Source organism: Vibrio sp. T20, from assembly GCF_007858795.1.
Classification (GTDB): Bacteria; Pseudomonadota; Gammaproteobacteria; order Enterobacterales; family Vibrionaceae; genus Vibrio; species Vibrio satsumensis.
The window spans coordinates 1-57,671 of the sequence record NZ_VFEB01000256.1 but is presented as its reverse complement, the minus strand read 5'-3'; the positions used below and the strand labels follow the sequence as shown (position 1 = coordinate 57,671).

59 protein-coding genes (1 of these 59 running past the window's edge) are annotated in these 57,671 nt (G+C 45.7%); 36 read left to right on the top strand and 23 right to left on the bottom strand.

From position 1 onward, the window contains the following. Together dnaN and dnaA are read right to left on the bottom strand one after the other, a co-directional pair. A protein-coding gene (gene dnaN / locus FTW16_RS24305) for a DNA polymerase III subunit beta (protein WP_017058809.1) crosses the window boundary here: on the bottom strand, positions 1-539 show its 5' end (the start). It extends 562 nt beyond the left edge of the window; the window shows 539 of its 1,101 coding nt (coding positions 1-539); it begins with the start codon at positions 537-539; its stop codon lies beyond the left edge, outside the window. An 81-nt stretch (positions 540-620) separates the two neighbouring features. Continuing rightward, positions 621-2,042: a chromosomal replication initiator protein DnaA gene (dnaA, locus tag FTW16_RS24300; RefSeq protein WP_086712393.1), complete on the bottom strand. Its 1,422-nt coding sequence runs from the start codon at positions 2,040-2,042 to the stop codon at positions 621-623. A gap of 310 nt (positions 2,043-2,352) precedes the next feature. On the opposite strand from dnaA, the gene FTW16_RS24295 reads away from it, so the two are divergent. From FTW16_RS24295 to FTW16_RS24175, 24 genes are all read left to right on the top strand, one after another. Then, the gene (locus FTW16_RS24295) at positions 2,353-3,102 is read left to right on the top strand and encodes an amino acid ABC transporter substrate-binding protein (RefSeq protein ID WP_146492798.1); all 750 of its coding nucleotides are present in this window, start codon (positions 2,353-2,355) and stop codon (positions 3,100-3,102) included. Between the two features lie 135 nt (positions 3,103-3,237). Further along, on the top strand, positions 3,238-3,909 hold the full coding sequence (locus FTW16_RS24290) for an amino acid ABC transporter permease (protein ID WP_009848134.1): 672 nt from the start codon (positions 3,238-3,240) through the stop codon (positions 3,907-3,909). Next, positions 3,906-4,643 carry an amino acid ABC transporter ATP-binding protein gene (locus FTW16_RS24285; RefSeq protein ID WP_048610829.1) on the top strand — a complete coding sequence of 246 codons (738 nt, stop codon included), beginning with the start codon at positions 3,906-3,908 and terminating at the stop codon, positions 4,641-4,643. The genes FTW16_RS24290 and FTW16_RS24285 overlap by 4 nt, the downstream gene beginning before the upstream one ends. A gap of 206 nt (positions 4,644-4,849) precedes the next feature. Next, a complete protein-coding gene (gene rpmH / locus FTW16_RS24280) occupies positions 4,850-4,984 on the top strand; it encodes a 50S ribosomal protein L34 (RefSeq protein ID WP_004735800.1) in 135 nt (44 codons plus the stop codon). A gap of 45 nt (positions 4,985-5,029) precedes the next feature. Next, positions 5,030-5,353 carry a ribonuclease P protein component gene (gene rnpA, locus FTW16_RS24275; RefSeq protein ID WP_017055478.1) on the top strand — a complete coding sequence of 108 codons (324 nt, stop codon included), beginning with the start codon at positions 5,030-5,032 and terminating at the stop codon, positions 5,351-5,353. After that, on the top strand, positions 5,320-5,577 hold the full coding sequence (yidD, locus tag FTW16_RS24270) for a membrane protein insertion efficiency factor YidD (protein ID WP_004735802.1): 258 nt from the start codon (positions 5,320-5,322) through the stop codon (positions 5,575-5,577). The genes rnpA and yidD overlap by 34 nt, the downstream gene beginning before the upstream one ends. Before the next feature lie 2 nt (positions 5,578-5,579). Beyond that, positions 5,580-7,202: a membrane protein insertase YidC gene (gene yidC / locus FTW16_RS24265; RefSeq protein WP_060983466.1), complete on the top strand. Its 1,623-nt coding sequence runs from the start codon at positions 5,580-5,582 to the stop codon at positions 7,200-7,202. Positions 7,203-7,332: 130 nt separating this feature from the next. Continuing rightward, on the top strand, positions 7,333-8,694 hold the full coding sequence (mnmE, locus tag FTW16_RS24260) for a tRNA uridine-5-carboxymethylaminomethyl(34) synthesis GTPase MnmE (RefSeq protein WP_029235098.1): 1,362 nt from the start codon (positions 7,333-7,335) through the stop codon (positions 8,692-8,694). Positions 8,695-8,744: 50 nt separating this feature from the next. Further along, complete coding sequence (gene mioC, locus FTW16_RS24255; RefSeq protein ID WP_146492797.1) at positions 8,745-9,179, top strand: FMN-binding protein MioC; 435 nt, start codon at positions 8,745-8,747, stop codon at positions 9,177-9,179. Positions 9,180-9,661: 482 nt separating this feature from the next. After that, the gene (mnmG, locus tag FTW16_RS24245) at positions 9,662-11,557 is read left to right on the top strand and encodes a tRNA uridine-5-carboxymethylaminomethyl(34) synthesis enzyme MnmG (protein ID WP_146492795.1); all 1,896 of its coding nucleotides are present in this window, start codon (positions 9,662-9,664) and stop codon (positions 11,555-11,557) included. Continuing rightward, a complete protein-coding gene (rsmG, locus tag FTW16_RS24240) occupies positions 11,557-12,189 on the top strand; it encodes a 16S rRNA (guanine(527)-N(7))-methyltransferase RsmG (protein ID WP_017058801.1) in 633 nt (210 codons plus the stop codon). The genes mnmG and rsmG overlap by 1 nt, the downstream gene beginning before the upstream one ends. Before the next feature lie 14 nt (positions 12,190-12,203). Then, entirely contained in the window at positions 12,204-12,977 is a 774-nt protein-coding gene (locus FTW16_RS24235; protein ID WP_019825554.1) for a ParA family protein, read from the top strand. 23 nt (positions 12,978-13,000) lie between these two features. Further along, positions 13,001-13,882: a ParB/RepB/Spo0J family partition protein gene (locus tag FTW16_RS24230; protein ID WP_146492794.1), complete on the top strand. Its 882-nt coding sequence runs from the start codon at positions 13,001-13,003 to the stop codon at positions 13,880-13,882. A gap of 192 nt (positions 13,883-14,074) precedes the next feature. Beyond that, positions 14,075-14,464 (top strand): F0F1 ATP synthase subunit I, encoded by a 390-nt coding sequence (locus FTW16_RS24225; protein WP_060983471.1) that lies wholly within the window; start codon positions 14,075-14,077, stop codon positions 14,462-14,464. Positions 14,465-14,472: 8 nt separating this feature from the next. Then, positions 14,473-15,270: a F0F1 ATP synthase subunit A gene (gene atpB / locus FTW16_RS24220; RefSeq protein ID WP_009848124.1), complete on the top strand. Its 798-nt coding sequence runs from the start codon at positions 14,473-14,475 to the stop codon at positions 15,268-15,270. 50 nt (positions 15,271-15,320) lie between these two features. After that, positions 15,321-15,578 (top strand): F0F1 ATP synthase subunit C, encoded by a 258-nt coding sequence (gene atpE / locus FTW16_RS24215; protein WP_004411110.1) that lies wholly within the window; start codon positions 15,321-15,323, stop codon positions 15,576-15,578. Positions 15,579-15,636: 58 nt separating this feature from the next. Next, positions 15,637-16,107 carry a F0F1 ATP synthase subunit B gene (gene atpF, locus FTW16_RS24210; RefSeq protein WP_010433231.1) on the top strand — a complete coding sequence of 157 codons (471 nt, stop codon included), beginning with the start codon at positions 15,637-15,639 and terminating at the stop codon, positions 16,105-16,107. Between the two features lie 15 nt (positions 16,108-16,122). Then, on the top strand, positions 16,123-16,656 hold the full coding sequence (gene atpH, locus FTW16_RS24205; protein WP_086712399.1) for a F0F1 ATP synthase subunit delta: 534 nt from the start codon (positions 16,123-16,125) through the stop codon (positions 16,654-16,656). 13 nt (positions 16,657-16,669) lie between these two features. Beyond that, positions 16,670-18,211 carry a F0F1 ATP synthase subunit alpha gene (gene atpA / locus FTW16_RS24200; protein ID WP_076654330.1) on the top strand — a complete coding sequence of 514 codons (1,542 nt, stop codon included), beginning with the start codon at positions 16,670-16,672 and terminating at the stop codon, positions 18,209-18,211. A 49-nt stretch (positions 18,212-18,260) separates the two neighbouring features. Next, positions 18,261-19,127, top strand: a complete 867-nt coding sequence (gene atpG / locus FTW16_RS24195) for a F0F1 ATP synthase subunit gamma (protein WP_016794171.1) — start codon at positions 18,261-18,263, stop codon at positions 19,125-19,127. A gap of 34 nt (positions 19,128-19,161) precedes the next feature. Then, positions 19,162-20,565 (top strand): F0F1 ATP synthase subunit beta, encoded by a 1,404-nt coding sequence (atpD, locus tag FTW16_RS24190; RefSeq protein WP_048610850.1) that lies wholly within the window; start codon positions 19,162-19,164, stop codon positions 20,563-20,565. Between the two features lie 18 nt (positions 20,566-20,583). Further along, positions 20,584-21,006, top strand: a complete 423-nt coding sequence (locus FTW16_RS24185) for a F0F1 ATP synthase subunit epsilon (protein WP_004735742.1) — start codon at positions 20,584-20,586, stop codon at positions 21,004-21,006. Positions 21,007-21,189: 183 nt separating this feature from the next. Next, positions 21,190-22,548, top strand: a complete 1,359-nt coding sequence (gene glmU / locus FTW16_RS24180) for a bifunctional UDP-N-acetylglucosamine diphosphorylase/glucosamine-1-phosphate N-acetyltransferase GlmU (protein WP_146492793.1) — start codon at positions 21,190-21,192, stop codon at positions 22,546-22,548. Between the two features lie 220 nt (positions 22,549-22,768). Further along, on the top strand, positions 22,769-24,394 hold the full coding sequence (locus FTW16_RS24175; RefSeq protein ID WP_128644386.1) for a sensor domain-containing diguanylate cyclase: 1,626 nt from the start codon (positions 22,769-22,771) through the stop codon (positions 24,392-24,394). Positions 24,395-24,465: 71 nt separating this feature from the next. Here the strand turns inward: FTW16_RS24175 and punC are convergent, their stop codons facing one another. Continuing rightward, the gene (punC, locus tag FTW16_RS24170) at positions 24,466-25,677 is read right to left on the bottom strand and encodes a purine nucleoside transporter PunC (protein WP_146492792.1); all 1,212 of its coding nucleotides are present in this window, start codon (positions 25,675-25,677) and stop codon (positions 24,466-24,468) included. A gap of 163 nt (positions 25,678-25,840) precedes the next feature. On the opposite strand from punC, the gene punR reads away from it, so the two are divergent. After that, on the top strand, positions 25,841-26,755 hold the full coding sequence (gene punR, locus FTW16_RS24165) for a DNA-binding transcriptional activator PunR (RefSeq protein ID WP_017058788.1): 915 nt from the start codon (positions 25,841-25,843) through the stop codon (positions 26,753-26,755). Positions 26,756-26,852: 97 nt separating this feature from the next. Here punR and ilvA read toward each other — a convergent pair whose 3' ends face one another. Genes ilvA through ilvG form a run of 5 tightly spaced genes read right to left on the bottom strand, consistent with a single transcriptional unit; the run spans position 26,853 to position 33,188 of the window. Next, positions 26,853-28,397: a threonine ammonia-lyase, biosynthetic gene (ilvA, locus tag FTW16_RS24160; protein ID WP_146492791.1), complete on the bottom strand. Its 1,545-nt coding sequence runs from the start codon at positions 28,395-28,397 to the stop codon at positions 26,853-26,855. A gap of 2 nt (positions 28,398-28,399) precedes the next feature. Beyond that, positions 28,400-30,241 carry a dihydroxy-acid dehydratase gene (ilvD, locus tag FTW16_RS24155; protein WP_146492790.1) on the bottom strand — a complete coding sequence of 614 codons (1,842 nt, stop codon included), beginning with the start codon at positions 30,239-30,241 and terminating at the stop codon, positions 28,400-28,402. A 33-nt stretch (positions 30,242-30,274) separates the two neighbouring features. Further along, positions 30,275-31,243, bottom strand: a complete 969-nt coding sequence (locus tag FTW16_RS24150) for a branched-chain amino acid transaminase (RefSeq protein WP_146492789.1) — start codon at positions 31,241-31,243, stop codon at positions 30,275-30,277. A 12-nt stretch (positions 31,244-31,255) separates the two neighbouring features. Further along, entirely contained in the window at positions 31,256-31,540 is a 285-nt protein-coding gene (gene ilvM / locus FTW16_RS24145; protein ID WP_017055442.1) for an acetolactate synthase 2 small subunit, read from the bottom strand. Position 31,541: 1 nt separating this feature from the next. Beyond that, positions 31,542-33,188 carry an acetolactate synthase 2 catalytic subunit gene (ilvG, locus tag FTW16_RS24140; RefSeq protein ID WP_146492788.1) on the bottom strand — a complete coding sequence of 549 codons (1,647 nt, stop codon included), beginning with the start codon at positions 33,186-33,188 and terminating at the stop codon, positions 31,542-31,544. Between the two features lie 472 nt (positions 33,189-33,660). On the opposite strand from ilvG, the gene FTW16_RS24135 reads away from it, so the two are divergent. Then, complete coding sequence (locus FTW16_RS24135; RefSeq protein ID WP_019825526.1) at positions 33,661-35,184, top strand: YifB family Mg chelatase-like AAA ATPase; 1,524 nt, start codon at positions 33,661-33,663, stop codon at positions 35,182-35,184. A 64-nt stretch (positions 35,185-35,248) separates the two neighbouring features. Here FTW16_RS24135 and FTW16_RS24130 read toward each other — a convergent pair whose 3' ends face one another. The 6 genes from FTW16_RS24130 to FTW16_RS24600 form a co-directional block, all read right to left on the bottom strand. Then, the gene (locus FTW16_RS24130) at positions 35,249-36,202 is read right to left on the bottom strand and encodes a DUF2860 domain-containing protein (protein ID WP_146492787.1); all 954 of its coding nucleotides are present in this window, start codon (positions 36,200-36,202) and stop codon (positions 35,249-35,251) included. A gap of 232 nt (positions 36,203-36,434) precedes the next feature. Further along, positions 36,435-37,034: a thiol:disulfide interchange protein DsbA/DsbL gene (locus tag FTW16_RS24125; protein WP_055318939.1), complete on the bottom strand. Its 600-nt coding sequence runs from the start codon at positions 37,032-37,034 to the stop codon at positions 36,435-36,437. A 55-nt stretch (positions 37,035-37,089) separates the two neighbouring features. Further along, complete coding sequence (locus tag FTW16_RS24120; protein ID WP_146492808.1) at positions 37,090-38,076, bottom strand: serine/threonine protein kinase; 987 nt, start codon at positions 38,074-38,076, stop codon at positions 37,090-37,092. Between the two features lie 73 nt (positions 38,077-38,149). Further along, entirely contained in the window at positions 38,150-39,568 is a 1,419-nt protein-coding gene (gene ccoG, locus FTW16_RS24115; protein ID WP_146492786.1) for a cytochrome c oxidase accessory protein CcoG, read from the bottom strand. Between the two features lie 327 nt (positions 39,569-39,895). Beyond that, positions 39,896-40,159, bottom strand: coding sequence for a YihD family protein (locus tag FTW16_RS24110; RefSeq protein WP_009848104.1), 264 nt, complete (start codon positions 40,157-40,159; stop codon positions 39,896-39,898). Positions 40,160-40,290: 131 nt separating this feature from the next. Next, the gene (locus FTW16_RS24600) at positions 40,291-40,458 is read right to left on the bottom strand and encodes a hypothetical protein (protein WP_179946936.1); all 168 of its coding nucleotides are present in this window, start codon (positions 40,456-40,458) and stop codon (positions 40,291-40,293) included. 283 nt (positions 40,459-40,741) lie between these two features. Between FTW16_RS24600 and FTW16_RS24105 the strand changes: the two genes are divergently transcribed. Both FTW16_RS24105 and trhA read left to right on the top strand, forming a co-directional pair. Continuing rightward, the gene (locus tag FTW16_RS24105) at positions 40,742-41,533 is read left to right on the top strand and encodes a sporulation protein (protein WP_146492785.1); all 792 of its coding nucleotides are present in this window, start codon (positions 40,742-40,744) and stop codon (positions 41,531-41,533) included. 156 nt (positions 41,534-41,689) lie between these two features. Continuing rightward, the gene (gene trhA / locus FTW16_RS24100; RefSeq protein ID WP_146492784.1) at positions 41,690-42,343 is read left to right on the top strand and encodes a PAQR family membrane homeostasis protein TrhA; all 654 of its coding nucleotides are present in this window, start codon (positions 41,690-41,692) and stop codon (positions 42,341-42,343) included. Here trhA and FTW16_RS24095 read toward each other — a convergent pair. The 6 genes from FTW16_RS24095 to def form a co-directional block, all read right to left on the bottom strand. After that, positions 42,340-42,945: a DUF3157 family protein gene (locus FTW16_RS24095; RefSeq protein WP_146492783.1), complete on the bottom strand. Its 606-nt coding sequence runs from the start codon at positions 42,943-42,945 to the stop codon at positions 42,340-42,342. The genes trhA and FTW16_RS24095 overlap by 4 nt on opposite strands. A 26-nt stretch (positions 42,946-42,971) precedes the next feature. Then, complete coding sequence (locus FTW16_RS24090) at positions 42,972-44,417, bottom strand: TrkH family potassium uptake protein (protein WP_146492782.1); 1,446 nt, start codon at positions 44,415-44,417, stop codon at positions 42,972-42,974. An 80-nt stretch (positions 44,418-44,497) separates the two neighbouring features. Next, entirely contained in the window at positions 44,498-45,874 is a 1,377-nt protein-coding gene (gene trkA, locus FTW16_RS24085) for a Trk system potassium transporter TrkA (RefSeq protein WP_004735766.1), read from the bottom strand. A gap of 110 nt (positions 45,875-45,984) precedes the next feature. Continuing rightward, entirely contained in the window at positions 45,985-47,265 is a 1,281-nt protein-coding gene (gene rsmB / locus FTW16_RS24080; RefSeq protein WP_017099685.1) for a 16S rRNA (cytosine(967)-C(5))-methyltransferase RsmB, read from the bottom strand. Positions 47,266-47,383: 118 nt separating this feature from the next. Further along, positions 47,384-48,349: a methionyl-tRNA formyltransferase gene (gene fmt / locus FTW16_RS24075; RefSeq protein ID WP_146492781.1), complete on the bottom strand. Its 966-nt coding sequence runs from the start codon at positions 48,347-48,349 to the stop codon at positions 47,384-47,386. Between the two features lie 37 nt (positions 48,350-48,386). Further along, complete coding sequence (def, locus tag FTW16_RS24070; RefSeq protein ID WP_017058772.1) at positions 48,387-48,899, bottom strand: peptide deformylase; 513 nt, start codon at positions 48,897-48,899, stop codon at positions 48,387-48,389. A 140-nt stretch (positions 48,900-49,039) separates the two neighbouring features. Here def and FTW16_RS24065 point away from each other — a divergent pair, with 140 nt between their 5' ends. The 4 genes from FTW16_RS24065 to FTW16_RS24050 are packed head-to-tail and all read left to right on the top strand — an operon-like array spanning position 49,040 to position 52,302. Next, positions 49,040-50,131 (top strand): LysM peptidoglycan-binding domain-containing protein, encoded by a 1,092-nt coding sequence (locus FTW16_RS24065; RefSeq protein ID WP_146492779.1) that lies wholly within the window; start codon positions 49,040-49,042, stop codon positions 50,129-50,131. Next, the gene (dprA, locus tag FTW16_RS24060) at positions 50,128-51,240 is read left to right on the top strand and encodes a DNA-processing protein DprA (RefSeq protein WP_146492778.1); all 1,113 of its coding nucleotides are present in this window, start codon (positions 50,128-50,130) and stop codon (positions 51,238-51,240) included. Before FTW16_RS24065 ends, dprA begins: the two co-directional genes overlap by 4 nt. A gap of 3 nt (positions 51,241-51,243) precedes the next feature. After that, complete coding sequence (locus FTW16_RS24055; RefSeq protein WP_146492777.1) at positions 51,244-51,720, top strand: DUF494 family protein; 477 nt, start codon at positions 51,244-51,246, stop codon at positions 51,718-51,720. A 12-nt stretch (positions 51,721-51,732) separates the two neighbouring features. Next, entirely contained in the window at positions 51,733-52,302 is a 570-nt protein-coding gene (locus FTW16_RS24050; RefSeq protein ID WP_146492776.1) for a type I DNA topoisomerase, read from the top strand. Positions 52,303-52,392: 90 nt separating this feature from the next. Here the strand turns inward: FTW16_RS24050 and FTW16_RS24045 are convergent, their stop codons facing one another. After that, entirely contained in the window at positions 52,393-53,538 is a 1,146-nt protein-coding gene (locus FTW16_RS24045; protein WP_146492775.1) for a 5-(carboxyamino)imidazole ribonucleotide synthase, read from the bottom strand. 5 nt (positions 53,539-53,543) lie between these two features. Beyond that, the gene (gene purE, locus FTW16_RS24040) at positions 53,544-54,029 is read right to left on the bottom strand and encodes a 5-(carboxyamino)imidazole ribonucleotide mutase (RefSeq protein WP_004735777.1); all 486 of its coding nucleotides are present in this window, start codon (positions 54,027-54,029) and stop codon (positions 53,544-53,546) included. 195 nt (positions 54,030-54,224) lie between these two features. On the opposite strand from purE, the gene FTW16_RS24035 reads away from it, so the two are divergent. From FTW16_RS24035 to FTW16_RS24020, 4 genes are all read left to right on the top strand, one after another. Continuing rightward, entirely contained in the window at positions 54,225-54,782 is a 558-nt protein-coding gene (locus FTW16_RS24035; protein ID WP_146492774.1) for an L-threonylcarbamoyladenylate synthase, read from the top strand. A gap of 19 nt (positions 54,783-54,801) precedes the next feature. After that, positions 54,802-55,719 (top strand): oxygen-dependent coproporphyrinogen oxidase, encoded by a 918-nt coding sequence (gene hemF, locus FTW16_RS24030; RefSeq protein ID WP_146492773.1) that lies wholly within the window; start codon positions 54,802-54,804, stop codon positions 55,717-55,719. A gap of 75 nt (positions 55,720-55,794) precedes the next feature. Beyond that, positions 55,795-56,625: a shikimate dehydrogenase gene (aroE, locus tag FTW16_RS24025; protein ID WP_146492772.1), complete on the top strand. Its 831-nt coding sequence runs from the start codon at positions 55,795-55,797 to the stop codon at positions 56,623-56,625. 16 nt (positions 56,626-56,641) lie between these two features. Continuing rightward, on the top strand, positions 56,642-56,911 hold the full coding sequence (locus tag FTW16_RS24020; RefSeq protein WP_146492771.1) for a DUF1488 domain-containing protein: 270 nt from the start codon (positions 56,642-56,644) through the stop codon (positions 56,909-56,911). Here the strand turns inward: FTW16_RS24020 and FTW16_RS24015 are convergent. Continuing rightward, positions 56,908-57,453: a gamma carbonic anhydrase family protein gene (locus FTW16_RS24015; RefSeq protein WP_146492770.1), complete on the bottom strand. Its 546-nt coding sequence runs from the start codon at positions 57,451-57,453 to the stop codon at positions 56,908-56,910. The two genes, FTW16_RS24020 and FTW16_RS24015, sit on opposite strands and share 4 nt — an antisense overlap. Between the last annotated feature and the right edge of the window lie 218 nt (positions 57,454-57,671).

Genomic DNA, 57,671 nt, shown 5'->3' with positions numbered 1-57,671 from the left:
GATACTGCCATACGGTGGCCATCGGTCGCCACGCTGCGCAAGATAGAACCTTCAATCTCAAACAACATACCGTTGAGGTAGTAACGAACATCTTGGTTCGCCATTGAGAATTGTGTTTTCTCGATAAGACCGCGAAGTTCAGCTTGTGTCACTGACACTTCAACTTCGCTGCTCCAGTCTTCAATATTTGGAAAATCTGCCGCAGGTAATGTTGCTAATGAGAAGCGGCTACGACCAGAGCGAACCTGAATGCGGTCACCATCCAATACCACAGTAATCACTGAGTTATCTGGCAATCCACGACAGATATCCAGAAACTTACGTGAAGGTACGGTGATACTGCCTGCTTCGAAATCACCTTCAAGCGTTACACGGCTGATCAGTTCAACTTCTAGATCCGTCGCTGTCATCGACAACACGTTATCTTCTACTTTAATCAGTAGGTTTCCTAGAATTGGAAGCGTTGGCCTGCCACCGAGTGCGCCAGATACTTGTTGTAATGGCTTAATCAGATGACTACGTTCAATGGTAAATTTCATATCTTGCTCTTACGGTCTAAATGGCACTGCGTAATAGTACGTGGCCAAGATTCTGCTTATTAAGGTTAAGAATACTGTGTATTAAGAAGAAAGGGTACGAATCAAGTTCGAATAATCTTCTTTAATGTCGTGACTCTCTTCACGCAGCTGAGCAATCTTACGACAAGCATGCAGCACAGTTGTGTGGTCACGACCACCGAATGCATCGCCAATCTCAGGCAAACTGTGGTTTGTTAGCTCTTTAGCCAATGCCATCGCCAATTGACGTGGACGAGCAACTGAACGAGAGCGACGTTTAGACAATAGATCAGCGACTTTGATTTTATAGTACTCGGCTACTGTCTTCTGAATGTTATCAATGGTTACCAGCTTCTCTTGCAGTGCAAGTAGATCACGCAGTGCTTCACGCACAAAATCAATCGTGATCGGACGGCCAGTGAAGTTTGCATTTGCAATAACACGGTTCAATGCGCCTTCCAGTTCACGAACATTAGAACGTAAACGCTTAGCAATAAAGAACGCCACTTCATCCGCAAGGTGAATTTGGTGGTCTTCTGCTTTCTTCATCAAGATCGCAACACGAGTCTCAAGCTCTGGTGGCTCAATCGCTACCGTCAACCCCCAACCGAAGCGAGATTTAAGACGATCTTCTACCCCATTGATCTCTTTTGGATAACGGTCTGAAGTGAGGATGATCTGTTGGTTGCCTTCAAGCAGCGCATTAAAGGTATGGAAAAACTCTTCTTGAGAACGCTCTTTATTAGCAAAGAATTGGATGTCATCGATAAGCAATGCATCAACACTACGGTAGTAGCGCTTAAATTCTTCGATCGCGTTGTTTTGCAGTGCCTTTACCATATCCTGAACAAAACGCTCTGAGTGCATGTAAACCACTTTCGCATTCGGCTTATTATCAACAATGGCGTTACCCACCGCATGCAACAAGTGCGTTTTACCTAGACCAGTGCCGCCGTATAAGAACAACGGGTTGTAGGCTGTTCCTGGGTTATCAGAAACCTGACGTGCCGCAGCCAAACCTAGTTGGTTCGACTTACCTTCAACAAAGTTGTTGAACTTATGTTTTGGGTTCACGTTTGAGCGATGGTTAAGGTCAACCGCTACAGGCTCTTCATCACGCCAGTTATTATGGACAGGCTTGCGAGCTTGTAATTGCGCAGGTGCCGAAGACTCAGCGGCCACGTCGGCTGCAGTGCGAGTGCGAGTCGGGGCCGGTGTCGCAGGCTTTGGTGCAATCACACGCTTGCTTCCCACTTCAAAATGAAGATGTGGGATATCGTTACCGCAATATTCTTGCAGTAAGCGGTTAATGCTATTTAGATACTTATCACGAACCCAATCGAGTACGAAACGGTTCGGGGCAAATAGAGTTAGAGTATTGTCATTGAGTTCCGCTTGTAACGGACGAACCCACATACTGAATTCTGTAGCTGGTAACTCTTCTTGAAGCTGTTGCAAACACTGCAACCAAAGCGAAGATGACACGGTGCCCTCACTCTATTTAAGTAATATGAAATGACTGCTAATTTTACCTGTTGATAAGTCAGATCACCAGCAATTGATCACAGATCCAGTGAATAAGATCCAAGTTATTCACAATAAATTTGTAATTTATCGGTGGATCCACACATCTTGCCCCTACTTTACTCACACAATGATCCACTTATGCCCGGATCCTTGCTAGTTATCCCCAAATCGGGAATTCAATCTGGTTATGGTTAATAACATCTGGTTATTTATTCTATTGAGCATTTTCCCAGTAACATCCAATCCCATAAATATAAGGAGTTACCAAATGAATAACTGGATTAAGGCTGCAATTGCGGCTATCGCACTCTCTGCTGCTACTGTTCAAGCTGCGACTGAAGTTAAAGTCGGCATGTCTGGTCGCTACTTCCCATTTACTTTCGTTAAGCAAGACCAGCTACAAGGTTTTGAAGTGGATTTATGGGATGAGATCGGTAAACGTAACGACTACAAAGTTGAATACGTAACAGCTAACTTCTCTGGTCTGTTTGGTCTTCTTGAAACGGGTCGCATCGACACCATTTCAAACCAAATTACAATGACGGATGCACGTAAAGCGAAATACCTATTCGCAGACCCATACGTAGTAGACGGCGCACAAATTACCGTTCGTAAAGGTAATGACAGCATTAAGGGGATCGAAGACCTTGAAGGCAAGACGGTTGCAGTAAACCTAGGCTCAAACTTTGAACAACTGCTTCGCAGCTACGACAAAGATGGCAAGATCAATGTAAAAACCTACGATACAGGTATTGAGCATGATGTCGCACTGGGCCGTGCCGATGCATTCGTAATGGATCGCTTATCAGCACTAGAGCTTATCAAGAAGACTGGTCTACCATTACAACTAGCAGGACAGCCATTCGAAACCATTGAAAACGCTTGGCCTTTCGTGGACAACGATAACGGCAAAAAACTGCAAGCCGAAGTAAACAAAGCATTAGCAGCAATGCGCGCAGATGGTACGTTAGAAAGTATCTCTCAGAAATGGTTTGGTGCAGACATTACTCAGAAGTAATCACTCACTTTCACCATTCAAGGCCCACTGCTTTATACAGCGGTGGGCTTTTTGCTTTTGTGCACTGATTAAAAAACCTGATAGAACAGTACTTCCAAATAGAACAACACTTCCAATAAAAATACGAGATAGATTATGGGATTTGACTTTAATTACATGCTAGAGCTGTTGCCGATACTACTGAAGTATTTAGGCACCACGATGGAGATGGCGACTTGGGGCTTGTTCTTTGCTCTGATCCTGTCTCTGATACTGGCGAATATTCGTGTATTCAAAATCCCAGTACTCGACCAATTGAGCCAACTGTACATTAGCTTCTTCCGAGGTACACCATTGTTGGTACAGCTGTTCCTCCTTTACTATGGCTTACCACAAGTATTCCCGTGGATGGTTGGGTTGGATGCATTCAGCGCCGCTGTGATTGGCTTAACCCTGCACTTTGCCGCGTATATGGCAGAAAGTATTCGTGCCGCGATTATCGGTATTGATCGCAGCCAAATGGAAGCCAGTCTTTCGGTAGGTATGACCACCAGTCAAGCCATGCGTCGCGTGATCTTGCCACAAGCAACTCGCGTGGCACTGCCATCATTGATGAACTACTTCATCGACATGATTAAATCGACTTCACTTGCATTCACCCTAGGTGTCGCCGAAATCATGGCTAAAGCTCAGATGGAGGCTTCTTCAAGTTTCCGCTTCTTCGAGGCTTTCTTAGCGGTGGCGCTGATTTACTGGGGCGTGGTGGTTATCCTCACTCGTATTCAAATCTGGGCCGAAGTGAAACTGAATAAGGCATATGTACGATGATCAAATTACAAAATATCCACAAGCAGTTTGGTGACACCGAAGTTTTGAAAGGGATCGACCTAGAAATCAAACAAGGTGAGATTATTGTCATCATAGGCTCAAGTGGTACTGGTAAGTCTACCCTGCTGCGTTGTGTGAATTTTCTAGAGCAAGCCGATCAAGGCACGATTTCGATTGATGACATCAAGGTTGATACTCAGAAACACACTAAGGCAGAGGTGCTTGCACTGCGTCGTAAGACCGGTTTTGTGTTCCAAAACTATGCACTGTTCGCTCACCAAACCGCGAGACAGAATATTGCTGAAGGTTTAATTACTGTTCGTGGTTGGAAAAAGCAGCAAGCCCATGAAAAAGCACAACAAATACTTGATGATATTGGCTTAGGTGACAAAGGTGATAGCTACCCAGCAGCTCTCTCAGGTGGCCAACAACAACGGGTGGGTATTGGCCGTGCAATGGCACTACAACCAGAGCTATTATTGTTTGATGAGCCGACTTCAGCGCTCGATCCTGAGTGGGTTGGCGAAGTGCTTAACCTAATGAAAAAGCTGGCAAATCAGCACCAAACCATGCTGGTGGTTACCCATGAAATGCAGTTCGCTAGAGAGGTCGCAGACCGAGTGATCTTCATGGCTGACGGTCATATTGTCGAGCAGGGATCTCCACAGGATATTTTTGGTAATCCACAGGATCCTAAATTAAAAAAATTCTTAAATAAGGTTGGGATCGACTAAGGATCCTTGTGATTTTAGTTATTCTACGTATAATCCCCCGACCGGAATTTTAGTTAACCCAATCATTGACACTTTTTGTGACAGTGATTACAATTCCGCCTCTTTGTTGAGAGGCGTCGGTTTTCCTTTCTTATATAAAGAAGAGAAAAAATGCCCACGCCGGGTTTAACAAAAACCTAAAACTACTGATCAGTAAGGTAATTACAATGAAACGCACTTTTCAACCTACAGTTCTAAAGCGTAAGCGTACTCACGGTTTCCGTGCTCGCATGGCTACTAAGAACGGTCGCGCAACAATCAATGCACGTCGTGCAAAAGGCCGTAAGCGTCTTTCTAAGTAATCTTTGATTATTTTGAATAAGCTAGCCTTCGGTCGGGAGTTACGCTTGTTAACTCCCGAACATTATCAAAATGTCTTCAAGCAAGCTCATCGAGCAGGCTCCCCTCATTTCACCATCATTGCCCGAAATAACTCTCTTTCAAATCCTCGTCTTGGATTAGCCGTTCCGAAAAAGCAGATTAAAACCGCCGTGGGTCGTAACCGATTCAAGCGTCTTACTCGTGAAAGCTTTCGTAACACTCAACACAAACTTCCTAACAAAGATTTTGTTGTAATCGCTAAGAAGAGCGCGCAAGATTTAAGCAATGAAGAAATGTTCAAGCTACTCGACAAATTATGGCTTCGCCTGTCTCGCCCTTCGCGTGGATAGCGCTAATACCCATCTATTTTTATAGATGGTTTATTAGTCCACTCATCGGCCCACGCTGCCGATTTACTCCAACCTGCTCTTTATATGCGATAGAAGCGTTGAAAGCTCACGGTTTTGTAAAAGGGTGTTGGTTATCAGGCAAACGTCTATTAAAATGCCATCCTTTGAACGAAGGGGGCTTTGACCCCGTTCCACCAGTCCAAAAACAAGACAGAGATAAATAACGATGGATTCTCAACGTAATATCCTGTTAATCGCATTGGCTTTGGTTTCTTTCCTACTGTTCCAACAATGGAACGTAGCTCAGAATCCAGCACCACAAGCGGTTGAGCAGGCACAATCTGGCAGCACCCTACCAGCGCCATCTTATGCAGATGATCTAGACCCGGCTCCTGGTCAAGTTGCTTCTTCTGCTAAAACTATCACAGTAACAACTGATGTACTGACTCTGTCAATTGATACGGTTGGTGGTGATGTAGTTAAAGCAAACCTAAACGATTACTCTGCTGAGTTCGATTCTGAAGATACGTTTGTTCTTCTTAAAAATGAACCAGGTCACCAATTTATCGCTCAAAGCGGTCTAGTGGGTCCTCAAGGTATCGATTTAAGCAGCACTAACCGCCCTAGCTACACGGTTTCAGCAGATAGCTTTACGCTAGCTGAAGGTCAAGATGAACTACGCATCCCAATGACTTACCAAGCGAACGGCCTTGATTACACAAAAACATTCGTACTTAAACGCGGCAGCTACGCGATTGACGTTGAATACGATGTAATCAACAACTCTGGCAATAACGCAACATTCGGCATGTACGCTCACCTACGTCAAAACGTTATGGATGACGGTGGTAGCCTAACAATGCCAACTTACCGTGGTGGTGCTTACTCTACGGAAGATACGCGTTACAAAAAATACAGCTTCGACGATATGCAAGATCGCAACCTGTCTCTTAACCTAGCAAACGGTCAAGGTTGGGCAGCGATGATTCAGCACTACTTTGCAAGTGCTTGGATTCCACGCGACGAAGCAGGCAGCAACCTTTATACTCGTGTCATTGGTAACCTTGGCGATATCGGTGTTCGCATGCCGAACAAGACCATTGCTACTGGCGACGAAGCAAGCTTCAAAGCAACGCTTTGGGTTGGTCCTAAACTTCAAGACCAAATGGCTGCTGTTGCACCAAACCTAGACCTAGTAGTTGACTACGGTTGGTTATGGTTTATTGCTAAACCACTTCATACTCTGCTTTCATTCATTCAAGGCATCGTTGTGAACTGGGGTCTGGCAATCATCTGTCTAACTTTCATCGTTCGTGGTGCTATGTACCCACTAACGAAAGCTCAGTACACGTCTATGGCGAAAATGCGTATGCTTCAGCCTAAGCTGACTGCAATGCGTGAGCGTATTGGCGACGACCGTCAACGCATGAGCCAAGAAATGATGGAGCTTTATAAGAAAGAGAAAGTAAACCCACTAGGTGGCTGTTTACCTATCCTTCTACAAATGCCTATCTTCATTTCGCTATACTGGGCACTAATGGAGTCTGTTGAACTGCGTCACTCACCGTTCTTCGGTTGGATTACTGACCTTTCAGCACAAGACCCATACTACATCTTGCCACTTCTGATGGGTGCTTCAATGTTCCTAATCCAGAAGATGAGCCCGACAACTGTAACGGATCCAATGCAGCAGAAGATCATGACCTTTATGCCGGTTATGTTCACATTCTTCTTCCTGTTCTTCCCTTCAGGTCTGGTTCTTTACTGGCTAGTATCGAACATCGTAACTCTGATTCAGCAAACGCTTATCTACCGCGCGCTGGAAAAGAAAGGCTTACATTCTAAGTAAGTTCGATAATAGAAAGAGATAAAGAAAGGCGACCAAAAGGTCGCCTTTTTGTTTTTAGCTGATTACAATTCAGCTAATTGATTAATCGTGAGCGCCCCTTTTTGGCTTTCACATGCTAGCAGGCACAACTATGACTACAGATACGATTGTTGCTCAAGCGACTGCACCCGGCCGTGGCGGCGTCGGTATTATTCGCGTTTCAGGCCCACAAGCAGCCCAAGTTGCGCTTGAAGTTACCGGCAAAGTGCTGAAACCACGTTACGCTGAGTACACCCCTTTTAAGTCTCACGATGGTTTAGAGCTAGACCAGGGCATCGCGCTTTACTTCCCTAACCCGCACTCATTTACCGGTGAAGACGTATTAGAGCTACAAGGCCACGGTGGCCCTGTGGTAATGGATATGCTCATCAAACGCATCCTCGCGATTCCAGGGCTACGCGCAGCACGCCCAGGTGAATTTTCGGAGCGTGCCTTCTTGAACGACAAGATGGATTTAACCCAAGCAGAAGCCATTGCCGACCTCATTGATGCCAGTTCAGAAGAAGCGGCGAAATCAGCCCTGCAATCGCTGCAAGGTGAGTTTTCAAAGCGCATTAATACGCTGGTGGATTCTCTGATTCACTTACGCATCTATGTTGAAGCCGCTATCGACTTCCCAGAAGAAGAGATTGATTTCCTTGCTGACGGTAAAGTCAGCGCTGACTTACAAGCTATCATCGACAACCTCGAAGCGGTTCGCCAAGAAGCCAATCAAGGTGCCATCATGCGCGAAGGCATGAAGGTGGTGATTGCAGGTCGTCCTAATGCCGGTAAGTCGAGCTTACTGAATGCATTATCGGGTAAAGACTCCGCGATTGTGACTGATATTGCTGGTACCACGCGTGATGTACTGCGTGAACATATCCATATTGATGGTATGCCACTGCACATTATTGATACCGCAGGCCTGCGTGAAGCCTCGGATGAAGTAGAAAAAATCGGTATTGAACGCGCTTGGGAAGAAATTGCCCAAGCCGATCGCGTTTTATTTATGGTCGATGGTACCACTACCGATGCAACCGACCCGAAAGATATCTGGCCCGATTTCGTTGATCGTCTACCGAATAATATCGGAATGACCGTGATTCGTAACAAAGCCGATCAAACAGGTGAAGATCTTGGAATTTGCCATGTTAATGATCCAACTCTGATTCGACTGTCAGCAAAAACGGGACAAGGCGTTGATGCACTACGTAATCACTTAAAAGATTGCATGGGCTTTGCTGGCGGTAATGAAGGTGGCTTCATGGCACGTCGTCGCCACTTAGATGCCCTAGAGCGCGCATCTGAGCACCTAGATATTGGTCAGCAACAGCTCGAAGGCTATATGGCAGGTGAAATCTTGGCAGAAGAGCTACGTATAACGCAGCAACACCTTAACGAGATTACTGGTGAGTTCAGCTCCGATGACCTACTCGGCCGTATCTTCACCTCTTTCTGTATTGGTAAATAACCTTTAAAGGCTAGCTCATGCTGGCCTTTTTCTTTAGTAAGGACAGCTTAATGATCCACATTATTACAGGTAGCACCTTAGGTGGTGCTGAGTACGTTGGCGATCACCTTAATGATCTTCTTGAAGAACAAGGTCATGAGATAAGCCTTCATAATCAACCTGAATACAATGACATCCCCCAACAAGGTTTTTGGTTGCTGGTGACTTCTACTCATGGTGCTGGCGAATTTCCAGATAATATTAAGCCATTTATCGACGGACTGACCCAGCAATCTCCAGATTTAAGCCAGGTTCGCTTTGCTGTCGTGGCGCTTGGAGATTCGAGTTACGATACCTTCTGCTTGGCGGGTAAATCAGCCCACAGCCAGATGAAAGAGCTCGGTGCTCAACCTATTTGTGACTGTTTTACCATCGATGTATTGGAAACTCCGGTACCAGAAGACGCTGCAGAAGCGTGGTTTAACGATCATAGCGACCAGTTTTAACCTCTACCTTCTCTCAAAAAGCGGCTTATGCCGCTTTTTTTGTCTCTGAACAACGCGATTGTGAATAACTTTTTTTCAAAAACATCGAAAATTAGCGATCTATTCTCAATTTCTTCTGTGGATAAGATCATACATATACGGTGATTAACCTATAGTTATCCAAATAACAAGTTTTAGGCTAATTTCCTCCTGTGAATAAGTAGCTATTTTGATCCCAGCTAATCCTCATCCTGATCAAAGTTAGATCACATCATTTGATCCAAAAAAGATCCATGATCTCGTTGATCATTTTCGAGTTATCCACAGATGACCTCGATCCTAATAATAGATCTAATAAAAGATCTCCTTAAAGATCTTATCTATATTAATTAAAAACAGCTTTTTCGAAAAATCCCAAAAACGTTTTCTCAGGCTATGAAAACAGGTAGAATATCGCTCCTTTTTATCAATCTAGAAAACGTTTGAATACCTGAGGTCGGTTCATGCTTTATCACGAAAAATTTGACGTCATCGTTGTTGGTGGTGGCCATGCAGGAACGGAAGCCGCACTCGCATCTGCACGTACTGGTCAAAGTACGTTATTACTTACTCATAATATCGATACATTAGGACAAATGTCTTGTAACCCAGCCATTGGCGGGATCGGTAAGGGCCACTTGGTAAAAGAGGTCGATGCAATGGGTGGATTAATGGCGCAAGCTATTGATCATGCAGGTATTCAGTTCAGAACATTGAACGCATCAAAAGGCCCAGCAGTTCGTGCTACTCGTGCACAAGCTGACCGCGCACTTTACAAAGCTTTTGTTCGTAACGTTCTTGAAAACACGCCAAACCTGACTTTGTTCCAACAGTCGGTTGATGACTTGATCGTTGAACAGGATCAAGTGGTGGGTGTGGTAACACAGATGGGTCTTAAGTTCCGCGCAAGAGCTGTGGTTCTGACTGTGGGTACATTCCTAGGCGGAAAGATCCATATAGGTATGGAAAGTTCTTCTGGTGGTCGTGCTGGCGATCCACCATCGATCGCACTGGCTGACCGTCTTCGTGATCTTCCATTCCGAGTTGATCGCCTGAAAACAGGTACACCTCCTCGTATCGATGCGCGTAGCGTTGATTTTTCTGAGCTTGAGGTTCAGCACGGTGATAATCCGACGCCTGTTTTCTCGTTCATGGGTAGCCGAGCTCAACAACCTCGTCAAATTCCATGTTACATCACGCATACCAATGAAAATACGCATGACGTAATTCGCGCTAATCTCGATCGTAGCCCAATGTATGCGGGTGTTATTGAAGGTATTGGCCCTCGCTACTGTCCTTCAATTGAAGACAAAGTGATGCGTTTTGCTGACAAGAACAGCCACCAGATTTTTATTGAGCCTGAAGGTCTAACGACTCATGAGCTATACCCGAATGGTATCTCTACCAGTCTGCCTTTTGATGTACAGGTTCAAATTGTTCGTTCGATGAAGGGTTTTGAAAATGCTCATATCGTTCGCCCTGGCTATGCGATTGAGTACGATTTCTTTGATCCTCGCGACCTTAAGCTGACTTACGAAACTAAGTTTATCAAAGGTCTATTCTTTGCGGGTCAAATCAACGGTACCACTGGCTACGAAGAAGCAGCTGCACAAGGCTTAATGGCGGGTCTGAACGCGAGTTTGTTTACTCAAGGCAAAGAAGGCTGGAGTCCGCGTCGTGACCAAGCTTACATGGGCGTGCTTATTGACGACCTATCGACCATGGGTACCAAAGAACCTTACCGCATGTTTACGTCTCGTGCGGAATACCGTTTGCTGCTTCGTGAAGACAATGCTGATATCCGTTTGACTGAAAAGTCGCGTGAACTTGGCCTTGTCGATGACGCTCGTTGGTCTCGTTTCAACGAGAAGATGGAAAACATGGAGAAGGAGCGTCAACGTCTGAAAGAAACATGGATTAATCCAAAATCTGAAGATATTGATCAACTGAACCAAATTCTGAAAACACCAATGTCTCGTGAAGCGAGTGGTGAAGATCTTCTTCGTCGCCCGGAAATGACTTATTCACAGCTAACCGCACTGGATCGTTTTGGTCCTGCACTGGAAGATCAACAAGCGTCTGAGCAAGTTGAGATCCAAGTGAAGTACGATGGTTACATTCAGCGTCAACAAGACGAAATTGAAAAATCACTGCGTCATGAAAACACCAAACTGCCTGCTGATATCGATTACAGCAAGGTGAAAGGACTTTCTAACGAAGTGGTTCTTAAACTAACGACAGCTAAGCCTGACTCAATTGGTATTGCTTCGCGAATCTCAGGTATTACACCTGCAGCAATCTCAATTCTGTTGGTCTACTTGAAAAAACACGGCCTGTTGAAAAAGGGTGAGGAAGCATAATGAGCGCATTACGCGAAAAACTGGATCACCTGATTGGCCAGACTGAACTTGAAGTATCTGAAAAACAACGTGGCCAATTGGTTGGCTACGTTGAGTTACTGAACAAGTGGAACAAAGCTTATAACCTAACATCTGTTCGTGACCCGCAAGAAATGATGGTGAAACATATCTTAGATAGCATCATTGTTAGCACTCACTTACAAGGCAAGCGCTTTATCGACGTTGGCACGGGACCTGGTCTTCCTGGGATTCCGCTCTCAATCATGAATCCAGACTGCGAGTTTTACTTGCTAGACAGCCTAGGTAAGCGTATTCGTTTTATCAAACAGGTGATTCATGAATTGGGTATCGACAACGTGGTACCGGTTCAAAGTCGCGTTGAGGAGTTTCAACCAGAAGAAAAGTTTGATGCAGTGCTCAGTCGCGCATTTGCGTCAATGACAGACATGGTAGAGTGGTGTCACCATTTACCTAAAGAGCAATCCGGTGTATTTTTGGCTCTTAAGGGACAACATCCTAGAGATGAAATCGACCTGTTACCTGAATGGTGTTCAGTGACAGACATTAAAGCTTTGCAAGTGCCAGAGCTTGATGGAGAGCGTCATCTAGTTACTTTATCGCGTCAGGGATAATCAGCGAGGCCATAGTGGGTAGAATCGTAGCAATTGCCAACCAAAAGGGTGGCGTAGGAAAAACAACAACTTGCATTAATTTAGCAGCATCAATGGCGGCAACAAAACGCAAGATATTGGTTGTTGACCTCGATCCTCAAGGTAATGCCACTATGGCGAGCGGTGTCGACAAGTATCAAGTTGAAGCAACTGCTTACGATTTGTTGGTTGAAGACACCCCATTTGATGAAGTAGTTTGCCGAAGTACGTCTGGCAATTATGACCTCATCGCCGCGAACGGTGATGTTACTGCAGCAGAAATCAAGTTGATGGAAGTGTTTGCTCGTGAAGTTCGTTTAAAAAATGCACTCGAATCCATTCGCAATAACTATGATTTCATCTTTATTGATTGCCCGCCCTCATTAAACCTTCTTACAATCAACGCGATGGCTGCGGCCGACTCCGTATTGGTTCCTATGCAATGTGAATACTTTGCTTTGGAAGGTTTGACTGCATTGATGGATACCATCAGTAAGCTAGCGGCTGTTGTAAACGAGAACCTGAAGATCGAAGGTCTTCTGCGTACTATGTACGATCCTCGCAACCGCTTATCGAACGAAGTATCTGATCAACTCAAAAAACACTTTGGTAGCAAAGTCTACCGAACTGTGATCCCTAGAAATGTGCGTCTGGCAGAAGCCCCAAGTCACGGCAAGCCAGCAATGTACTACGACAAATATTCCGCAGGAGCTAAGGCTTATCTTGCTCTTGCAGGCGAAATGTTGCGTCGTGAAGAAGTCCCAGTATAGGTCCAATCAAAGGAATTCGCTCAATGTCTAAGCGTGGTTTAGGAAAAGGGCTAGATGCATTGCTTGCAACTAGCTCATTGGCTCGTGAAAAACAGCAAGTTGCTTCTCATAGTCAGGCGTTGTCGGCTGATGGTGAGCTTATCGAACTGGCTGTTGGTTGCTTGAAGCCTGGTGTATATCAACCGCGTAAGGATATTGCGCCTGAAGCGCTAGAAGAGCTGGCTGCATCAATTCAATCTCAAGGCATTATCCAACCTATCGTTGTTCGCCCATTGGCGCACGACCAGTTCGAGATTATTGCTGGTGAACGTCGTTGGAGAGCGGCTCGTCAAGCTGGCCTTAAACAAGTGCCATGTCTGATCAAGAGAGTCGAAGACAAGGCTGCGATCGCGATGGCATTGATTGAGAATATTCAGCGTGAAGACCTGAATGTCATCGAAGAAGCACAAGCGCTAGAGCGCTTACAGAACGAATTTGAACTGACACACCAACAAGTCGCTGAAGTGATTGGTAAATCGAGAGCGACGGTTAGTAACTTATTACGTCTAAATCAATTAGAAAATGAAGTAAAAGGTTTAGTTTCAAATAAACAACTGGAAATGGGGCATGCTCGAGCATTGCTTGCGCTTGAAGGTGATACCCAGGTTGAAGCAGCAAACACTGCAGCGACCAAAAAAATGACCGTGCGTCAAACGGAGCAGCTTGTTAAAAAGTGTTTAAAACCAGACGTTGAGCCAGAATCGAAGCCTGAAGACACAGAAGCTATCGAACTTTCACGAAGACTCACGGAAAAATTGCAAGCAAACGTTTCAGTCACTCGTTCTGTTAGCGGTAAGTCAAAAGTAATAATTACTCTTGATGAGCCTCACAAATTAGAGCAACTTATTGCTAAACTAGAGTACTAAATGAGATAATTGATTTAGGTCAATTATGTAATAAAAAAGTGATTTCGTACAAAAGTTGTCGGTTTGTATGCAAAAATGTAAATGATTGCTGCGTTGTTGTTGCAATCAATTTGGCTGAACGTATAATTTTCGCCAATTTCTCGGCACGCTTTTAAGCGAGTGGTAAAGTGGGCTTAAAAGAGGAACGAATACATGGTAGCGGCGTTAGCAAGACCAGGACGAGTGCTTGCAAAGCAAATGTTATTGATCGAGCTTAGCGCGGTTATATTAGTGGCGGTAGGGTTAGGTTTAGCTGTTAATCCTGATTGGGGTTTTGCTGCATTAATCGGTGGCGGTATTTTTGTCATCGCGAATGTAGTGTTTTGTGTGTGTGCTTTCCTATTTTGTGGAGCTCGTGCAACTAAGTTAGTTGCGGCGTCGTTCTATGCAGGCGAAGCGCTAAAAATTCTAATCACAGTTCTACTATTCTCTATTGTCTACATGTATATGCAGGTGGAATTAATTCCCCTCAAACTGACCTATTTACTGGTTCTAGGTATTAATATCTTTGCGCCAGTGCTTTTCATTAACAATAAAAAATAGGATGAGTTATGGCTGCGCCAACAGCATCCGGATACATTGAACACCATTTACAAAACCTTTCTTTAGCTAAGTTTGGTCTTGTAGAGGAGACAAGTTTCTGGAACGTACATATAGACAGTCTGTTTTTTTCGGTGTTGACAGGGATGTTATTCCTTTGGGTTTTTCGCTCAGTCGCTAAGAAAGCAACAGTAGGTGTACCTGGTAAGCTTCAGTGTTTTGTTGAAATGGTAGTGGAATTCGTTGGTGACAACGTTAAAGAAACTTTCCATGGCCGCAACCCTCTGATTGCCCCACTAGCACTGACTATATTCTGCTGGATTATCATTATGAACTTGATGGACTTAGTGCCTATTGATTTCTTACCATATCCTGCAGAGCATTGGCTAGGTATCCCTTACTTGAAAGTGGTTCCTACTGCTGATGTTAATATAACAATGGCAATGGCTTTAGGTGTTTTTGCTCTGATGATCTACTACAGCATCAAAGTAAAAGGTCTAGGCGGATTTGCTAAAGAATTGGCACTGCATCCATTTAATCACCCAATCATGATTCCATTTAACTTGGTACTTGAGGTAATTTCGTTACTAGCGAAGCCACTATCTCTAGGTATGCGTTTATTTGGTAATATGTTTGCGGGTGAGGTGGTGTTTATTCTTATCGCGGCAATGCTACCGTGGTATTTACAATGGGTAGGTGCACTACCTTGGGCTATCTTCCATATCTTGGTTATTTTGATTCAAGCGTTTGTTTTCATGATGTTGACAATCGTTTACTTATCAATGGCTCATGAAGATAGTGATCACTAAAAAAATTTTTAAGCTTTATTCTAACTATTAATGTTAATCGGAGAACGTAAATGGAAACTGTACTAAGTTTTTCAGCAATCGCTGTTGCTATTATTGTTGGTCTTTGTGCCGTAGGTACTGCAATTGGTTTTGCTATTCTTGGTGGTAAATTCCTAGAAGGCGCTGCGCGTCAACCTGAAATGGCTCCAATGCTACAAGTTAAGATGTTCATCATCGCTGGTCTACTGGATGCTGTTCCAATGATCGGTATCGTAATCGCACTACTATTCACGTTTGCTAACCCATTTGTTGGTCAACTAGCAGGCTAATTAACTCTTAATAGTTAATTAAATTTTTGTAGTTGATTCTTAACGAGGGGTAGCTGTTGTGAATATGAACGCAACTCTGTTAGGTCAAGCAATTGCTTTTTCATTGTTTGTTTGGTTCTGCATGAAATATGTATGGCCACCAATCATGCAAGCAATTGAAGAACGTCAGAAAAAAATTGCTGACGGTCTAGTAGCCGCTGAACGCGCTGCTAAAGACTTGAACCTGGCACAAGCCAACGCTTCTGAGCAAATGAAAGAAGCAAAGCGCACTGCAACTGAGGTTATTGATCAGGCAAACAAACGTAAAGCTCAAATTATTGATGAAGCTCGCGAAGAAGCTCAGGCAGAACGCCAGAAAATCTTAGCGCAAGCTGAAGCAGAAATTGAAGCAGAGCGTACACGTGCCCGTGATGACCTGCGCAAACAAGTCGCAACTCTGGCTATAGCTGGTGCTGAGAAAATCCTTGAGCGTACAATCGATAAAGATGTACACGATGATCTTCTTAACAACATTACTGCAAAACTTTAAAGCAAGGGGCTGTATATGTCTGATTTGACTACAATCGCACGCCCCTATGCTAAAGCAGCGTTTGACTTTGCGGTAGATAAAGGTGAGCTAGACCAATGGGGTCAGATGCTTACTTTTGCTGCCGAAGTGGCACAAAATGATGATGTTCATAATTTATTAAGCGGTTCTATGACTGCTGAAAAATTAGCTGAAGTATTCATTGTAATTTGTGGCGAACAATTTGATGAATTCGGTCAGAACTTGATTAAAGTGATGGCAGAGAATGGCCGCTTGATGGCTTTTCCTGATGTTTGTAAACAGTTCTTATTGCTCAAACAAGAGTATGAGAAAGAGATCGACGTTGAAGTAACTTCAGCGGTAGAACTTTCTGAAGAACAACGCGCAGAGATCAGCAGCAAATTGGAACAGCGCTTAGCGCGCAAAGTTCAGCTGAATTGCAGTATAGATGAGACTCTACTTAGTGGAGTTATTATTCGAGCCGGAGACCTAGTCATCGATAACTCAGCGCGCAGTCGTTTAGACCGCCTGAGCGATGCATTGCAGTCTTAATGGGGATTGGAGCATGCAACTTAATTCCACTGAAATTAGCGATCTAATTAAACAACGTATTGAATCTTTCGACGTTGTTAGTGAAGCTCGCAATGAAGGTACTATCGTTTCTGTAAGCGATGGCATCCTTAGCATCCACGGCCTAGCGGACGTGATGCAAGGTGAAATGATCGAACTACCGGGTGGCCGTTACGCTCTAGCACTAAACTTGAACCGTGATTCGGTTGGTGCTGTTGTAATGGGCCCGTATGCTGACCTACAGGAAGGCATGAAAGTTACAGGTACTGGTCGTATTCTAGAAGTACCAGTAGGTCCTGAAATGCTTGGTCGTGTTGTAAACACGCTAGGTGAGCCAATTGATGGTAAAGGTCCAATCGAAGCTAAATTGACTTCGCCTGTAGAAATTATCGCACCAGGTGTAATCGACCGTAAATCGGTAGATCAACCTGTTCAAACTGGTTACAAGTCGGTTGACTCAATGATCCCTATCGGTCGTGGTCAACGTGAACTAGTAATCGGTGACCGTCAGACTGGTAAAACAGCAATGGCGATCGATGCGATTATTAACCAAAAAGATTCTGGTATTTTCTCTATCTACGTAGCTATCGGCCAAAAAGCGTCGACTATTGCTAACGTAGTTCGCAAACTAGAAGAGCACGGCGCACTAGCAAACACTGTTGTTGTTGTTGCATCTGCTTCTGAATCTGCAGCGCTGCAATACCTTGCACCGTATGCTGGTTGTGCGATGGGCGAATACTTCCGTGATCGCGGTGAAGATGCACTGATTGTTTATGATGATCTATCTAAGCAAGCTGTAGCTTACCGTCAAATCTCGCTACTACTTAAGCGTCCACCAGGTCGTGAAGCGTTCCCAGGTGATGTTTTCTACCTTCACTCTCGTCTACTAGAGCGTGCTGCTCGTGTAAGCGAAGTATACGTAGAAAAATTCACTAACGGTGAAGTGACAGGTAAGACAGGTTCTTTAACTGCACTACCTATTATCGAAACGCAAGCTGGTGACGTATCTGCATTCGTACCAACGAACGTAATCTCGATTACTGATGGTCAGATCTTCCTACAAACTGAGCTATTCAACGCGGGCGTACGTCCAGCTGTTGACCCAGGTATCTCAGTTTCTCGTGTAGGTGGTTCGGCGCAGACTAAAATCATCAAGAAGCTATCTGGCGGTATCCGTACTGCTCTAGCTCAATACCGTGAACTTGCAGCATTTGCTCAGTTCTCTTCGGATCTTGATGAAGCGACTAAGAAGCAGCTAGACCACGGTCAAAAAGTTACAGAACTGATGAAGCAGAAGCAGTACGCTCCTATGTCTGTATTTGACCAAGCTCTAGTAATCTTCGCTGCAGAGCGTGGATACCTTCAAGATGTTGAACTTTCTAAAGTTCTAGATTTTGAAGCTGCTTTACTGTCGTTTGCTCGTGGTCAATATGCCGATCTAGCAACACAGATCGACACAACGGGTGCTTTCAATAAAGAAATCGAAGCTGAGCTGAAGAAGCTTGTTGACGATTTCAAGGCAACCCAGACCTGGTAATTGGTAGGTGGTCTTTAGGGCCACCTCATACCATTAACGGAGAGTAACGATGGCCGGCGCAAAAGAGATACGTAATAAAATCGGTAGTGTTAAAAGCACACAGAAGATTACGAAAGCAATGGAAATGGTAGCAGCTTCAAAAATGCGTCGTTCTCAAGACGCAATGGAAGCTACTCGTCCATATGCAGAAACAATGCGTAAAGTGATCGGTCATTTGGCTAATGGTAGCCTCGAGTATAAGCATCCTTATCTTGAGGAACGTGAAGCCAAACGTGTTGGTTACATCATCGTTTCTACAGACCGTGGTCTTTGTGGTGGTTTGAACATTAACTTGTTCAAAAAAGCCATGAACGACATGAAAGATTGGTCTGAGAAAGGTGCTGACGTTGAACTTGCAATTGTAGGTTCAAAAGCGACAGCATTTTTCAATAACAGCGGCGCGAAAGTAGCAGCTCAAGTTTCTGGTCTGGGCGATCGTCCAAGCCTTGAAGACTTGATTGGCTCTGTAAGCGTTATGCTGAAGAAATATGATGAAGGCGAATTAGATCGCCTGTTCGTAGTGTTCAACAAGTTTGAAAACACTATGGTTCAAGAACCAACGATCGATCAATTACTTCCTTTGCCTAAATCAGACAGCGAAGAAATGAAACGCAGTCATTCTTGGGACTACATTTATGAGCCCGAGCCAAAACCACTACTAGATGCACTATTGGTTCGCTATGTCGAATCTCAAGTGTACCAAGGTGTGGTTGAGAACCTTGCTTGTGAGCAAGCGGCTCGAATGATTGCAATGAAATCAGCAACAGATAACGCTGGTGACATTATTGATGACTTAGAACTTGTGTATAACAAAGCGCGTCAAGCGGCGATTACACAAGAACTTTCTGAGATCGTTTCAGGCGCAGCTGCGGTTTAAGCTTAGGTAAAACTAAATAGTTAGAGGATTAACGATGGCTACAGGTAAGATCGTACAGATCATCGGTGCGGTAGTCGACGTAGAGTTCCCACAGGGTGAAGTACCTCGTGTATACGACGCTCTGAATGTTAATGAAGTACAAGAACGTCTCGTTCTTGAAGTTCAGCAACAACTTGGCGGTGGCGTAGTTCGCGCAATCGTAATGGGTAGCTCTGATGGTTTACGTCGTGGTTTGACAGTTGAAAATACTGGCGCTCCAATCTCAGTACCAGTAGGTACTAAGACATTGGGTCGTATCATGAACGTCCTAGGTGACGCGATTGATGAGTGTGGTGAGATCGGTGCTGAAGAGCATTACGCCATTCACCGTGAAGCTCCAAGCTACGAAGAGCAGTCTAACGAGACAGCTCTTCTAGAAACTGGTGTTAAAGTAATCGACTTGATTTGTCCGTTCGCTAAGGGTGGTAAAATCGGTCTATTCGGTGGTGCTGGTGTAGGTAAGACCGTTAACATGATGGAACTTATCAACAACATCGCACTTCAACACTCAGGCCTATCTGTATTTGCAGGTGTAGGTGAGCGTACTCGTGAAGGTAACGATTTCTACTTTGAGATGCAGGAAGCAGGTGTTGTAAACATCGAAAAACCTGAAGAATCAAAAGTAGCGATGGTTTACGGTCAGATGAACGAGCCACCAGGTAACCGTCTACGTGTTGCACTGACTGGTCTAACAATGGCAGAGCGCTTCCGTGACGAAGGTCGTGACGTTCTACTGTTCGTTGATAACATCTACCGTTACACACTAGCAGGTACTGAAGTATCAGCACTTCTAGGTCGTATGCCTTCTGCGGTAGGTTACCAACCTACACTAGCTGAAGAAATGGGTGTTCTACAAGAGCGTATCACGTCAACTAAATCTGGTTCTATCACGTCTGTACAGGCGGTATACGTACCAGCGGATGACTTGACTGACCCGTCTCCAGCAACAACGTTCGCTCACTTGGATGCAACGGTTGTACTTAACCGTAACATCGCATCTATGGGTCTATACCCAGCGATCGACCCGCTAGATTCTACTTCACGTCAACTGGATCCATTGGTAGTTGGACAAGAGCACTACGACATCGCTCGTGGCGTTCAGTCTACTCTTCAGCGCTATAAAGAGCTGAAAGATATCATTGCTATCCTAGGTATGGACGAGCTATCTGAAGAAGATAAGCAAGTTGTATCTCGTGCTCGTAAGATTGAGAAGTTCCTAACTCAGCCTTACCACGTAGCGGAAGTATTTACAGGTGACCCAGGCGTTTACGTACCTCTTAAAGAGACTCTACGTGGCTTCCAAGGTCTTCTATCTGGTGAATACGATGACATTCCAGAGCAAGCGTTCATGTACTGTGGTGCAATTGACGAAGCTATCGAGAATGCTAAGAAGCTATAAGGCTAACTAGGAGGCGATATGGCAGCAATAACCTTTCACCTAGACGTTGTAAGTGCAGAGAAACAAATTTTCTCAGGCCTTGTTGAGACGTTTCAGGTGACCGGTAGTGAGGGTGAGCTTGGTATTTTCCATGGTCATACTCCACTGCTGACCGCTATCAAGCCTGGTATGGTGCGTATTGTTAAGCAGCACGGCCACGAAGAAATCATTTATGTTTCTGGTGGTATGGTAGAAGTTCAGCCTGGTACAGCGACTGTACTGGCTGATACAGCTATCCGTGGTGAAGAGCTAGACGCAGCAAAGGCGGAAGAAGCTAAACGCAAGGCTGTGGAGAATATCCAAAATCAGCATGGCGACATAGACTTCGCACAAGCGGCCGGTGAACTGGCTAAAGCCATTGCTCAGTTACGAGTTATCGAACTGACAAAACAGCGTCGCTAATCTTTTATAAGATTATAGACTCTGAGATAAAGGCGACCTAAGGGTCGCCTTTTTGCATTTCTAGATTCTCAAAAATGCCTCTTTTACGTATCACTACTGGTTAAATGGTTATTGCGATTTAATTTTTTGGCCAAAAACGGTTACAATATCGGCTTAATAAAAATAACGTTGGATAGGTTTACAATGAAGTTTAGCGCGGTAATTCTCGCGGCGGGCAAAGGCACTCGCATGTATTCAAACACACCAAAGGTTCTGCATACGCTTGCAGGTAAGCCAATGGTGAAGCATGTTATCGATACATGTAATGGTTTAGGCGCTCAAAATATCAACCTGGTTTACGGCCACGGTGGTGATCAGATGAAGGCTACTCTAGCTGAAGAATCTGTAAATTGGGCACTGCAAGCTGAGCAGCTGGGTACAGGCCACGCTGTGGATCAAGCATCTGCACATTTCGCTGATGATGAAAAAGTATTGGTGCTATACGGTGATGTTCCACTGATTTCACCTGAAACCATTGAAAACCTATTAGACGCTCAACCAAACGGTGGTATCGCGCTACTTACGGTCGTGCTAGACAACCCAATGGGATACGGTCGCATTATTCGTCGTAATGGACCTGTTGTGGCTATCGTTGAGCAGAAAGATGCAACGGATGAGCAGAAGCTTATCAAAGAGATCAATACTGGCGTTATGGTGGCGACTGGTGGTGATCTGAAGCGTTGGTTGTCTGGTTTAAGCAACGACAACGCACAGGGTGAATATTACCTGACTGACGTTATCGCAGCCGCTCACGATGAAGGTCGTGCGGTTGAAGCTGTGCACCCAGTAAGCCCAATTGAAGTAGAAGGTGTTAACGACCGCTCTCAACTGGCTCGTCTAGAGCGTGCTTACCAAGCAGAACAAGCTGACAAATTATTGAAGCAGGGCGTTATGTTACGCGATCCTAGCCGCTTTGATCTACGTGGCGAACTGCAATGTGGTATGGACGTTGAAATCGATACCAACGTTATCATCGAAGGCAGCGTAAGCATTGGTGATAACGTGGTTATCGGTACCGGCTGCGTGTTGAAAGACTGTGAGATTGATGATAACACCATCATTCGCCCATACAGCGTAATTGAAGGCGCAACGGTCGGTGAAGACTGTACGGTTGGTCCATTTACTCGCCTACGTCCAGGTGCAGACATGCGTAACGATTCGCACGTTGGTAACTTTGTTGAAGTAAAGAACACTCGCCTTGGTGAAGGTTCTAAAGCGAATCATTTAACGTATTTAGGCGATGCTGAAATTGGTCAGCGTGTAAACGTGGGTGCGGGTGTAATTACTTGTAACTACGATGGTGCGAATAAGTTTAAGACCATCATTGGCGACGACGTATTCGTTGGTTCAGATAGTCAATTAATCGCGCCTGTTACGATTGGTAATGGTGCAACTGTTGGTGCTGGCTCTACAGTAACACGTGATGTTTCTGAAAATGAGTTGGTTATCAGCCGTGCGAAAGAACGTAAGATTGCTGATTGGAAACGTCCAACTAAGAAGTAAACTCTAACGTTCAAAATATATTTTTATGAAAGCCAGTAGCATCGCTACTGGCTTTTTTGTATCGGCCACTCACTGCTAACAAAATAATCAATTTGGCAATTGTATTTTTTTAATAGATTGTTAATATTCGGGCTGTGGTTCGGTATAAATAGGTTGATGTACGGTGATATTGGTTGAAAAGAAATGGCAAACATTGCCGATCATTATTTTGTCTTTTTCAATGTTAATAGGTCTCTATGGCTTTTATGTAACGCTGGAAAAGTTGGTTGTTGAAAATGAGCGTGATCATCTTGTCTCTTTGATGTCAGATGTCGTGTTCGAGGTCCGTGAAGATAGTCGTTTATTCTCGGAAGGCGTAGATGTTGATGATTATATTGGTAATCTTACCCAAGCTAGTACACGATTAAGAATTCAGGTTATTAATCCTGATGGTGTTGTGATTGGGGATACGGACCTTTCTGATCATGCGCTTGCAGGCGTTGAAAACCACAGCGATCGACCTGAATTTCAACAAGCTCTAAAAACAGGCTTCGGCAGTGACGTGCGTTTTAGTACGGTCACTTCGGTTGATCGTATCTATTACTCCCATAAAGAATCCATGAACGGTAGCAGTTTCGTTATCGTTATCTCTTCACCGATGCATCAACTGAAACAGATGAACTTCCAATTGATGGGGATTCTGGTTGGTATGGTTGTGTTGAGTTTGAGCTTCTTGATTGGCACCTCTTACGTGAGTAATCGCCAAATTGTTCATCGAGTGGAAGAAGAACAGAAAAAGCAAGACGAGCGCATTCGCCAACGAACCCATGAAATCGAGTTGATGCACCGCCTCGCGAATATGCTTGCCGCATGTAATAACATGGTCGAGGCACAACAGATCGTTTCGGATATCTTGCCGCGAATTCTCGGTAACGTGAACGGCAGTGTTTCTTTGATGCGTGCATCGCGTAACCAGTTGATCACTCAGCTCGATTGGGGAGAGACTTGGCCGGGAAGCGCGAGCTTTGCTCCAGAAGAGTGTTGGTCACTGCGTAAAGGACGTGCACATCAATCGAATGATGATTTCCACTCGTTAACCTGTGGTCACATGCATGAGATGGAAAACAACCAAACCTTGTGTATTCCGTTGACGGCACATGGCAATACCATCGGCATCATGCACCTTTATTTCGGTGTTGGTGACATCAAGATTGATCCCATTACCGAGCAATTAGCCTTCAGTGTTTCAGAGCATTTAGGCTTAGCATTAGCTAACTTGAGCTTACAAGAGAAGCTTCGCTCACAAGCATTGAGCGACCCTCTTACTGGCTTATTCAACCGTCGTTTCTTTGAGCAGAAACTGGAAGAGCACTCAATGAATTCGGCCACCAGCGAACAGCCATTATCGCTATTGATGCTCGATTTGGATCACTTCAAACGTTTTAATGACAACTTTGGTCATGATGCAGGTGATTTCGTATTAAAAGAGATCAGTGCGCTACTTAAACAGAGCGTCAGTGAAGATGAGATTGCTTGCCGATTAGGTGGTGAGGAGTTGGCGGTACTGCTTCCACATTATTCAATGCAAGAAGCAACTGAGTTTGGTCAAACCTTGTGTGATGCTGTGCGTTCGATGCACCTTGAACATAAAGGTTTGTCATTAGGTCAGTTGGGTGTTTCGATAGGTGTAGCTACTTACCCTAAGCCAGCCTCTGATACCGAGTCTTTGGTTAAGATGGCCGATAACGCTTTGTACATGGCGAAAGACATGGGCCGCAGCCGAGTGGTTAACTATGATGAATATAGCCGCCATAAAGCGCCAGCGTTAGAAATTGTCGACGGTGAAGCTGCTTCGAAATTGTCTTAAACTGAGACTGAATTTAGATATAAAAAAAGAGCGAGTAATCTCGCTCTTTTTTGTTTTCGTTAAACGAGGAACTAGTCTTGTTTCTCGTCTGCTACTACTCGAGAGTTGTCTGGCGTAGCGAAGTGTTCTGAAAGCTCTTTGTTCGAAACAATGTAGCCAACCCACAATGCACCTAAACAAATCACAACTGCGATACCTGTTGCGCTTAATGCTTGGCTAGCCATTGCCGCTACCAATGCACTTGATAAGCCACTGATGCTGATTTGCAGGCTGTTTTGTAGACCAGCAGCTGTTGCTGGGCTCTGTTTAGCGCTTGATAGGGCACGGTTAACTACGATTGGGTAAAGTGCACCGTTTGCTACAGCAATCAAACAGAAAGGCGCAAGTAGAGGCCAGATGGAAGTTAGTTCCCATTGTGATGCGATAAAGATAAGCATCGCTGCTACGCTGAACAAACCAATAAGGTTTCTTAGTACAATACTATCGCCATACTTCTTCACCGCTTGCTTACCGAAGTAACCACCCGCCATGAATGCGATTGTTTGTGGGATGAAACTTAGGCCGATGTCTTTTGCTTCATAACCTAGTTGAGCCATGATCTCTGGCATACCCGTTAGGTAAGCGAAGAACGCTGCAGATGCCGAAGCAAACATTAAAACATTACCCATGTAAGGTTTTGATTTAAGCAACATCTTGATGTCTGTCTTAATCGATGTCTGCTTTACTTCAGGCGCTTCTTTTGGCTGAGCCATTGTTGTCGCCACTAGCAGTGCACCCATCAAGGTTAATGTGATGAAGATACTATGCCAACCAAAGCTATCCGCAAGTAAAACACCTAGCTGAGGTGCTAGTGCAGGAGATAGTGCGACCAAAGGCATGATGGTTGCAAAAATTTGCTGGCTACTGCTTTGTGAGTAACGCTTGATAACCATGGCTTGCCAGATTACCGCCGGAGCACATACACCGATTGCTTGAATGAATCGTAGTGTCAGTAGGTGCCATACCTCGGTGCTGAATGCTAAGCCGAATGAAGCTGCCGTAAAGATTACAAGACCAACCGCCAGCGTATTGCGGTGACCATACTTGTCACTTGCCAGACCCCAAAGAAGCTGACCCATTGCCATACCGCCAAGGAATACGGTTAGAGATAGAGCAATCTGCTCCGGGCCGGTTGCGAAATCAACTTCCATTGCCTTAAATGCAGGAAGGTACATATCGGTCGCAATAAAGCCAAGCATTGAAAGAACTGCAAGGTAGACCAATTGAAATTTAGAAATATTCATAAGATGCCATTAAGCTAAAGGTAGTGATGTTTTTATCATCAAAAAAATTGTTTGATATACAGAAGTTAAAGCCCCTGTTTATTTATGCTGACATTCTATTTTTCAGACCTGATAAAATAAAACGCTAAAATATGTAGTTATCAATCAAAAAATTTGAAGGCTTATGTTCTCTAAATCCTCTTTAGAAATGCTCGATACTGTCGCTCGCTTGGGTAGTTTTACCGCAGCTGCTGAACAGTTGCACAAAGTACCGTCTGCGATCAGCTACGGTGTTAGACAGGTTGAGCAAGAACTGGATGTTCTACTTTTCAGACGGTTACCGAGAAAGGTTGAGCTGACACCTGCTGGTGAGTTGTTCATTGAAGAGGCTCGTGCGTTGTTGAGACAGATGGAAGAGGTCAGTGCCCAGACTCGCCGCGCGGCTCGTGGTTGGAAGAAAACCTTGCGCCTAACGCTCGATAACGTGGTTAAGCTCGATAAGATGAAGCCGATGATTGAAGAGTTCTACCAAACCTTTGAGTTTGCAGAGCTTCAGATCAACATGGAGGTGTTTAACGGATCTTGGGAAGCCATTGCACAGGGCAGAGCGGATATTGTGATTGGTGCAACCTCTGCGATTCCGGTTGGTGGTGACTTTGAGGTCAAAGATATGGGACGGTTAGATTGGGCGTTTGTAATGTCGCCAAGTCATCCGTGTGTGCGAGAGCAAAACCTCAATGAAGAGTTTGTTAGCCAGTATCCCGCGATATGTTTGGACGATACCTCTAGTGTGCTCCCTAAGCGACACACTGGCCACTACTCAAATCAAAGACGCCTGTTGTTACCCAACTGGTATAGCGCGATTGAATGTCTTAAAAATGGAGTAGGGGTGGGTTATATGCCAAGACACATTGCTGCACCTATTATCGAGCAAGGCTTGCTGGTGGAGAAAATACTGCCTGAACCGAGCCCGCAGAGTCATTGTTGTTTAGTGTGGCGAAAAGACGATAACCATAAGCTGATCGAATGGATGGTCAAGTACCTAGGATCGAGTGAACAACTTCATCAAGATTGGCTGGATCATCGCAAGGCGATCTAATGATCTTAGCGAGAAGATCCTTTTCAAGTTTGAGCTGAATCTTCACCCACAAAAAGAGCGAGTAAATACTCGCTCTTTTTGATTCGGTCGTTAACTCTTAAGACAAGAAGAACTTGTAGGAAGGGTTATCGGTTTCATCTTTACACTGATAGCCAAGCTCTCGTAGATGTGTTGAGAACTGAGCTAAATCATCATCACCAAGTTCGAAGCCACACAATACGCGCCCGTAGTCGGCACCGTGGTTACGATAGTTGAACAGGCTGATATTCCAGTGAGTACCTAAGGTATCAAGGAATTTAATCAATGCACCTGGGTATTCTGGGAACTCAAAGCTGTATAGGCGTTCTTTCAGAGGTTTCGATGGTTTACCGCCAATCATGTAGCGAATGTGCAGTTTTGCCATCTCATCATCAGACAGATCGACAACCGGGTAGCCACCGTCACGTAGGTCATTGATGATGTGCTCAAGTTCTTCTTGTCCACCTTGTAGACGTACACCAACGAAGATATTCGCTAGGCTTTCGTCGTTTTGGCGGTAGTTAAACTCAGTCACCGCTCGACCACCAATAATATTACAGAACTCTAGGAATGCCCCTTGTCGCTCAGGGATAGTGACCGCAAGCAGGCCTTCGCGCTTCTCACCCAACTCACAACGTTCAGACACATACCGCAGGCCATGGAAGTTGGTGTTAGCACCTGACAGTACCGTTGCCAATTGTTTGTCTTGCAGTTGGTTCTGCTCAGCAAACTTCTTCAAGCCAGCCAGAGCAAGCGCTCCTGAAGGTTCGGCAATCGCACGAGTGTCTTCAAAGATGTCTTTTACCGCCGAGCAGATCTCATCACTAGACACGGCAATGTGACCGTCGATGTACTGCTGACACAGACGGAATGTCTCTTCACCAATGCGTTTAACCGCCACACCATCAGCAAACATGCTGACCTGATCCAGTACTACTGGTTCACCAGCATCCAGTGCTGCCTTCAAGCAAGCCGAATCTTCTGGTTCTACTGCAATGACTTTAATCTCTGGCATCAGCTGTTTTACTAACACAGCAACACCTGCCGCTAAGCCACCACCACCAACAGGCACAAAGATATAATCCATGTGACCGTTTTGCTGCAGCATCTCCATGCCCATCGTACCTTGCCCTGCGATCACCAATGGGTGATCGAAGGGAGGAACAAAGGTATAGCCGTGTTCAGCGGAAAGTCGTTCAGCTTCGGCTTTCGCTTCATCAAAGTTGCTGCCATGTAGAACCACGTTACCACCAAAGCCACGCACCGCATCAACCTTGATGTCTGGTGTGGTTTTTGGCATCACAATTGTGGTTTGAATACCAAGCTTTGAACCGGACAGCGCCATACCTTGAGCATGATTACCCGCCGATGCAGCAATCACACCTGCGGCTTTTTGCTGCTCAGAAAGGCTTGATACCATGTTGTAGGCGCCACGTAGCTTGAACGAGTGCACCGGCTGGCGGTCTTCTCGCTTAAGCTGCACCTGATTTCCAATGCGCGCGCTTAAACGTGGCATATCCTGTAGAGGTGTCACGATTGCCGCTTCGTAAACCGGCGCTCTCAGGATCTGACGCAGATAATCTGCGCCAGTTTGTTTTTGGGGACTGGAGGTGTCATCACTCATAGTTAGCCCTCAAGTTTAGACTTATCGCGCACTGCGCCTTTGTCGGCACTGGTTGCCATGCTTGCGTAAGCTTTCAGTGCGAAAGATACTTCACGCTGACGGTTTTCTGGTTTCCAGCCTAGTGCATCTTGTTTAACACGACGCGCTTCTAGCTCTGCTTCTGGCACATCAAGTGTGATTGAGCGGCTAGGGATATCGATAGTGATGATGTCGCCAGTGTTTACTAGACCAATCACACCGCCACTTGCTGCTTCTGGAGAAGCGTGACCGATAGATAGACCTGATGTACCACCAGAGAAACGTCCGTCAGTTAGAAGAGCACAAGACTTACCTAGCCCCATAGATTTTAGGTAAGTGGTTGGGTAAAGCATTTCTTGCATACCCGGACCACCCTTAGGTCCTTCGTAACGAATAACAACTACTTCGCCCGCTTTCACTTTGCCACCTAAGATGCCATCAACAGCACTGTCTTGGCTTTCAAATACGATAGCAGGGCCTTGGAATTTAAGGTTTTCTTCATCAACACCCGCGGTCTTAACGATACAACCATCAACCGCGATGTTACCTGAAAGTACCGCTAGGCCACCTTCTTGGCTGAATGCATTCTCTTTAGTACGGATACAACCTTCTTTGCGGTCGTCATCAAGACGATCCCAACGGCAATCTTGCGAGAAGGCTTTAGTAGTACGAATGCCTGCTGGACCAGCGCGGAAGAACTTAAGTACCGCTTCGTCTTCTGTCTGCATGATGTCGTATTGAGCAAGCTGCTCTTGCATGCTCAGGCCAAGTACTGTACGAGTTTGGTTGTTCAGTAGGCCAGCACGGTCTAGTTCACCTAGGATAGCCATTACACCACCAGCGCGGTGAACGTCTTCCATGTGATATTTCGGTGTTGAAGGAGCCACTTTACATAGGTGTGGAACGCGGCGAGACATCTCGTCGATATCACCCATATCAAAGTCAATTCCACCTTCTTGAGCTGCCGCTAAAAGGTGAAGAACGGTGTTACTTGAACCACCCATCGCGATATCTAACGCCATTGCATTATCAAAGGCTGCGCGATTTGCGATGTTGCGTGGCAGTGCTGATTGGTCGTCTTGCTCGTAGTAACGCTTGGTTAGATCAACGATGCGCTTACCGGCATTGATGAATAGTTCTTCGCGGTCTGCGTGTGTCGCCAGCATAGAACCGTTACCAGGCTGAGATAGACCCAGAGCTTCTGTTAGACAGTTCATTGAGTTGGCAGTAAACATACCTGAACATGAACCACAGGTAGGACATGCAGAACGCTCTACTTGCTCACTTTGCTCATCAGAAATAGTTGGATCGGCACCCTGAATCATCGCGTCAACAAGGTCGAGCTTGATGATTTGATCTGAAAGCTTGGTTTTACCTGCTTCCATTGGGCCGCCTGATACAAAGATCACAGGGATGTTGAGGCGCATTGCAGCCATCATCATTCCCGGAGTGATTTTGTCACAGTTCGAGATACATACCATCGCATCCGCACAGTGTGCATTGACCATGTACTCTACTGAGTCTGCGATAAGCTCACGTGATGGCAGTGAGTACAGCATGCCGCCGTGACCCATTGCGATACCATCATCAACTGCGATGGTGTTGAATTCTTTAGCGATACCGCCCGCTTTCTCGATTTCACCCGCAACCAATTGACCCATGTCTTTAAGGTGAACGTGGCCTGGAACGAATTGAGTGAAAGAGTTTACAACTGCGATGATTGGCTTACCGAAGTCATCATCTTTAACACCAGTTGCACGCCATAAAGCGCGCGCACCAGCCATGTTGCGTCCGTGGGTAGTCGTTGCTGAACGATAGATTGGCATTGCTTAAATCCTTATAAAATATTTGGCTGTTGCTTACTTAGTTGTTTGTGTTTGGTTTTCTGAAGTTTGGTATGCTGGGTACACATAGTCTAACCAGCCCCACTTATCTTCAGTGGTTCCATTGAATAGACCAAAGTAAGCCGCTTGAACCTTTTCAGTGATAGGGCCGCGTTTGCCTTCACCTACTGTAATTTTGTCTACACTGCGAACCGGAACGATCTCTGCAGCTGTGCCTGTCATGAATACTTCATCGGCAAGATATAGCGCTTCGCGAGCAATGTTCTCTTCACGGATCTCATAACCCATGTCTTTTGCTAGTGTCATGATCGAATCACGAGTGATGCCCGGCAGAATTGCACTGGTCGCTGGTGGTGTAGATAGTACGTCATTGCGTACTACAAAGATGTTTTCACCAGCGCCTTCAGAAAGGTAACCATCAACACTTAGCGCGATACCTTCATCGTAACCATGACGACGTGCTTCACCACCAACCAGTAGTGAAGATAGGTAGTTACCACCCGCTTTAGCAGCGGTTGGGATGGTGTTTGGTGCCGCACGGTTCCAGCTAGAGATCATCGCGTCTACGCCATTTTCTAGAGCTTCTTCACCTAGGTAAGAGCCCCAAGGGAAAGCAGCGATGATCAGTTCCATCTCAGTGTTTTCTGGTGGACATACACCTAAACCAACGTTCCCGACAAAGCCGAGAGGGCGGATGTACGCTGACTCTAGCTTATTTTGACGTAGCGTTTCGCGAGTCGCTTCCATAATTTCTTCCTCAGTGTAAGGAATCGGGAAGCGGTAGATTTTTGCTGAGTCTTTTAGGCGCTTAGCGTGTTCAGGGTGACGGAAAATCACCGGACCCTTTGGTGTGTTGTAGCAACGAACACCTTCAAACACAGAAGTACCGTAGTGCATTGCGTGAGTCAGGACGTGAACGTTCGCCTCTGCCCAAGGAACCATCTCACCGTTAAACCAAATATAGTCTGCCGTTTTAGCTGTCATGTTTGCGGTTCCTTATGCGTTTATCTTTTGTTGTAAGTTATTGTTTGGCAATTCATTACGACTGATAGAGATAACGTCAACGGTACGCACATCCCACAGCTTTTCGATTTGATTGACCAAGAAAGAGATCGGACGGTCACTGTCGACAATGATCTCAACACTCGCCACTTTGCTTTCGTGGTTTTGAGTGCCTGCGACTTGCTTAACAATAAAGCCACGGTGGCGGATAACACGAAGAACACGCTCTAGTAGTACAGGCTTATCATCGGCTTTGATGTCTAATAGGTATCTTTTCATGTTATGTGTTCTCCAACATCTCACTGTTTGAAGCACCTGGCGGTACTAGTGGCCATACGTTCTCTTCTTCATCGATAAGAACATGAAGTAGGTAAGCGGTTTTGCTCTCAAGCATCTCTTTCAATGCTGGTTCTACTTCTTCTTTACGCGTGATGGTTTTACCCGGGATATCGAAGGCTTTCGCTAGCATCACGAAGTCTGGGTTGTCATCTAGGATGGTTTCACTGTGGCGGCCATCGAAGAACAATGATTGCCATTGGCGAACCATACCCAAGCGAGAGTTATTTAGAAGCACCATCTTCACTGGGATTTGGCGGCGTTTCAGCGTGCCAAGTTCTTGCACGTTCATCATGAACGACCCATCACCAGAGATAAGTATAGATTGGTCATCAGGACGCCCAACCGACGCACCCATAGCGGCTGGTAAGCCAAAGCCCATGGTGCCTAAACCGGCAGAGGTGATGAAGTTCTGTGGATCGCGAGGTTGAATGTGTTGAGCTGCCCACATTTGGTGTTGGCCAACATCGGTCGAAACAATAGAGCTTGCTGGCATCATGTCTGACAGTTGCTTCAATAGTAGCGGAGCAAAGATCAGATCACCTGGGTGGTCGTAGCGCCATTTGAATGAGCTACGAAGTCCTTCTGAGTGGTGAACCCAAGATGAGATGTCTTGGCTTAGTTCCAACTGAGGCATAATCTTGTTGATGTCACCACGAATTGGCGCATTAGCAAGACGCAGTTTGCTGAACTCAGCGGCATCAATATCGATATGGATAACTTTCGCGTGTGGTGCAAAGGTATCAAGCTTACCGGTTACTCGGTCATCGAAACGAGCGCCAACAACAATCAGTAGGTCACTCTCTTGAACCACTAGGTTAGCGGCTTTGGTGCCGTGCATGCCCAACATGCCAAGGTAGTGTGGGTCGTCACGTTCGATAGTACCTAAGCCTTTCAATGTACTTACTGCAGGCATCGGGTTAAGGCGTAAGAACTCACGAACAGCATCGGTCGCTTTAGCGAGTTGAACACCACCACCTACGTATAAAACAGGGCGGGTAGCTTGAGACAAAAAGTACTGTGCCTGCTCAATAGCATCGGTTGTTGCAACAGGGATCGCTGGTGGAGTAAATTCTGGGAGAGTTTTAACAGGAGCTTCTGCTAGTTGAACATCTTTAGCAATATCGACGATAACTGGACCTGGGCGGCCAGACTTCGCTACTACAAAGGCTTCAGCTAGGGTTGGAGCCAATTCTTCAATGTCGGTAACTAGGTAACTGTGCTTGGTACATGACAGAGACATACCAATCACATCCATCTCTTGGAATGCATCGGTACCAATGTGGGAACTTGCAACCTGACCTGTGATAGCAACCAATGGGATTGAATCCATAAAGGCATCTGCAAGGCCAGTGACTAGGTTCGTTGCACCTGGTCCCGAGGTTGCCATACAAACAGCGACATCTTGTGTTGCACGAGCCATACCGATCGCGGCCATTGCAGCGCCTTGCTCATGACGACATAGGATATGCTCAACCCCGCCATCATAAAGTGCATCGTAGATTGGCATGATGGCACCGCCTGGGTAACCAAATACGGTCTCAATTCCTTGTTGCTTGAGTGCGGATACGACTAGTTCTGCGCCTTTCATCGGAATTCTCCCGTATTACCTTTATTTTGGTAACTGTTTCCTTTGTCTCTGCACATCTTGTGCTCCCATTCTTCCTGTAAATCGGCAAAGCCGAAAATGCTCAAAAATATAAAAATCGAATGTTTAAATTAGAAAAAACCCCCGGACTTGTCAGTGCGGGGGTTTTTTCTAATTCGTGGTTACTTTCTTCCCACTCGCCCCCGCGCAGTCTTAATAATGACTACGATAATCAGGTTAATCAGTGCGTAAATGCGAGCGTTAAAAATCATAATATTCGAGTTTTCTCGTTTATTGTCTTCAGTAAAAGTCTATATCTCTAGTGTTATCACACAAATCTGCCGCATGACAAGGAAAATGTCATTCTTTTTTCACATTAAAACACCATTCCATCAAGCTATATAACAACCTTATAGCTTTGGTGAGCAACGAATATCCAGAGCGAATACTTTTAAATCAAAGACAAAGGAAAGTTATGGGACTCGCGATAATTCATAGTCGAGCTAGTGTTGGTGTAGAGGCGCCAGAAGTGACTGTTGAGGTGCATATAAGCAATGGAATGCCTGGCTTTACGTTAGTGGGTCTACCTGAAACAACGGTTAAGGAATCTAAAGATCGAGTAAGAAGTGCGATCATCAATTCTCGCTTTGAATTTCCATCAAAAAGAATCACGGTCAACCTCGCTCCTGCCGATTTACCCAAAGAAGGAGGTCGTTTCGATTTGCCAATCGCGCTTGGGATTTTAGTGGCATCTGATCAGCTTCCGACATCAAAGATCGCACAGCATGAATTCATCGGTGAGTTGGCGCTGTCTGGAGAGCTGCGTTCAGTAAAGGGCGTGTTGCCTGCGACGTTAGCTGCCGATAGCGTCGAACGATGCTTAGTTGTTCCACACCATAACGGTGATCAGGCTGCGCTAGTGGGCAAGGGAGCCCATAAATCTGCGCAAACCTTGTTGGAGGTTTGTGCTGACATGTGTGGACAGACTCAGCTTGGCCTATATAGAACGGAACATCATCAGGCTGATGTTTCAGTGCTTCGCGACCTACAAGATATTATCGGCCAACAACAAGGCAAGCGAGCTCTGGAGATAGCAGCCGCTGGAAATCACAACTTACTTTTCCTTGGCCCTCCAGGAACTGGCAAGACTATGTTGGCGTCTCGTCTGCGTGATTTGTTACCTGAAATGAGTGATGACGAGGCGATGGAAACTGCATCGGTCGCTTCGTTAACGCAGCAAGAGATCAATCAGTACAACTGGAAGCAACGACCTTTTCGATCCCCTCACCATTCAAGCTCAATGGCGGCATTGGTGGGAGGAGGCTCAGTGCCTCGCCCCGGAGAGATCTCTTTGGCGCATAACGGCTTATTGTTCTTGGATGAGATGCCAGAGTTTGAGCGTAAGGTGCTCGATTCATTACGTGAGCCACTAGAGTCGGGCGAGATTATTATCTCCCGTGCAGCGGGCAAGACGCGTTTCCCTGCGCGCTTTCAGTTGGTCGGTGCACTCAACCCAAGTCCAACAGGTTACTACGAAGGTAATCAAGCGCGGGCTAACCCACAGATAATCTTGCGCTATCTCAACCGCTTATCTGGCCCCTTGCTAGATAGGTTCGATATGTCATTGGAGATACCTCTATTGCCCAAGGGAATGTTGGCCGAAGGAGGTGACCGAGGTGAAACCACCCAAGTCGTAAAGCACAGGGTCAAACAGGCTCGTCAAACCATGTTATCTCGCAACCATAAATCAAATGCTTTACTCGGCAGTCGAGAAATTGAGAAGTATTGCCCACTGCGACGTGAAGATGCGGAGTTTCTTGAGACAGCACTCCATCGATTGGGGCTGTCGATTCGTGCCTATCACCGAATCATTAAGGTAGCGCGAACCATTGCTGACCTTGACGGTAACGAGCAGATAGAAAAGAAACACCTATCGGAAGCGCTGGGCTATCGAGCGATGGACCGATTGTTGAAGCAACTCACGGCTCAAGCTGTGTAGTAGTAAATAGAAAGCCTGCTTGTGTGCAGGCTTTAGTTTGATAATTTATTGGCGCTGGCTGGAGTTAGAACTTGTAGTTCAGGCCGAGTGAGACGATGTATTGAGACTTATCATAGAAGGTAATGTTCGAGTCACTAGTACCGTAGCCTGCAAGAGAAACAAACGACCAGTTTTCCCAATCCATGAATTGATCATATTCATACGCGGCGAATAGATTGATGTTATCGTCACTGCGTTTCTTTTGGAAAGTAATGCTGCTCGCATCGTAAGAGCGTTGGTTGTAACCCGCCGTTAGTGCGTATTGATGACGTCCCATGCCGCCAAATAAGCTTACCTCACCGCCAAACTGTTCATAAGAGGCAGCTTTGCCATCCGCAGAACTTGATTGGTAGATCAGTGACGGTACTAACATCATGGTACGACTGATTGGCTGACGATATTGACCTTTCAGGTAGAAAGTATCGGCGTCGCGTTTTAGCGCGTCTTCAACTCGATCATCTTTCACATCTTTGGTGGCGTAGGCCATGTCTAAAGAGAAAGCAGAGCCAGCGATGCTCTCTAGTGTTAAACGAAAGGCATTACCCGTCTCGTCGGTTTTGCTGCGAGCTGACGTCGTGTTGTACGGATCGGCCCAAGTCTCGCCAGACATAATAGTTGGCAGAATCGAAGCATCGATGGTCATGCCTGACTCTAGTTGGTATTTATAACCAACCTCAAGCACAACAGTACCCGTCGCCACATCATCACGCGCGGTACCTGTGTAAACCTGATGGTTCAGCTTTTCACCAAAGGTGTAAGCAATGCTACCGAGAGGCGCAACTAAAAACGAGCTCTCAGACGAAGCTTTCTGGTTAGTCGACGAGATATTACTGTCAGCGTCGGTATTAAAATTTGAGGTTGAAGAAGTGACACCGGCGTTGATAGATATCTCACCACTGAAACCTGGCTCATCAGCAAGCTTGGCTAACGCGGGCGCAGCGGCAACGCTTAACGCTAATAACGTATATTTGATTTTCATTCAGAGGCTCCTTGCCCCAGTGATTGGTAGCAATAAATAGCTGTTAATAAAAGGTTATAGAAAACAACAGAATATAAAGGTTCACTTTATCGTACACCTTATAAAGGTTAATTGGATAAATGGGAAACCGAACAGCATCCCAAGATAGTGTCTCTTGCAAGAAGTCATTAAAAAGCGTCAGGTACAAAAAAGGAAGCCGAAGCTCCCTTATTTTGTATTTTTGATTGTTTTTTTACTTTTTCAGTAAGAAGTTAACCAATTCAAAGTACTCGTCTAGGCTGCTGATGCCTTGCGCTTCTACTAAGTAACGGTTGTTAACTACAACAGCAGGTACACCAGAAAGGCCGCTGTCTTTGAATGCTTTGTCGAAGCGACGAACCATCGAATCTACTGCAAAGCCGTTGTATGCCGCATCGAATTTCTTAGCATCAACACCTTCGTCTAGGAAGATTTGACGCAGTTCTGCTTCATCACGTGGTGGCTTGTTCATGGTGTGGATGCGATTAAACATCACTGGCACCATTTTGTCTTCAACTTTCAGTGCAATCATGGTCGCGTAAGCTTTGCTCATTGGCAGCCCCATGTTGCCACCCATGAATGAAACATGGTTCTTCTGTAGCTTAGCGTCTTTAGGTAGCTGTTGTTTTAGCTGCTGGATGATTGGCTCAAAGCTATTACAGTGTGGGCAGTAGAAAGAGAAGAACTCTGTCACCATTGGTTTTTTTGATGCTTCTAGATCGAGAACTTTGTAGTGTTCACCTTCGTTAAATTTCGCAGCGTGAGCTGAAAGGCTCAACATGATCAATGAGAAAAATGCGAATAGCTTTTTCATTTATCCAATCTCCATTATGTTTGAATTTTTATCTAGTTGTATGTTGCGATTGCGTTTACCACTGAGGCATTAACGAAAGTGGTGGCTCTTGCAGGGTAGCAATTTGCTCTTTACAAGCAAGTACTTGTTGCTCCCAATATTTCGGGTCATTAAACCATGGGAAGGCTAAAGGAAACGCCGGATCGTGCCATCGCTTCGCCAACCATGCCATGTAATGCACCATACGTAGACCGCGTAGCGGTTCGATTAGTTTCAGTTGTGCGGTATTAAAATCGCAAAACTCTTGATAACTCTCTAGCAGAATATCCAGTTGCATCAGCTTATCTTGGCGCTCGCCATTGAGCAGCATCCACAGATCTTGTATCGCAGGGCCGTTACGTGCGTCATCAAGATCGACGAACATTGGCCCATCGCGCCACAAAATATTGCCAGGGTGGCAGTCACCGTGCAGGCGGATATTCTCAATGTTGCTCGGCCACTGGCTCTCTAGCTCTTTTATCAGAAGGTCAACGTCATTGAAGAACGCGTTTTCTAGGTGCGTCGGGATAAACTGAGAATTCTCTAGAATCTTACGTGGCTGATAAAGGTATTCATCTAAGCTGATTGTCGGGCGATGTTGGAATGTTCTTCCCGCGCTGGCTTTATGAATACGACCAAGAAAACGGCCTACGCCTTCCAGTTGGTCTAGGTTATCCACTTCATACTGTCTGCCGCCGACACTTTCAAACAAGGCAAATAGGTAGCCTTGGTATTCATGTAAGGTTGCACCGTTGATTCGCATTGGAGGTGCAATTGGCATCTCTTGTTCGATAAGCTCGAGTGCGAAGTCATGCTCTTCTTGGATCTGTGCTTTGTTCCAGCGTTGCGGACGATAAAACTTAACGACGTAGCGCTTACGATCTTCATCGGTGAACTGATATACACGGTTTTCGTAACTGTTGAGAGCGAGAAGCCCGGATTCAGCGCGAACTCCGATGCTCTCCAGTGCGTACCACATGAAGTCAGGAGTCAGGTTATCAAAGTTAAAGGCTTGCATCGTCATAGAATAAAAAAGGCTCATTACTGAGCCTTTTTCCATTTATTGGGTTGTTATACCAAGCACTAAAGTGCAGGTATCAGAGCTTCTTGATAAAGCGGCTTTCGACTTCCATCGTAAACTCTTCATTATCCGAGAGTATAAACTGAATTGTCGAAACTGGTGAGCTCAGTTTTTCTGGGTCGGCGCCTAAACTGATAGGTAGGTTCAAAACCTCGCCTGGATCGACAGTAATCGTCTGTTTGCCATACCAGATCGAATCAGGCAGTCCGCTAACATCGAGTTTGTACTCTTGCTCTTGTTGAGTCTTGTTGATCACTTTCAAGGTGTAGGTGTTTTCGACAAGCCCTTGGCTATTGATTCTAAATAGTTGGTTTCTATCGCGCAGAACACTTAAGCCTGCAGGATCAACACTCGCGATTTGTGCGAAAAATAGCCCCAACATAACGATCAGTATTACGCCATAGCCCAAGAGCTTAGGACGCATGACCTTGGTTGAGTGCCCCTCAAGCCTATGTTCGGTGGTGTAGTTGATCAGACCTTTCTCATAACCCATTCGTTCCATGGTGTTGTCACAGGCATCAATACACGCGCCACAGTTAATGCATTCGTATTGTAGACCGTCACGGATATCGATACCCGTTGGGCACACTTGAACGCATAAATTACAGTCAATACAGTCGCCTAGACCAAGTTCTTTTGGATCGGCTTTACGAGAGCGAGGACCACGGCTTTCACCACGTTCTGTGTCGTAGCCTACGATGAAGGTGTCTTTATCGAACATTGCCGATTGGAAACGCGCGTAAGGACACATATGCAGACAAACAATTGAACGCATCCAACCTGCATTAGCATAGGTGCAGCCTGCAAAGAACAGTACCCAAAAAACCGGCCAGAACGATGAATTAAAGGTAAAGAAGCCAACCACTAACTCTTTGATTGGGATGAAGTAGCCAACAAAGGTTAAACCGGTCGCAATGGCAATTGCCCACCACGCAATGTGTTTGAGGGTTTTTCTGAGGATTAAATTGGTTGTCAGTTTGCCTGAGTCTTGTTTTCTTCGCTTATTGGCAGCCCCTTCTAGTTTCTCTTCGAACCAAATGTACATGAAGGTCCAGACGGTTTGCGGACATAAATAGCCACACCAGACACGGCCTAAGAAGGTGGTTATGAAGAATAAGCCAAACGCGGCAATCATAAATAGGATCGCGAGTAGGGTCAGATCTTGTGGGTATAAGGTGGTGCCAAAGAAGTTGAACTGTTGGCTGCCGATATCGAGTAAGATCGCTTGGCGTTCACCAAATGGAATCCATGGGATAAGCGCAAAAAGTAAAAGTAAGAACCAACCGCCATAGCGACGCAGTTGTTGGAATTTACCTTTGCTTTCTCGAACATAGATTCGGTTACTTGGGTTAAATCGATCTCCATTACCTTTATGTGTTTTCGGGTTAAAGGTTTTAGGAGTCACATCTTTGATATCGATTTTATCCTGACTCATGGACTATCCTTTTTGTGGCTTGTTTGCCCGGTTAAGTTGGGCATGACGACATTACTTGAAAGTATGGTTTAGAGAACCTGTTGAAATAGAGCTTGGTGCATTTGTTGTTATCGCACTCACTCTTATTATTTTAGAAGATTCTTATGGATGGCGATTATAGCGACAATCTTGTTCTCATTTCTTTAACGCTATCAACCTTTAACAACAAAAGTCATAACAGTTGTGACGAAAAAATAGCGAACAGAAACAAAAAAGCGACCGAGTGGTCGCTTTTTAAAATTGAGTGTTTTATCTATAACAGCAATTGAGTTCTAAACAAATCGGCGACTAAAGAAGGCCACGCGCTTTTAGAATTGCGGTTTTGAAATCATCTTCTTGGTCTTTTTTCAGACCCGGGATCATTTCATCTTTTTCGCTGTTACGCATTTTAAGATGGTAGATAAGAACATCGTCAGTCAGTTCTTCAAGTTTGCCTTGGTAGCCTGCTTCTTTTGATAGCTTAATGATGAACTCTAATAGGTTAAGCTCTTGATCTTTTTGCCACTCAGGCTCCATCAGTTCAAGCAGTTCTTCAATGCGGTGACACTTCATACTTTACTTCTCCACAAATTTTATAATGATTTGTGGTTAAGGTATCAAATCGGATAGGGAATACCAATGTGTAAACACATTTCAAGGCGGGTTTGGGCAAGAAAAAAGCGCAGTAAAAACTGCGCTTTTTGTTAAGCGGCTCTAATCACTTTTGTTGTAGTTGGTGCTAATAAAGCAGTCTTCTCAACTAGAGTCATTGTAGGAGCCAATTTCTTAGCCGTTGGAGCAGCAGCAAAGCCACTACGACGACGCATCGCACTACGGTTGGTGTGCGAGAACCTGACAGCTGTTGGGCGCATTAATTTACCTAACGGTCAGGCATATCCATTGCCAATCTAATGGCCTGATTTACCATGAGCTCTACCTCAATTGCTTGAAGCGTCACTCGTCTGGCTTTCGCCAATCCTAAGAATAAATCAGGATAATGACATGCATGCATATCAAGGCTTAGATTATCACTATCTAAGTTATCGATCGACGTCTGAGTGATAATTAAACGATATTAGAGCTAAAATAGTGTGAGCAGTATATTTGAGTTTGAACCTCTTTCAGGCTTAAGATGATGCTTTAAAGGAGGTGCATATGTCGTTCTTAAAGAAAACGTTAGCAAGTTTTGGTATTGGGTCGGCCAAGGTCGATTCTGTGTTGCAACAGGAAGTGCTGTATCCAGGGCAGAAGGCGAGCATTATTGTGCATGTGTATGGTGGCGCTCAGCCACAGGAGATCGACAATATCGATCTTAATCTGTGTTGTCGTTACGTAAAAGAAGTCACCATGAACTCACAAAGGCAAGAGGGCGGTCAAACACGCCGTATGCACCAGACCTATTCATTAGCAAAATGGAGTCTGCCGTATGCCTTTGTTATTCAGCCGGGTGAAACCCGTGATTTTGAATGTGAGTTTGATGTCCCGCTGAATACACCGGTCACGATTGGTGACTCAAAGGTGTGGCTTGAAACCGGGCTGGACATTGCGATGGCGATTGATCCATCGGATAAAGATATCTTAACGGTTCGTCCTGATGCACTCCTCGATGGTATTTTTAACGAACTTGAAGCCCAAGGCCTGCGCATTCGCCAAGTGGAATGTGAAGCGGTAGAAGGCTTTGAACTGCCGTTCGTTCAAGAGTTTGAGTTTGTCCCGACGACGGGTCCTTATCATGGCCGCTGGCGTGAGCTTGAGGTTGTTGCCCATCGTGATAAAACTGAGCTGAAGTTGTGGTTTGAGATAGACCGTAATCGCGACGGTGCCAAAGGCATGTTGGCGAGTTTATTGGGAGTGGGCCAGCTACAGCGTCAATTGAGTGTGCCATTGGATACCTCACCGGAAGAAGCCGGCAAGATGGTGCTTGAGTATCTAGATAGCGCCTCTTAGTCAGCTCTTTGGTTCTTTAGCTTTAGAGAGCCTAGCCTCATCACACAGTTTAGGCGTTATTAATACCATAAAAGATGTCATAAAAACTTAAGCTTACACGTGTAAGCTTAATGTGTAATACTAGGTCAATTGAACATATACTCTAGTAGGATACTCATGTCTGCATCATCAGTCAGCGAATACAGCGACATCGAAGAACGCGCTAATGCGATAACCCATGGCTTGGGCGTCGTGCTTGGCGTGGTTGGTCTGATCTTGTTGCTGGTTCGCGCGTTTGATTACCAAGCCGACATGTTGACTGTTGCTAGTATGGCAATCTATGGCAGCAGCATTATCCTGCTCTTTCTTGCTTCCACGCTCTATCACTCGATCACCACAGAGAAGACCAAGCGTTTATTGAAAACCCTCGATCACTGTGCGATTTATTTACTGATCGCAGGTAGCTACACCCCGTTTTTATTGGTTGGTTTAAGAACCCCACTGGCGATGGGCTTGATGGCGGTTATTTGGGGAATTGCGCTGGTCGGTATCACCATGAAGATTGCCTTCGTCTACCGATTTAAGCGCTTATCGCTGTTCATTTATTTAGCTATGGGCTGGCTGTCGTTGATTGTGGTGTATCAACTGGCTATGAATATCGATATAGGCGGCTTGGTGTTATTGGCGCTCGGTGGCGTGATCTACTCGTTGGGTGTTATTTTCTATGTGACAAAACGCATCCCTTACAACCACGCCATCTGGCACTTGTTTGTTTTGGCGGGCTGCGCTTGCCATTTCTTCGCTATTTATTTGTACGTGACTCCGGTTTAGCGAGCCAGTACCTCAGTAATCTCAGCTTTAATCTGATATTCAGGGTGTTGTTCTAGGTCAAGTTTGATTAGTTTGCCTTCTTCACCCGTCTTTGGTCGTAGGTATGTGTCGGCCATTCGTTTGATTGACTTCCACACTGCAACTTCTTCTTCTGCCAACAACTCACCTTCTGCAGTAAATACGCTGATGTTAAGTGATACCAAAATGACAGCTTGAGTGCCTTGGTTGGTGATAGCTGTCGGAATGATAAGCTCACCATCTTCATAGCGACTTGCACCCAGTACAACATCCACTCCTGATTGAGATAGCTGTAAGCTTGGCTTCTTGCTATCAACAACAATCGTAGTACCACGCACATTCGTCGCGATTGGGACAGCTACAACCGGCGCTGCTGCAACAGGCGCTGCTGAAACAGGCACTGCAATCTCTGATGTTATCGCTGCTGCTTCCGTTTGCTTTGGTGCCACGTATTGCCAAGTAAAATCATCTTTGAGTAACACTTGTTTGCCATCTGGCAGTGTGACCATTTGCTCAGCAAAGGCAGAACTTACGAATACTGAGTTTGCGAGCAATGCGCTTGCGATAAGTAGGTATGATTTCATCTCTGTTTCCTTAAATATTCGTGCAATTAGCGTCGCCAGAAGGCTGGGAAGAATAGAACGATCAGCGTCAGTATCTCGAGTCTTCCCATCAACATACCTAAACTTAATAACCATTTAGCGGCGTCGGGCAGTGGAGCAAAGTTACCTGTTGGGCCGATCACGCTACCCATGCCTGGACCCACGTTAGCTACGGCTGTGATAGCGCCTGAGATGCTTGTTATTGGGTCTAACCCCATCGCACTCAAACCACCAGCAATTAAGATAATCGTAATAAAGAACATCAAACCAAATGCGACCAGTGAACGCACAATGTCGTCATTTACTGGTCGTTGGTTATAGCGTTGAACAAAGACACCCGACGGGTGAATCAGCTTCATCATTTGTTTATGAAGCATGGTCATCGCGATCTGGAAACGGAAGATTTTGATACCGCCAGAGGTTGAACCTGAGCAAGCGCCCGCCATCATTAGAAACGCAAATAAAGTGGTTGGTAGTGCGCCCCACGCGGTGAAGTCTTCTAAGCCAAAACCGGTTGTGGTGACCACGGATACGATATTGAACATCGAAACACGCATCGCATCCATGACTGTGTAGCCATCTCTAACCACCAACCATGTCGATATTACGGCACTGGTGACCAAGAATAGATACGTGAACCCTTTCACTTGCGCATCTTTGTAGAGGATTGAGAGCTTTCTACCACGCAGTGCGCTAACGAACAATAGGAAAGGCAGGCCGCCAAGGAACATGAACAGCGTTCCCACCCAGTGAGCACTGTTAGAGAAGTGGTTCATCGAGCCATCGGATGTTGAGTATCCCCCCGTCGACAGTGTTGTGAAGGCGTGATTGATCGCGTCAAAGATGCCCATGCCTGCAAACAGGTAGCTAATAATGCACAAGCCAGTCAGAACCAGATAAACCGCCACGATGTTCTTCGCGACCGTTTTCGCTCGTGGGCTGCTTTTATCTGACCAATCGGATGATTCGGTTTGGAACAGGCGCATACCACCGACGTTGAGCATTGGCAGAACCGCTACCGCCATAACGATAAAGCCGATGCCACCTAACCATTGCAGTATTGAACGCCACAACAGGATGCTTGGTGCCATGCTGTCTAAGCCGCTTAATACGGTTGAGCCTGTTGTGGTGATACCAGACATGGTTTCAAAATAGGCGTCAGTGAAGCTGATGTGGTTGATGAAGACAAACGGTAATGCAGCAAAGGCACTGGCAATCGTCCAGACCAGAGAGGTGATCAGGAACATGTCCCGCACCCCAAGTCGGAACTTAGCGGAGCGGCCTAAACTCAAGCAGATAAACGCCACTATGTGCGTGATCACTACCGACTGACCAAACTCGAGGAAGCCACCGGTGCCTGTGAAAAAGGCAACCAATGTAGGGATGTACATGAAAAGGGCGAGTTTTGATAACACTAACCCTATCACTAATAATATCGGACGAAAGTTGACCATAGCTTAATAGACCATCGCTTTGAGCCGGAGCGTCGTTCTCACAAGAAGAAAGCTGCGAGAAGAAGCTTACGAGAACAAGGCTATAAGAAGAACGGGCTCGGTTGGAATAGAGACTCAACATCAGGTACGTATTTCTTGTCCACTAGGAACATCACTACGTGGTCATCTTGTTCGATTACGGTTCTATCGTGCGCGATAAGAACTTCTTCTCCGCGAACAATCGCACCAATAGTGGTACCCGGTGGCAGTTTGATGTCGCCAATCGCTCGGCCAACAACCTTAGAGGTGGTTTCGTCACCGTGAGCAATCGCTTCGATCGCCTCTGCAGCCCCACGGCGTAGAGATGATACGTTTACAATATCAGCACGACGAACGTGGGTAAGCAGCGCAGAAATGGTCGCTTGCTGTGGCGAGATAGCAATATCAATCACACCACCCTGAACAAGGTCGACATAAGCACCACGCTGAATCAGTACCATTACCTTCTTGGCGCCCATTCGCTTCGCCAGCATTGCTGACATGATGTTGGTTTCATCTTCATTGGTTAGAGCGATGAACACATCAACTTGATCGATGTTCTCTTCGGTCAGCAGTTCTTGGTCGGCAGCATCACCACAGAATACGATGGTGTTTTCTAATTCTTCAGATAGCTTCTCAGCGCGAGTGTAGCTGCGCTCGATAAGCTTGATGCTGTAGCTCTGCTCTAGGCGCTTTGCCAAGCTTGCACCAATGTTACCACCGCCAACAATCATGATGCGTCGGTACGGTTTCTCGAGGCGTTGTAGTTCACTCATTACTGAGCGGATGTGGTTACTTGCTGCCACAAAGAAAACCTCATCATCGGCTTCAATGATGGTGGTGCCTTGCGGGCGAATAGGGCGACCTTGACGGAAAATCGCGGCAACACGAGTATCAATGTGCGGCATATGCTCACGCAAAGCAGACAGTGCGTTACCAACCAGTGGGCCACCGTAGTAAGCTTTTACTGCTACTAGGCTAACCTTCTGTTCAGCAAAACTCACAACCTGCAGTGCACCTGGGTATTGAATCAGGCGCTCGATGTAGCTGGTTACCAGTTCTTCGGGTGCAATCAGGTGATCGACTGGGATAGCACCTGATTTGAAGAGTGCTTCTTTCTCTTCTAGGTATTGAGGAGAACGAATACGGGCAATTCGGTTTGGCGTATTAAACAGAGAGAAGGCAACCTGACATGCGGCCATGTTGGTTTCATCCATGTTGGTTACGGCAACCAACATGTCGGCATCTTGCGCGCCCGCTTCACGTAGTGTGTTCGGGTGGCTGGCATAACCGTTTACAACCCTAAGGTCGTATTTGTCCTGAAGTTCACGAAGTCGGTCGGCATTACGGTCGACGATCGTGATGTCATTGTTTTCACCCACTAGGTTTTCAGCAAGGGTACCGCCAACTTGTCCAGCACCTAGAATAATGATCTTCATAGCCTTTCTCTTATTTTTTGCCGTTGTAATTCTAGTGATCTCATTTTGGTTTGATAATGCACTAGAAAGAAACAGCGGCTAAGAAATAAATTCTTAGCCGCTGTTAGTTGTTATGCCTGTTTTACTAGAACTGCGTAGTAGAAGCCATCCATATCTTCTTCACCAGGCAGTATTTGACGACCCGGTTTTTCGATATCAGACCCAACCAGCGTTGCGTTCTCGGTACGCTCTAAGAATGCTTTCACTTGCAGCACGTTTTCTTGTGGCGTGATAGAGCATGTCGCATAAACCATGGTGCCGCCTTCTTTTAGCTGGCGCCACATTGCATCCAAAATCTCACTTTGCAGCTCTGCTAGTGCATCAATATCAGAGGCACGGCGTAGCCACTTAATGTCAGGGTGACGGCGGATTACACCGGTCGCTGAACATGGAGCATCAAGTAGGATGCGATCGAACTGACTGCCAGTCCACCACTCTTCAGGGTAGCGAGCATCACCACAGATTACGTCGGCACGTAGTTGTAGGCGTTCAAGGTTATCGTAAACGCGGTCTAGGCGTTTAATATCACTGTCGATTGCAACCACTTCAGTGTCTTGAGTATGTTCAAGAATGTGTGCAGTTTTACCGCCAGGAGCAGCACAGCAATCAAGGATTAGCTCACCATCTTTTGGTGTTAGGTAATCAACAGAAAGTTGAGCTGCAGCGTCTTGTACTGATACCCAGCCTCGGTCGAAACCAGGAAGCAAAGTAACATCACAAGGTGACGCTAATTTTATGGCATCAGCCGCTTCAGGGTGCAGTGTGTATTCAATGTTTTCGTTTTTAAGCAGTTCAACATACTCGTCACGCGTGTGGTGTTGGCGGTTTACGCGCAGCCACATTGGTGCCTTGCTGTTGTTTGCTTCAACCAATTGCTCCCACTGATCTGGGTAGCTTTCTTGAAGCATTTTTAGGATCCAGCTTGGATGGCTGTATTTGCCCGCATTGTGGCTAACGGCTTTCTCATCTAGCTCTTCTTGATCGCGTAGGTAGCTGCGAAGCACTGCGTTGATCAAACCACTCAGGCTTGGGCCGCGTAGTGTTTTGGTTGCTTCAACTGTTTCAGCAACGGCAGCATGCGAAGGAATGCGCATAAAGCTCAACTGGTAAATGCCTACTAAGATCAGGTGGTGGAATACGCGCTTTTTACCTTTAAGCGAGTTTTCCATCAGTTCGTTAGCGATTGACTCTAAGCGAGGCAGGTAACGAAGTGCGCCGTAGCAAATCTCTTGCAGTAGAGCATGGTCTCGCGGACGGATCGTTTTTTGAGCCGCAGGGAGAGCGTGTGAAAGAGAGTGGCCTTTATCGACAACTTGGAATAGGACATTTGCAGCAGCAGCGCGAACATTCATGTGGGGTACCGAATATTTATTGAATACATGAGGGCATCTCTGCCCTCGTAAAGGTTTTCTAAACAGTGTTTTTACAAGCTACTCGTTTTTAAGTGCATATTGAGTAGCTTTAAAGCGGTTAAGAAAGTTGAGTACCAACTTCAAACCAGCTTGCACGTGAGTTCAAGATGTCCTGAACTGACATGGCTTTTTTGCCTGGAACTTGTAGCTGTTCCAATACTAGTACTTTGTCGCCAGTCGCAACATAAATACCAGTCTTATCTGCTTTGATGATTGAGCCAGCTGGCGCAGATGTCGATTCTTCATCAACACGTGTCTGCCAAACTTTAATGCTTTTTTCATCATTAGAGCTGCTATCAACAATCGCAAAGTGGCTCATTGGCCATGGGTTGAAAGCGCGCACACAACGTTCGATGTGTTCTGCACTGTCATTCCAATCAATTTTAGCTTCTTCTTTGCTCAGCTTCTTCGCGTAGTTAGCAAGTTCGTCGTCTTGCTTCTCAGCGACAGCCTTACCAGAAGCGATGTCTGCTAAACACTCAACAAGAGCATCAGGACCAAGACCAGCTAACTTTTCGTACATTGACGCACTGGTATCTGTAGATTCGATTGGTAGTGTTGCGATGCTGAGCATATCACCGGTATCTAGGCCGATATCCATCTGCATGATCGTCACGCCAGTCTCTTTATCGCCCGCCCAGATAGAGCGTTGGATAGGAGCAGCACCACGCCAGCGCGGCAGGATAGAGCCATGCACGTTGATACAACCTAAGCGAGGCGTATCTAAAACCACTTGTGGAAGCAATAAGCCGTACGCTACAACCACCATGATGTCAGCATTCAAACCCGCTAGCTCTTGCTTAGCTTCATCTGACTTGAAGTTTTCAGGTTGGTAAACCGGAATATTGTTTTCAAGTGCGATGTTTTTTACTGGGCTCGCAGTCAGTTTTTTACCGCGGCCTGCTGGACGATCTGGCTGTGTGTAAACAGCAATAACTTCATGCTCCGAAGACAACAACGCCGCCAAGTGACGGGCGGCGAAATCCGGAGTACCTGCGAAGACAATTCTTAAAGACTGACTCAAGGTAGGCTTCCTTCTAATTTAGTAATAGCAGCGGTGATTAACCTTGTTTCTCGTTGAAACGTTTAATCTTCGCTAGCTTATCTTGGATACGTTTACGCTTTAATGGCGATAGGTAATCAACAAACAACTTGCCTTCTAGGTGGTCAAGTTCGTGCTGAACACAGATAGCCAGAAGGTCATCAGCGTCGAATGTGAATTCGTTGCCGTCACGGTCTAATGCTTTAACCGTTACTTCTGCAGCGCGAGGTACTAGAGCTCGAGCGCCAGGTACAGATAGACAGCCTTCTTCGATACCATCTTCGCCGCGCTTTTCAGTGATTTCAGGGTTGATCAGAACCATAGGCTCATCACGCGTCTCTGAAATATCGATAACAACGATGCGCTGGTGGAAATCTACTTGCGTTGCCGCAAGGCCGATACCTTCTTCGTCGTACATGGTTTCAATCATGTCATCAACGAACTTTTGAATCTCTGGGGTAACTTCTTTTACCGGTTTCGCCACGGTACGTAGACGATCATCTGGTAATGTTAATACTTGTAATACAGACATATACACTCGAAATATTGAACTGTGCCGAAACAGCTTAAACCTTGTTGGCTCAATTCTAGACATTTTAGAGGCCAAATGACAGCATCCTGAAGGTAATTCTCCAATCAGATGTCATATATTCAGACCAAGGAACCTAGGTCATGCGTCATTTATTCCCGGTTTTATCTCTTGTTTGTGCCTCGATTTCGTTCGCCGCTACGGCGGAAAATAGTGAACAACCTTTAACCATTAAACAGGGCGCACCCGAGGCGTATGTGGTGGTTAAGGGGGATACTTTGTGGGATATATCCGCGATGTACCTCGATAGCCCATGGTTGTGGCCAAGGTTATGGCAGGTGAATCCAGAGATTGAAAACCCTCATCTTATTTACCCCGGAGATAAACTGTCTTTGGTTTGGATTAATGGCGAGCCTGTATTGAGCCTTAAGCCTGTTATCAAGCTGAGCCCTAAGATTCGTGTCTCTGAGAAGAAAGCAGTACCTACCGTCAATGAGGGGCTAGTTTTGCCGTATTTACAGTCTGATCGCTTGGTAGAGCAGCAAGATATCGAATCGGCGCAACGGGTATTAGGAACCAGTGATGGAAAGAGATTCTTATCGGGTGCAGACCGGTTATTTATCTCAGGTAACCAGCAGCATCAAAAATGGGGTATCTACCGCGCCGTTGAAACTTACCAACGGCAGCAACCCCAAGCGACTATTACCTCGTTGCGCTTGGTTGCCACTGCGCGCTTAAAAGAAGTGGATGCTGAGTTCAGCAGCTTGCAGATAGACACTCAATTGCAAGAGGTATTGCTTAACGACCTTGTGCTCCCTGAACTTGGTGTTGTTCAGGTTAACCTCTCTACCACGTTTTATCCTGCACCTAGTGCGGCGGGTCAGTTTGCTAATATCTTGGGCTCATTAGATGGCAGCCAATACAGCGTGAAGAATCAGGTGATAGTGATCAACAAAGGCTCACAGGATAATCTTCGTCAGGGTTCTATGTTTACTCTCAGCGAAAGCGGTGCGGTGGTGTTTGGTAAGCAAGGTGAATACAGCTATAAAGAGTCGGCGGCGAGCGATAAGGTGCAATTGCCAAGTACCTCGCTGGGTAGCTTGATGGTTATTCGTCCCTATCAATATTTTAGCCTCGCGTTGATTACTCAGAGCTCTAAGCCTGTTAGTAATGATATTCTGGCGGTATCGCCTTTGGACCTTGCTTTGACGGAAGAGATTAAGGGTACCGAGTGAATGAGCAACAACTGAGTGCTTGGTTAACTCTAAGTTTTGTTCCGCAATTGGGTGGCAAACGCCTTTCTCGCCTGCTGAGTATCGATTCCCCTTCGAACATTGTTGGCTACTCAAGTCAGCAGCTGCAAGCGATGGGTTTGTCAGCTAAGCAAATATCCTATCTAAGAGAGCAAGCCCCAAGAGAAGTGGAGGCTTGCTTATCATGGCAAGCAAAACAGCCTAACCATCACATTATTACCCCGAATTGCTCATATTATCCCAAACTGCTCAATGAGATTGCCTCTGCGCCCAGTGTTCTTTTCGTTAAAGGTCACGTCGAAAAGCTGATTGAACCTCAAATCGCTATGGTCGGCAGTCGCAATGCCAGTCTTGAAGGGCTGCAGACAGCGAAGTCCTTCGCCAAAGAGTTTGTCCAAAACGGTTTGATTATCACCAGTGGCTTAGCTTTAGGTATCGATGGCTATGCTCATGATGGTGCTCTGGATAAAGGAGGGGAAACTTTTGCAGTGTTGGGTTCTGGCTTGGACTCCATTTATCCTGCCCGCCACCGAAATCTAGCGGAGAGGATCTGTGAGAATGGCGCGCTGATTTCAGAGTTTCGCCCAAGTGCTAAACCGAGACCTGAACATTTCCCCCGTCGTAACCGTATTATAAGTGGCTTGTCTTTGGGAACTCTCGTTGTTGAAGCGGCAGAAAAGAGTGGTTCTTTGATTACGGCTCGTTATGCGATGGAGCAAGGTCGAGAAGTGTTTGCGCTTCCCGGTTCTATTCATAGCCCAACCAGCCGAGGAGGTAACAGTCTCATCAAAGCTGGAGCATGTTTAGTGCAAAATGCTCAAGATGTTCTGATTGAAATAAAGAGTCTGTTAAACTGGTCTATAGAGCAGCAGCCGAGCTTATTCGAACCTACGCAGAATAAGGGTGAAAATGAACAATTGCCATTTCCACAGCTGTTAGCTAACGTAGGATTAGAGGCGACACCCGTTGATATTTTGGCACAGAGAACCCATATACCTGTGCATGAAGTCATGATGCAGCTTTTAGAGCTTGAGCTCTCAGGGCATGTTGTTGCAGTTTCCGGTGGCTATATTCGAAAGGGGAGAGGCTAAGCTATGATGATGGACATACTGATGTACTTGTTTGAAACCTACATCCATAGCGATTCTGAATTGCAGGTGGATCAAGACGAGCTGGAAGATGAGCTTCTTCGAGCAGGGTTTCACCAAGACGATATTTATAAGGCCCTCCATTGGTTAGAAGATCTTGCGGCACTGCAAGATACCGACAACCAAGCGGCGATTACTATGTGCTCCAATACCTCGATGCGTGTTTATACCAGTCGAGAGATTTCACGTATTAATATGGAGTGTCGAGGTTTCCTACTATTCCTAGAGCAGATCAACGTGCTCACGACAGAGATTCGTGAAATGGTGATTGATCGTGTAATGGGGCTTGAGACCAACGAATTTGAATTGGATGATCTGAAATGGATTATCTTAATGGTGCTATTCAATGTACCGGGTAATGAAAGAGCTTACACGCAAATGGAAGAGCTGTTGTACACCAAAGAGCAAGGTATCTTGCATTAATACAGGCTTGTCATGAGTAGTAAGATTGATAATCAGCTTTTTTCAGCACATGAACATGCGTTAGAGCATGAACCTTGTCCACAGTGTGGTGGGGAGCTTCAGCTTCGCCATGGTAAGCACGGCCCATTTTTAGGCTGTAAGCAGTATCCGAGCTGTGATTACATCAAGCCTCTTCATCAAAATGATGGTCATGTGGTGAAAGAGCTGGGCGTACCGTGCCCTAAATGCCAAAACGAGTTGGTATTAAGGCAAGGTCGCTTTGGGATGTTCATTGGTTGTAGTAGCTACCCAACGTGTAATCACATCGAATCTTTAGATCAACCGAAAGAACAACCTGAAGAGCAGCCACTTGTTGCCTGTCCTGAGTGTGGCCGAGGTCATCTGGTTGAGCGTAAATCTCGCTATGGCAAAATCTTTTATGCTTGTGATAACTACCCTAAGTGTAAGTTCGCCGTTAATCAGCCACCAGTTATAGGTCGTTGTGAAGAGTGCCAGTTCCCGTTGTTACTTGAGAAGAAAACAGCTCACGGGATGAAAAAGCAATGTGCGGACCGCAAGTGTCATCACATTCAATCTCAGTAGTGATGCTAATTGCAGTAAGTGAATGACCAGAAATAAAAAAACGGCGCTCAATGAGCGCCGTTTCTATATCCAATAAACGTTCTATATTCATCAAGCAATGTAGACTGACTTCATCTGCTCAGCAAATTCATGCACAGCAGGGTAGGCTTGCTTATCGAGAATGTCTGCCAGTGAGCATAACGCTCTTTGCAGCTCTGCGTTGTAGTCAGCGCTCACGTTAATGTGGCCCATCTTACGACCTGCACGCTTCTCTTTACCATACCAATGAACATGGCAACCACTTTGAGCAAGAATTGCTTCAGGTAGGGTATCTTCACCAAGGATGTTGATCATTGCAGTCGGGCGAATCAGTTTGGTGTTGCCTAGTGGCATACCACACACGGCACGTAGATGGTTCTCAAACTGACAAGTCTCTGCGCCTTGCTGTGTCCAGTGGCCAGAGTTATGAACACGTGGTGCAATCTCGTTAACCAGCAGTGAACCTTTAACATCAAAGAACTCAAGTGCTAGCACGCCAACGTAATCTAAACGCTCAGCAATGGCAGTGAACATGGCTTTAGCTTGCTCTTGCAGTTCAATGTCATCAATCGCTGTCGATAAGCTCAACACGCCATCGGTGTGAACATTTTCAGCCAGTGGGTACACTTGAATCTCACCATTGGCGCCACGAGCACCCACCAGTGATACTTCGCGATCAAACGGAACGAACTCTTCAGCCACAATTGCTTGGTTGTCTGTTGCGGCGATGCACTCAGCCATTTCTGCCCAAGTCGCGTCAACATTGTCTAATGTCTTTAAGCGCCATTGACCTTTGCCATCGTAGCCGCCAAGTGTGCTCTTCAATACCATTGGTAAGCCAACGTGAGCGATCGCAGCGTCAAAGTCTTCGCGAGAGTTAATCTCGTAGTACTTAGCGTTTTTCACGTTTGCTTCGTCTAACAGGGCTTTTTCAAGACGACGGTCACCGCCAGCTTTGATTGCTTCTGTTGTCGGTAAGAACTTACCGCTGCGCTCACATACCTCAAGTACATCGTGAGGGATGTGTTCGAACTCTGCAGTAATGACGTCCGCACGCTCAATCGCATTTTCTAAGCCGTTGCCTAGAATCGCTTGCGTTAATGGGTGAACAATATTTTTGCTGCCAACATCAAAAGCAGAAATTTCAATATTCAGCGGTGCCCCAGCTAGGGACATCATGCGAGCAAGTTGGCCCGCGCCTAACACAAGAACATGCATGGGAATTAGTCCTCTGCAGGGTTTGGATTAGCCAGAACAGTTTCTGTTTGCTCAGAGCGGAACGCTTCTACTTTCGCCATCACTTCTTCATTGTGTGTACCAATGATTTGAGCGGCTAGGATGCCAGCGTTAGCAGCACCAGCTTCACCGATAGCCAGAGTACCTACCGCGATACCTTTTGGCATCTGTACGATAGAAAGTAGCGAGTCCATGCCTTTCAGTGCTTTAGACTGAACAGGAACACCAAGTACAGGGACGCTTGTGAAAGCAGCCGCCATGCCTGGTAGGTGTGCAGCGCCGCCAGCACCCGCAATAATCACTTTAATACCGCGCTCTTTCGCACTGGTTGCGTAGTCTGCAAGCAACTGAGGTGTGCGGTGAGCAGAAACCACTTTTGTTTCGTACGCCACGCCAAACTGATCCAACATTTCTGCAGCTAGCTTCATTGTTGGCCAATCAGATTTAGAACCCATGATAATACCGACAGTCATCTCAAACTCCTTCAGGTACGATTTAATTAGTGATTAGATATTTTGCGCGCATTATACGGGTAAAATTGCTTAAGGAAAACGTTTGCGTCGGTCTAAGTTGTTAATTGATACATTTTATAAACAAATAGCTTTAGTCACAGTGAATGATAATTTGTACACTTAGCGAGTTTGATAACTGAATTAACGAGGCAACCCGTGGATAACTTTCAACATACATTGCAGGCATTACAGCAAGGTGAAGTCATTGCTTACCCTACCGAAGGCGTTTTTGGGGTCGGTTGTGATCCCGATAATCCACAAGCCATCAAGAAGTTGCTCGATTTAAAACAGCGACCGATGGAGAAAGGGTTGATCCTAATTGCTGCTAGTTATGAGCAGTTGTTGCCTTATATTGATGAAAGCCAGTTGACGGAAGCGCAGTTAGCGACCGTAAAAGCAACGTGGCCTGGCCCTGTTACTTGGATCATGCCAACCAGCAGCAAAGTGACTGACTGGGTCAGCGGCCAATTTGATTCCATTGCAGTACGAGTGACGGATCACCCTTTAGTTCAAAGAATGTGTAATGAATTCGGTAAGCCGTTAACCTCGACCAGTGCTAACCTGACAGGTGAACCGCCTTGTATGACGACTGAAGAAGTTCAACAGCAACTGGGTCAACATTTGGTGGCTATTTTAGAAGGTCAAACGGGTGGTCGTGACAAGCCAAGCGAAATTAGAGATGCAAAAACGTCGAAAATATTAAGACAGGGTTAAACCCTGCAGAGGAAGAAAGATGTCAGCAATTGATAAAGAAGCAGTAAAACAGTTTTTACTGAGCCTACAAGATTCGATTTGCCAACAGCTTGAACAAGCTGATGGTAGCGCACTATTTAAAGAAGATGCATGGGAACGCGAACCTGGCGATCGCCTTGGTGGCGGTGGTCGAACTCGTGTTATGACCAACGGTACGGTATTTGAGCAAGGTGGGGTTAACTTCTCTCACGTAGCGGGTAATGCAATGCCTGCCTCAGCCACTGCTCATCGCCCTGAATTAGCCGGGCGTAAGTTTGAGGCGATGGGTGTCTCATTAGTTATCCATCCTAAAAACCCTTATATCCCAACCTCACACGCGAACGTTCGATTCTTCATTGCGGAAAAAGAAGGGGAAGACCCGATTTGGTGGTTTGGTGGTGGTTTTGACTTAACGCCATTTTATCCTTTCGACGAAGACTGCCAGTCTTGGCATCAAACAGCCAAAGATCTTTGTGCGCCGTTTGGTGATGATGTTTATCAAGAGCATAAAGAGTGGTGTGATAAGTATTTCTATCTGCCTCACCGAGATGAAACACGCGGTGTGGGTGGTCTGTTCTTTGATGATCTTAACGAGTGGGGCTTTGAAAAGAGCTTTGCTTATATGCAGGCGGTCGGTGAAGGCTTTGCAGTCGCATATCTACCGATTGTAGAACGACGCAAAGATACGTCTTACGGTGAGCGCGAGCGTGACTTCCAACTTTATCGTCGTGGTCGCTATGTTGAATTTAACTTAGTGTATGACCGTGGCACCCTATTTGGCCTGCAAAGTGGCGGGCGTACAGAATCAATATTGATGTCTATGCCACCGTTGGCTCGTTGGGAATATCGCTATGAACCACAAGCGGGCTCACCAGAAGCTCTGCTTTATAGCGACTACCTAAAACCTCGAGTTTGGTAGTTCTTTCTTCCTTATAGGGATAGTGATAGGGTCATCTATATAGATGACCCTTTTTTATTTCTGTTAGGTAAGGATATGACACAGCAAGTAGATCGTTATGCCGTTTTCGGTAACCCTATTGGGCAAAGCAAATCGCCATTCATTCACACATTATTTGCTCGCCAAACCAGCCAACAACTTACCTATACAGCATTACAGCCAGAGCATGGTGAATTTATCACTGCTGCCAAAGCCTTTTTCAGTGAAGGTGGTCGAGGATGTAATGTCACAGCGCCTTTTAAAGAAGATGCCTATCAGTTTGCCAATCGCCTAACTGAGAGGGCTGAACTAGCTGGTGCCGTAAATACCCTTAAGAAGTTAGATGACGGAGAGATTATTGGTGATAACACCGATGGTGAGGGTTTAGTTCAAGACCTTCTTCAACATCAAGTTATGCTAGAAGGGGCTCGCGTTCTTCTGCTTGGCGCTGGTGGTGCTGCTCGAGGTGTTATTCAACCTCTTCTCGACCAAAAGCCACATCAGTTGGTGATAGCTAACCGAACCAGTTCAAAGGCAGAACTATTGGCTGAGATGTTTTCTTCATATGGAAACATCAAAGGAATGGGGCTAAGTGATGTTAATGAGGGCTTTGATGTCATTATTAATTCGACCTCATCTGGTCTAAGCGGACAACTTCCGGAAGTTTCTGATGTTATTTTCAATTCGAATAGTTCCGTTTATGACATGGTTTACGGATCTGGAACGACGGTATTCAATCTGTGGGCGTTAGATAATGGTGTTCACGCTGTTTATGATGGTTTGGGGATGCTAGTGGGACAGGCAGCAGAGAGCTTTATGCTTTGGCGTGGCCTTCGTCCGGGAACAAAACAGATTTTAAGAGAATTACGTAAAAACCTAGAGATGTAATGGGGTATTTATAAAAATGAATCAATCAATTCTATTTCCTGATATCCAAGATTGGGATGAAGAGAGCCGAACAATCACCTTCCCAGCACAACAGTCGGGTGCATTGATCGAATGTGTCATGTCTATTGAAGAATTATCACGATTGGCAGGTAGATATATAAAAGAAGGCGATCAAGCTTTAGTTATCTTTTCAGGGTTACGTTTCGATATTGAAGAGTTAGCGGAAGAGTTAATAGAAGAAGAGGAGTATGACTCCTCTAATCGGATTCAGATCAAAGTGTTTTAGACTGGCAACACAGAGTCTAGATAGTCGTTTTTATTCTGAACATAGTTGTCAGCTGACTTCTGTAAAAAGGCACGCTCTTTATCATTTAATGGGCGTGCTTGTTTTACTGGGCTTCCTACATAGAGATAACCGCTTTCCAGTACCTTATTAGGCGGCACCAAGCTACCAGCACCAATCATCACTTCTTCTTTAATAATTACACCATCAAGCACGATAGCTCCCATACCAACAAGTACACGATCTTCAATGGTGCAACCATGCAGCATTACTTTATGGCCGATGGTGACATCATTACCTATTAATAGAGGGTAACCTTCAGGGTTTTCTGCATTCTTATGGGTGACGTGCAAAACGCTTCCGTCTTGAATATTCGTTCTCTTTCCAATATGGATGTGGTTTACATCTCCTCGAGCAGCAACCAAAGGCCACACGCTAGAGTCGTTACCGATTTTGATATCACCAACCAGTACCGAACTTGTATCTATATAGACACCTTGTCCAATCTGAGGGGATACTCCTTTATAACTGCGTATTGAACTCATAAGTCCTCCTTTATATAGGCACCTTAAGCCCTTAATTAAGGGGAATACTAGTGAAAATGGGGCGTTTTGAACAAAAAACGCTCGAACAATCAAAAAAGTAAGAAAAACTTCAAAAAGGGCTTGCCAGTGTGATCGAAATCTCTATAATGCGACCTCGTTGAAACGGGAAGGCTTCGTAAGAAACCAAAACGAATCAACAGGTCAAATTAGCCAAGCTA

Coding starts and splice junctions, on each gene's coding strand:
- FTW16_RS24015 (WP_146492770.1), bottom strand. CDS start 57,453: ATGAGTTCAATACGCAGTTATAAAGGAGTATCCCCTCAGATTGGACAA.
- atpD (WP_048610850.1), top strand. CDS start 19,162: ATGGCTACAGGTAAGATCGTACAGATCATCGGTGCGGTAGTCGACGTA.
- glmU (WP_146492793.1), top strand. CDS start 21,190: ATGAAGTTTAGCGCGGTAATTCTCGCGGCGGGCAAAGGCACTCGCATG.
- FTW16_RS24050 (WP_146492776.1), top strand. CDS start 51,733: ATGAGTAGTAAGATTGATAATCAGCTTTTTTCAGCACATGAACATGCG.
- FTW16_RS24285 (WP_048610829.1), top strand. CDS start 3,906: ATGATCAAATTACAAAATATCCACAAGCAGTTTGGTGACACCGAAGTT.
- FTW16_RS24135 (WP_019825526.1), top strand. CDS start 33,661: ATGGGACTCGCGATAATTCATAGTCGAGCTAGTGTTGGTGTAGAGGCG.
- FTW16_RS24055 (WP_146492777.1), top strand. CDS start 51,244: ATGATGATGGACATACTGATGTACTTGTTTGAAACCTACATCCATAGC.
- yidD (WP_004735802.1), top strand. CDS start 5,320: ATGGCTTCGCCTGTCTCGCCCTTCGCGTGGATAGCGCTAATACCCATC.
- FTW16_RS24185 (WP_004735742.1), top strand. CDS start 20,584: ATGGCAGCAATAACCTTTCACCTAGACGTTGTAAGTGCAGAGAAACAA.
- FTW16_RS24175 (WP_128644386.1), top strand. CDS start 22,769: ATGTTAATAGGTCTCTATGGCTTTTATGTAACGCTGGAAAAGTTGGTT.
- atpB (WP_009848124.1), top strand. CDS start 14,473: ATGGCTGCGCCAACAGCATCCGGATACATTGAACACCATTTACAAAAC.
- mnmG (WP_146492795.1), top strand. CDS start 9,662: ATGCTTTATCACGAAAAATTTGACGTCATCGTTGTTGGTGGTGGCCAT.
- FTW16_RS24105 (WP_146492785.1), top strand. CDS start 40,742: ATGTCGTTCTTAAAGAAAACGTTAGCAAGTTTTGGTATTGGGTCGGCC.
- atpG (WP_016794171.1), top strand. CDS start 18,261: ATGGCCGGCGCAAAAGAGATACGTAATAAAATCGGTAGTGTTAAAAGC.
- trkA (WP_004735766.1), bottom strand. CDS start 45,874: ATGAAGATCATTATTCTAGGTGCTGGACAAGTTGGCGGTACCCTTGCT.
- punC (WP_146492792.1), bottom strand. CDS start 25,677: ATGAATATTTCTAAATTTCAATTGGTCTACCTTGCAGTTCTTTCAATG.
- punR (WP_017058788.1), top strand. CDS start 25,841: ATGTTCTCTAAATCCTCTTTAGAAATGCTCGATACTGTCGCTCGCTTG.
- FTW16_RS24230 (WP_146492794.1), top strand. CDS start 13,001: ATGTCTAAGCGTGGTTTAGGAAAAGGGCTAGATGCATTGCTTGCAACT.
- FTW16_RS24090 (WP_146492782.1), bottom strand. CDS start 44,417: ATGGTCAACTTTCGTCCGATATTATTAGTGATAGGGTTAGTGTTATCA.
- purE (WP_004735777.1), bottom strand. CDS start 54,029: ATGACTGTCGGTATTATCATGGGTTCTAAATCTGATTGGCCAACAATG.
- mnmE (WP_029235098.1), top strand. CDS start 7,333: ATGACTACAGATACGATTGTTGCTCAAGCGACTGCACCCGGCCGTGGC.
- FTW16_RS24120 (WP_146492808.1), bottom strand. CDS start 38,076: ATGACGATGCAAGCCTTTAACTTTGATAACCTGACTCCTGACTTCATG.
- ilvA (WP_146492791.1), bottom strand. CDS start 28,397: ATGAGTGATGACACCTCCAGTCCCCAAAAACAAACTGGCGCAGATTAT.
- FTW16_RS24600 (WP_179946936.1), bottom strand. CDS start 40,458: ATGCGCCCAACAGCTGTCAGGTTCTCGCACACCAACCGTAGTGCGATG.
- mioC (WP_146492797.1), top strand. CDS start 8,745: ATGATCCACATTATTACAGGTAGCACCTTAGGTGGTGCTGAGTACGTT.
- FTW16_RS24130 (WP_146492787.1), bottom strand. CDS start 36,202: ATGAAAATCAAATATACGTTATTAGCGTTAAGCGTTGCCGCTGCGCCC.
- ilvD (WP_146492790.1), bottom strand. CDS start 30,241: ATGCCAATCTATCGTTCAGCAACGACTACCCACGGACGCAACATGGCT.
- yidC (WP_060983466.1), top strand. CDS start 5,580: ATGGATTCTCAACGTAATATCCTGTTAATCGCATTGGCTTTGGTTTCT.
- FTW16_RS24225 (WP_060983471.1), top strand. CDS start 14,075: ATGGTAGCGGCGTTAGCAAGACCAGGACGAGTGCTTGCAAAGCAAATG.
- FTW16_RS24045 (WP_146492775.1), bottom strand. CDS start 53,538: ATGCATGTTCTTGTGTTAGGCGCGGGCCAACTTGCTCGCATGATGTCC.
- rpmH (WP_004735800.1), top strand. CDS start 4,850: ATGAAACGCACTTTTCAACCTACAGTTCTAAAGCGTAAGCGTACTCAC.
- FTW16_RS24020 (WP_146492771.1), top strand. CDS start 56,642: ATGAATCAATCAATTCTATTTCCTGATATCCAAGATTGGGATGAAGAG.
- def (WP_017058772.1), bottom strand. CDS start 48,899: ATGTCTGTATTACAAGTATTAACATTACCAGATGATCGTCTACGTACC.
- ilvM (WP_017055442.1), bottom strand. CDS start 31,540: ATGAAAAGATACCTATTAGACATCAAAGCCGATGATAAGCCTGTACTA.
- FTW16_RS24110 (WP_009848104.1), bottom strand. CDS start 40,159: ATGAAGTGTCACCGCATTGAAGAACTGCTTGAACTGATGGAGCCTGAG.
- rsmG (WP_017058801.1), top strand. CDS start 11,557: ATGAGCGCATTACGCGAAAAACTGGATCACCTGATTGGCCAGACTGAA.
- FTW16_RS24295 (WP_146492798.1), top strand. CDS start 2,353: ATGAATAACTGGATTAAGGCTGCAATTGCGGCTATCGCACTCTCTGCT.
- FTW16_RS24125 (WP_055318939.1), bottom strand. CDS start 37,034: ATGAAAAAGCTATTCGCATTTTTCTCATTGATCATGTTGAGCCTTTCA.
- FTW16_RS24290 (WP_009848134.1), top strand. CDS start 3,238: ATGGGATTTGACTTTAATTACATGCTAGAGCTGTTGCCGATACTACTG.
- trhA (WP_146492784.1), top strand. CDS start 41,690: ATGTCTGCATCATCAGTCAGCGAATACAGCGACATCGAAGAACGCGCT.
- ccoG (WP_146492786.1), bottom strand. CDS start 39,568: ATGAGTCAGGATAAAATCGATATCAAAGATGTGACTCCTAAAACCTTT.
- atpE (WP_004411110.1), top strand. CDS start 15,321: ATGGAAACTGTACTAAGTTTTTCAGCAATCGCTGTTGCTATTATTGTT.
- FTW16_RS24150 (WP_146492789.1), bottom strand. CDS start 31,243: ATGACAGCTAAAACGGCAGACTATATTTGGTTTAACGGTGAGATGGTT.
- FTW16_RS24095 (WP_146492783.1), bottom strand. CDS start 42,945: ATGAAATCATACCTACTTATCGCAAGCGCATTGCTCGCAAACTCAGTA.
- atpH (WP_086712399.1), top strand. CDS start 16,123: ATGTCTGATTTGACTACAATCGCACGCCCCTATGCTAAAGCAGCGTTT.
- rsmB (WP_017099685.1), bottom strand. CDS start 47,265: ATGAATGTTCGCGCTGCTGCTGCAAATGTCCTATTCCAAGTTGTCGAT.
- ilvG (WP_146492788.1), bottom strand. CDS start 33,188: ATGAAAGGCGCAGAACTAGTCGTATCCGCACTCAAGCAACAAGGAATT.
- hemF (WP_146492773.1), top strand. CDS start 54,802: ATGTCAGCAATTGATAAAGAAGCAGTAAAACAGTTTTTACTGAGCCTA.
- atpA (WP_076654330.1), top strand. CDS start 16,670: ATGCAACTTAATTCCACTGAAATTAGCGATCTAATTAAACAACGTATT.
- aroE (WP_146492772.1), top strand. CDS start 55,795: ATGACACAGCAAGTAGATCGTTATGCCGTTTTCGGTAACCCTATTGGG.
- FTW16_RS24065 (WP_146492779.1), top strand. CDS start 49,040: ATGCGTCATTTATTCCCGGTTTTATCTCTTGTTTGTGCCTCGATTTCG.